We start from the raw sequence: 42,323 nt of genomic DNA on the forward strand, positions 1-42,323 counted from the left end.
TTCAAGACCATCGTCGCCGCCGTCCGCGAGGCTCCGGAGGGGGCCGTCATCTCGGTCCAGCCCGGCACCTACACCGAGAGCGTGGTCCTGGACCGGGACGTCACCCTCACCGCCGAGAAGGGCCGCGGCACGGTACGGATCGTCGCGGGCGCCCACGGCCCCGCGCTCACCGTGCGAAGCCCCGGCGGACGGGTACGGGGACTCGTCCTCGAAGGCGGCGGCAAGGACCCCGCCGTCCTGGTCACCGCGGGCGCGGTGGAGCTCGACGGCTGCGAGATCACCGGCGGCGGCGCCCAGGTCACCGGGACCGCCACCCCCGTCCTGCGGGACTGCGAACTCCACCACACCGGTGACATCGGGCTCTACCTCGGCGGCGACAGCCGGGCCGTGGTGGAGAACACCGGCATCAGTGACGTGGACGCCGTCGGCATCCTGGTCGACCACGGAGCGGCGCCCACCCTCACCCGCGTCTCGGTCACCCGCACCGGCGGCCACGGCATCCGGATCACCGGCTCCGCCCGCGCCGCCCTCGACCAGTGCGCCGTCACCCACACCGGCGCCGCCGCCGTCGCCGTGGACGACAACGCCCGGCCCGTGCTGCGCACCTGCCGGATCGGGGACAGCGAGGCGGGGGGCGTCGTCATCACCGGGGACGCCGGAGCCGACGCCGCGCCCGAGGACGACGACGCGGGCGAAGCACCCTCCGCCGGGGGCGAGTTCGGGGTCGCGCTGCGCGGCTGCGAGATCGCCCGCACCGGCCGGGACGGTGTCCACGTCACGGGCCGCGCCGTCGCCTCCCTCATCGACTGCCGGGTCAGCGACATCCGCGCGGCCGGCGTCGTCGCCACCGGCGCCGGCCGGCTGCGGCTGCACGACACCACGACCACCGACACCACCGGTTCCGGCCTCGCCGTCGGCGGCGAGGCGCGGGTGGAGGTACGCGGCGGGGCCTTCACCCGCTCCGGCGCCAACGGCGTCTACGCGTCCGACACCGCCGAACTCACCCTCGTCGACTGCGCGGTCACCGTCTCCGCCTACACGGGTGTCCACGCCGGCGACGGCAGCCGGGTGACCGTCCGCGACAGCCGGGTCCAGGGCACCCCGGAACACGGACTGCGCAGCGTCGGCCGGGCACTGCTGATCCTCACCGAGACCGACATCGACGACACCGGGCTGTGCGGCATCGAGGTCGACGGCGGTGACCTGTCCGCCCGAGGCTGCCGGATCACCAAGGCCGCCACCGGCGTGAGCCTGCGCACCGCACACCGCCCCCTCGTCGCCGACTGCTCCATCAGCTCCTGCTCCGGCGTCGGCATCGACATCGGTGCCCACACCGGCGCTCTCGTCGCCGACACCCGCGTCACCGGCACCGGCGCGGCCGGGGTCTTCGTCCGCGAGGGCGCCGCCGCCTGGCTCGCCGACTGCTCCATCACCGACACCAAGGGCACCGGCCTCGTCGTCCAGGCGAAGGCGGCGCCCCGGGTGCGGGGCGTCACCGTCACGGGGACCACGAAGAACGGCCTCTACGTCGCCGACCACGCCGCCGGCCGTTTCGAGGACTGCGACATCAGCGCCACCGGTTTCCCCGCCGTGTACGTGGGCAGCGCGGCGACGCCCCTGCTGCGGGGCTGCCGCATCCACGACACCGACGAGGACCTCAAACTCGCCGACGGCGCCGAGCCCGTCATCGAACGGTGCCGCGTCGACGACGTGAAGATCAGCACCGTGCCGGAGGAGGCCCTCGACGCCGCACCGCTGCCCGAACCGGCACGCGACGGCGCGCTCGCCGTGGCGTCCGGCGGCCGGGACGCCGGCTGGGCGGCGCAGGACGGCAAGGGCACGGGAACCCGGAAGGCCCGCGCCGAGAGCCTGTCCGAGGTCCTCGCCGAACTCGGCGACCTGATCGGCCTGGAGAGCGTCAAACAGGACGTCAGCACCATGGTCAAGGTCATGCAACTGGTCAGGCAGCGCACCGAGGCCGGGCTCGCGGCCCCGCCCCTCAGCCGCCACCTCGTCTTCGCCGGCAACCCCGGCACCGGCAAGACCACGGTGGCACGCCTGTACGGTCGCATCCTCGCCGCCCTCGGCCTGCTCTCGCGCGGCCACCTCGTCGAGGCCGACCGCGCCTCCCTGGTCGGCGAATACGTCGGCCACACCGCGCCCAAGACCACCGCCGTCTTCAAACGGGCCCTCGGCGGCGTCCTGTTCATCGACGAGGCGTACGCCCTCACACCGGCCGGCCAGGGCAACGACTACGGCCGCGAGGCGATCGCCACCCTGGTCAAACTGATGGAGGACCACCGCGACAACGTCGTCGTCATCGTGGCCGGCTACCCCGACGAGATGGAGCGCTTCGTCGACATCAACCCCGGCCTGGCCTCCCGCTTCACCCGCACCCTGATGTTCGACGACTACGGCAGCGACGAACTGGGCCGCATCGTCGAGTTCCACGCGGCCAAGCACGAGTACGCACTCCCGCCGGACACCCGCGAGGCCCTGCTGAGCTACTTCGGCGCCCTCGTCCGCGACGACCGCTTCGGCAACGGCCGCACGGCCCGCCAGATCTTCCAGCGGATGACGGAACGCCACGCACAACGCGTCGTCGAACTGGTGGACCCGACGACGGACGACCTCGTCACCCTCCAACCGGACGACCTGCCCCCGCTCACCACCGGCTGAGACGCGAAGGACCCGCGTACCGGCTGAGACATGACGAACCGGTGTACCGGCTGAGACACGACGAACCGGCGTACCGGTCGAGACACGACGACGGCGCCCGGCCGGAAGCCCGGCCGGGCGCCGTCCTGACGTACGGACTGCTACACCTGCTACACCTGCTACACCTGCGACGCCGACGGCGAGTCCGCCTCCGTCACGGTCGCCTGCGCGCGCGGACCCAGCTCCGGCATCGCCGACTTCGAGTCGGCCTCGGCGTAGGTCTGGCCGGCATTGTTCAGCAACGCCGTGAAAGTACCCATCAGTTCGATGCCACCGGCGGCGTCCTGCATGATCTGCGTCAACAGCGGATTGATCGTCTCGGCGTACTGCTCCCCGCTCTCGGCCAGTTCGCTCTCCACGAAGTGCAGGCCGGCGCGCCCCCAGTTCTCCCAGTGACCGGTCTCCTGGCCGAACAGCGTGGGATCGTCGATCGCCGCCTGCACCTTGGCGCGCAGCACCTCGTACGCGCCCTGAGCGGTCGACACCGCGTCGAGGAAGGTCTGCTCGGCTCCGCGCAGCGCCCCGAGGTCGATCGAGAAGGGATTGCTGTCCGGCAGCGTCGGCATGGCGCTGCCCGACCCGCCCCCCGGCTCGGTGGGCACCAGGTCGGGGGCGGTGGTGTAGGCCATGCTCAGTGTCGGCATGGGCACCAGCTCGCCCGGCGGCTCGTCCTCACCTTCGTCGTCGGTGGGATTGGCGGTCGGTGTGACGCCGTAGATGTCGGCATACGTTTCGGCGGCGTCCTCCTGGTCGCCGTGATCGCTCGCGTCCGGGTCCACGTTCGGCACCCAGGGGTCGCTCTGGTAATCCGACGCGTGAGGGCTCACATCCTCGTCGCCCATGGGACACCCCGCATTCTCAGGTCGGTTGTGGATGGTGGTCGACACTCGACAGTCGGTCATGGACGAGGGGGCCGCCGGAGACTGTCATAGGCCGTCGACGGTCGGCTGACTGACGATCGGCCTACTGATCGGCCATCCATGGTGCCGCGTCATCGCGTCCTGAATCGACGTCCCCGTTCCTGGACGTCCCCCTGCGCCCGGAACAAGGATCTACTCCATCTCCCGAAATCCCGTGACCCTTAACGTGCGGACCCCTATGAAGTCGCCGCCGGCGCGGGGGAGAGGAGAGGTTCGGAATGACGGACATGAACACCGACGGCGAGGCTTTGATTTCCCTGAACGGGGATCTGTTCGAACCGGCGACCATCGCGCCCGGAGAAGACGCCGTCCACATCCAGGCGCCGGACGCGGTGAATCCGGCGGCATTCGACGGTCAGGCCCCCATGCCCGGTGAGGCGGGTCAATCCCTCGACGGCGAACCGCTCGTTCACCTGGACCGAGACTTCTTCTCCCCGGCGACCGGCGAGCACGCCCACGCGGGGCATCCGCAGCCTTCCGCGCCCCCGCCGTCGGCCCCGGACCACGGTCACGCGGGCCACTCGGCGTGGGCCGCGGCCGGCACCGGAGACGGCGGCTCAGCGGGCCCGGTCTCGGCGAGCGCCTCATCGACCTCCACCCTCAACGAGTTCGAGACCCAGCACACCCGAACGGCACCGGCCAATTCCGCCACACGGAACGAGCCGTCATCTTCCCCGGCGGAGGAAACGACACCGACCACACCGAGTCCCGACAGCAACGAGCCCGCCCCGACCGCGCCCGACGGCCAGTCCCTGACGGAGCGCACCGTCGATGGTCAGGTCATGGTGGGTGAGGACACCCAGGACGGCGGATGGATCTCCCAGGACGGGACGGTCTACGTCTCGCGCGACGGGGAGGTCGAGCACGGCCTGGTGGACCCGGACGGCGCGTTCCTCGTGAACGGTGAAGTCCTCCAGGTTGAGGGTCAGTCGGTTTATGGGTCGCGGTTGGATGACGGGTCGTTTCTGTCGGAGGACGGGTCGACGTTGGTCTCGGCGGAGGGTGTGGTCGAGCATGGGCGGACGTCGTCTGATGGGTTGTTTTTGACGGAGCGGACTGTTGATGGTCGGGCTTTGTGGGGTGGGGAGACTGAGGATGGTGGGTGGGTTTCGCAGGACGGGACGGTTTATGTCTCGTCGGATGGTGAGGTGGTGCGTGGTCTGACGGCGCCGGATGGCGCGTTTTTGGCGAATGGTGAAGTCCGGCAGATCGAGGGTCAGTCGGTTTATGGGTCGCGGTTGGATGACGGGTCGTTTCTGTCGGAGGACGGGACGACGTTGGTCACCGCGGACGGTGTCGTCGAGCACGGCCAGACGACCGCCGACGGGCAGTTCCTCACCGAGCGCACGGTGGACGGCCAGCCCCTGCTCGGCTCGGACACGCAGGACGGCGGCTGGATCTCCGACGACGGAACGGTCTACGTCGCCGACGACGGTGCGGTCCAGTACGGCACGACCGCCTCGGACGGGACGTTCGTCGCCGACGGCGGGCAGGCGGTGCCGGCCGATGACGGTACGCAGGTGTCCGGGAGCGAGTCGGGCGGCGCCGTCGCGCCGGAGGGGACCGCGGAGAGCACCACCGAAGAGACGTCCTCCCTCACACCGATGACCGTCGGCGGCCAGACACTGTTGGGGACCGCCACCACCGATGGTGGGTGGATGTCGCAGGACGGGACCGTCTACGTCGCCGGCGACGGTGAAGTCGCGTACGGGCTGACCATGCCGGACGGGTCGTTCCTGCCCAACGGCGAGGTACGGACCGTCAACGGCCAGCAGACGTACGGAAGCGTGCTGAGCGACGGGACGTGGCTGTCCGCGGACGGGACCGTCGAGGTCAGTCCCGACGGCACGGTCAGGACCGGGCAGACCACCGAGGACGGGGTCTTCCTCACCGCGCGGACGGTCGACGGCCAGTCGCTCCTGGGGACCGATACTTCGGACGGCGGATGGATCTCGCAGGACGGGACCGTCTACGTCTCGGCCGACGGAGAGGTCGAGCACGGCCTCAGCACCCCGGACGGGAGCTTCCTCAAGGACGGGGTGACCAAGACCCTGCCCAACGGCCAGGTCGCCTACGGCTACATGTCGGGCGGTGACTTCTATTCCGCCGACGGCACCACTGTCGTCCTGGCGGACGGCACCGTCCTCACCGGCACGCTCGATCCCCAGACCGGCCTCTTCACCGCGTCCGACGGCGCCACCTACCTCGTCACCGACAGCGGGATCGAGGGCGCCGCGCTGCAGAGCGACGGCTCGTTCCTTCTCGACAACGGCCAGACGGTGATGACCCCCGGCGCGTGGGCCGTCGACATCGGCCAGCTCGGAGAGGCCATCACCCTGGTCCGGAACCGGGCCGGCGTGATCGAGGAGAACATCAACGCCATCCAGGACCAGTATCACGCCATCGAATACGCCTGGCAGGGTCCCGCCGGCACCACCTTCGGCGATGTCTCCACCGAGGTCAACAAAACCATGAGAGACCTCCAGGATCTCCTCGTCGACATGATCGAGCGAATGATGACCAGCAAGGACAACTACATCGCCGCCGAGAGCGCCAACATCACCAATTCGCAGGGCTCCTGAGGAGGAATTCGGCCATGGCAGGCATTCCCGACGACTACAACGCGGTCAGGCTCGCGATCGATCCGAACTCCATGAACAGCGGATGCCAGAAAGTCATCGACGCCGCCCAGAACGTCAGTACCGCGCTCGGTGACATCATGAACTGCCTCAGCCAGCTCAGGATCTCCTGGACCGGTGACTCCGCGGACGTCGCCGACGAGTTCAACGCGCGCTGGACGGCGGTCACGACGCAGCTCTACGGCTCGCAGGCCGCCCAGCTGGTCAACGTCCTCACCGGCGGCCTGCTCTACGCGGTCGATCCCGAGGCGCAGGGCGTCATCAACGTCCTGACAGGCGGAGTGGCCAAAGCCGCGGAGAACTACGCCAACTGCGAAGGCGCGGTCAAGGCCATGTTCGCCCAGTTCCACACGGAGATGCTGCGCGCCAACAGCCCCGAGTGGCAGGCCGATCACCCCGCCGGTCCGCAGACGGACACGGTGGACCAGCCGAGCGGCACGCCGAACGAGAACTTCCACACCACCGCGGTCAACGAAACCGGATTCTGAGGTAGCGCCAGATCATGTCCGACGAATCGCTCTTCACTGACAAGAACTGGGACCCGAATCCCGTCTACGAACTCGGCAACGCCCTCATCGACTTCGGCGACCTGCTGGACGAGCAGCTCGCCAAGATGACGGGCGCCGAGTTCGACCTGAACAACGGGGCCTGGCTCGGCGACGCCAAGATGTACATGGCGCAGGCCTTCGGCGATCAGCGCGAAGCGGTGATGAGTGTCGTCGAGGAATTCTGGCAGACCGGCGAAATGATCAACTATTACGCCATGCTGCGCACCGAGCAGGAGGAAACGCTCGCGAAGCAGCAACTGGCCGAGCTGATCGCGGGTCTCGTGGGCGCCTTCCTCGGGGCGTTCCTCTTCGTGGCACCGGAACTCCTGGGCATCCTCGGGGTGTTGATCCCGGTTCTGGGCCGGGTCGCCGAGCTGGTGGCGAGTGCGGTCGCGGAACTGGGCACCATGGCCGCGAACGCCGCGCGGTTCGTCGGCAGCGCCATCGGCGTGACCGCGGAGAGCCTGCCGGAGTGGGTCGTGACGATGGCCAGTGTCACCGCGAACGTCGCCCGGTTCGGCATCGAGGGCACGGCCATCAACGCGGCGGCGGTGGCGTCGGGCAACGCCGCCGTCGGCCTGCCGACGACCCTTCAGCAGCTCATCCCCGTCCCCACGTCCGCGGAGCAGATCCCCGGCTTCATCTCGAGCCTGGTGCTGTGGGGCGGGGTCGGTGTCGTCGTCGCCTCGGCCGCGAAGGGCTTGGTCAACGTCGCCAAGGACAAGCTGGGCATCGGCACGGCCGACGTCAACGTCGGAGACATCAACGTCAACACCACCGGTGCCCGGACCTCGGCGGGCGATGCGACGACGGTCACCGGGGCCGGTTCGGGACTGACCCTGCCGTCGTCCGTCACGTCCGTCGGCGCGTCGATAGCCGACACGTCGAAGGGCCTCACCAAGTCGGACTTGACCCTGTCCTCGCAGGTCGACGTCAATTCCCCGGTGACCACCACCGCCGCGACCAGCACCGCGCGGGTCGCGACCGTGGATACGGCGCCGCGGCCGGCCACGACGGAGCCCGTCACGGCCGCACGGGCCGGCGGTCCCGACACCGGCGGCGGGAGCGTCGTACCCGACAAGGTGACCCCGGTGGACGCGGGCACCGCGCCCGGCGGTTCCTCGGCGGTGAAGGCCGCCACCGACAGTGGAAGCGTCCAGCCCGTGCGGACCGCGCCGAAGTCCACGACGGCCGGCGGCACCACGGCCGTGACCGCCGACACGGGGGGCGGCGCCTCCACCGCGCGCACGGTCGCGCAGGACGTGGGCGCCGGCCTCAACGGCGTCGCCAAGACGGCACAGGCCGCGCAGCGCTCGGTCGACAGCTCCGCGGTGGGACAGCAGACCGGCGCGGAGTCGGCGGGAGCCTCCGGCGCCGAGGGAGTCGTACGGACGAACCTGGAGCCGCAGCCTGCCACCGGGGTGTCCCACGATCCCGTCTCCCGGTCCACGCAGCCGGCCACGGGTGGCGGCAGCCGTACGGCGCCGGAGACGAACGGTTCGGCGTCGGGCGCGGCGAACGCCGTCGACGGCGGGGTGAGGCAGGCCCAGAGCGCGTCGCGCACGGGTGACGCCGGCCGCACCGACGCCGCGGACGCGTCGGCCCGTACGGCGCCGGACCAGGAACTCGTCTCCCCCGTGCGGTCCGTGGCGCGCAGTCAGCCCCAGGTCATCCACCCGACGACACCCGTGCGGGAACCGTCGTCGGCACAGATCGAGGGCAGCCGTCCCGCCACGACGGACCACACGGGCAATGCCACGAGCGCCGCCGACAGGACGAGTACTGTCCCCAACGCGGGACGCGCGCCGCTGACGTCGGAGACCGGCCTGGCGGGCCGGCAGCTACGGCCGGCGGGAGCGCCGGAGGCATCCCCGGCCCGCACGCTTCAGGCGGCCGCGGAGCCGTTCACCAGCAGGCCGGACACCGCTGCCCGGCCGGGCGGTGGCGCCGACGGAGCGGCGAGCTCCGGACCCGCGAAGGGCAGGACCACGCCGGTGGAGCCCACCGAGGTGACCACACCGGGCGGAGCGCCGCACGGGTCGTCGGCCAAGGCGGCGTCCGACGCGCGTGGCGCCGAGCAGACTCGGACCGGCGCGCCGGGCGAGACGACACGCGCCCAGCGAGGGGCGGCGGACGCGCAGCCGACCGTCAGGCCCGAGAGGTCCGCGACCGAGAACCCCGAAGGCGGGCACGACGGCCAGTCGGGTGGCCAGGCGGCAGGCGCGAACGACCGGGCGGCGCTGCCGGAGGATCCCGCTCGGCGACGGGAATTGTTCGCCGCGGCGGCGGAAGCTCGATCGTCGGGCAAGCAGCAGGCGGAGTCGGGGGATGCCGCACACGCGGGGTCGAAGCCGACGGACTCGGCGGCCGAGGAAGCGGCCGGGTCGGAGAAGGCCGATGCGGCACAGTCGGCCGAGTCGTTGACGAACCAGCAGCGGGAGCAGCGCCTGGCGCAGATCGGGAAGGCGATCGACGAGGCTGCGGCGGTACGCAAGGCTCAGGACGCGTCGCCTGCCGTGTCGGCTGCGGCGCGGCGGACCGCCGAGGTGGCTGAGGCGCGGGCGTTGGCGCAGGCCGAGGTGACGGTGCGGGGCTCGATGGAGCGTGAGGCTTTCGCGCAGTCGCGGTCGTCGGCGGCGAGGTCCGATCAGGCGAAGGCCGCGTTCGAGGCCGCGGAGAAGGAGGCTCTGCGTAAGGAGAACGTCGCCGGCGACGACGCGCGGGCCGCGCAGGCGAAGTCCGACGCGCTGGACGCGGGCGAGGGTGTGGACGCCGTTGCTTTGTCGGTGGCGCATGACGCGTGGGTGAAGGCGGAGGCCTCCCGGGGCGCGGCTGAGACCGCTCGGGCGGAGGCCACGGCACGTCAGGCGGTGGCCAAGGATCTGGCTCAGCAGGCGAAGGCCGCGGACGAGACCGCGCGCAAGGCGCTGCTCGGTGACGAGAACGTCTCCGGTTCGGGTGTGCGTGGCGCCAAGGCCGACCTGGCGAGCGCCGACAAGGCGCTGGACCAGGCCACGCGGACCGAGGCGGCGGCGAGGGCCGAGGCGGATCTGCGGAACGGCCGGGCACAGCCGGCGGGGTCGTTGACGAAGCAGCAGCGGGAGCAGCGCCTGGCGCAGATCGGGAAGGCGATCGACGAGGCGGCGAGGCTGAGCAGGGCGGACGGGGTGTCGCCCGCGGCGGTGGCCGCGACGAGGCGAGCGGCTGAGGCGCGGTCGTCGGCGCAGGTCGAGTTGACGACGCGGGGCTTGCGGGAGCGTGAGGCCTTCGCGGAGTCGCGGTCGTTGGCGGCGAGGTCCGATCAGGCGAAGGCCGCGTTCGAGGCTGCCGAGAAGGAAGCCCTGCGCAAGGAGAACGCCGCTGGTACGGACGCGCGGGCCGCGCAGGAGTTGACGGACGTCCTCGACGGTGGGCGCAACAAGGACGCGGGCGCGTTGTCGGCGGCGCACGAGGCGTGGGTGAAGGCGGAGGCCTCCCGGGTGGAGGCGCGGATCGCGCGGGCGGAGGCGTCGGCGAAACAGGCGGTGGCCGAGGACCTGGCGCAGCAGGCGAAGGCCGCGGACGAGACCGCGCGCAAGGCGCTGCTCGGTGACGAGAACGTTCCGGGGTCGGGTGTGCGGGGGGCCAAGGCCGACCTGGCGAGTGCCGACAAGGCGCTGGACCAGGCGATGCGCACCGAGGCCGAGGCCAGATCCGCTCACCTGGCCGAGGCGGCGAGGACCGAGGCGGCCAAGTCGCCCGAGAACGTGGCCATGAAGGCCCAGCGGCAGACGTTGCAGACGGAGCACGCGACGCTGAACGCGAAGGCGGCGACGGTTCGCGAGACGCAGAACGCGGCGCCCGAGGTAGCGGCTGCCGCAGGCCGGACGTCGGAGGCGTTCGCGGCGAAGTCCCAGGCGCAGGACAACCTGATCGTGCGCAGGGAACTGGAGCGGGAGGCGTTCGCGACATCGCGTGCGCTGCGGGCGAAGGCCGACCTGGCGAAACTCGACCATCGGACGGCCGAGAAGGAAGCCCTCCGACAGGAGAACGTCGCCGGTGCGGACGCGCGGGCCGCGCAGGAGTTGACGGATGTCCTCGACGGTGGCCGCAACAAGGACGCGGGCGCGTTGTCGGCGGCGCACGAGGCATGGGCGAAGGCGGAGGCCTCCCGGGCGGAGGCGCGCACCGCGCGGGCGCAGGCGTCGGCGAAACAGGCGGCGGCCAAAAGCCTGGAGGGTCAGGCCAAGGCCGCGGAGCAGGCTGCCGCGGACGCGCTGCACCACGTTCCCGTCAAGGGCGCTCCCGAGCGGCCGGATCTGCACGGTGCGAAGGCTGATCTGGCCACGGCGGACAAGGCGCTGGAGGAGGCGCTGAGAGCCGAGGCGGAAGCCAGGGCCAAGGAGGACCTGCGGGCCGCCGAGGCGAGAACGGACGGGCGCCAGCAGGGCGGGAGCCTGGATCCCGCCGCCGTGTCGGCCGCGCACGACGCGTGGGCGCAGGCTGCCGCGAGCGCCGAGGGCCTTCGGCGCGACCAGGCCGAGTCGCAGGGACGGCCGCGCAAGGGCGATCAGCCCAAGTCGATGACGCTCGACGACCTGAAGCAGGAGCAGGACGCCCCGGGCCCCGGCTCGGCGGACGGCGCCGGCCCCGGTGCCCGGTCCGAGGATGGGGCGGGGAGCCCGCAGACACGCATCGCGCAGGGCTCCGGGACGAAGACCGGTACGGAACCCCGGGACGCGGCGGGGAAGGCGGACGCACCGGCGAATTTCCAGGGTGAGGGGCGGATACTCCGGGACGGTTCCACGGTCGAGACCACGCGGGGCGCGGACGAGGGCCGGCGGCTCAAGGACGGCTCCACGGTCGGGACTTCGCAGGGCACGGGCACGGGCCGACGGCTCGGCGACGGCAAGGTGGTCGAACCGGCGCGGATGTCCGGCCGGGAATCCCAGGCCGGGAGCGAGGGGAACTTCGCGAGCGACGGCCGGCGACTCGGGAGCGGTGAGAAGGCGCAGCCGTCCCCAACGCCTGAAGCGCCGCTCGAAGCGGGAAGCGAAGGAAGCTTCCGGGGCGAAGGCCGGCGGCTCGGCAGCGGGGCGCAGGAGACGTCCCGGACGGGCATCCCCGCACCGGCCGATACGGGCGCCGAGCCTGCCCGGACCAGCACGGGAAACCGGACCCAGGCGGCGAGCGCCGGGGTGACCGCTGAGAAGGGCGCGGAGAGAGCCGTAGAGACGGCGACTGCCGAGAAGCAGCCGACCGGTACACGCACCGCATCCGAATCCGGCACCGAATCCGGCACGGGCAAGGGGGGCAGGGACACCACCGCCCCGGCCAAGTCCCCAACAGCCTCCGAGACTTCCCCGTCGGCCAAGTCCTCCGCCCCGGCCAAGTCCTCCCCGCCGACCAAGTCCGCCACTCCCGCGCCCTCCGCCGCTCCGACCTCCCGCACCACGCTCCCCGAGTCCGCTCCGGCGGATCACGCCGACCCGCTCGGCGAGGCGCGACGGGCGCTGGACGACCTGCATCAGCTGGTGGCGGACCGGAATCAGCAACGCGTGCGGGAGACCGCCGCAGCCGCGCACGCCTCGGCCGAGGTGGTGCGGCAGGCCGCGGCCGACGGCGTGACGGCGCCGGAAGCCGCGGCGCGGCAGGCAGCCGCCGACGAAGCCGCCGCGCGGACCGCGCGGGCCGAAGCCGACCGCTGGGACGGCCTGCGGCGGAGCACGGCGCTGGAGCAGGCGTCCGGCGACGCGGCGACGGTCGCGGACGTCATCCTTCCTGACGGGTTCGCCGACGCCCGGTTCGTCGGGCGGCACGAGCTGCCGACGCGGCACCACGCGTCCCCGCTGCTCCCGAAGAGCGAGAACGCGGTCATCGTCGGCGGCATGTACAGGGTCAGCGACGACCGCATGTACGTGGCCGGTCGCTGGCGGACCGCGTCGGAGGTGGCACGGTACGTCGAGCGGCGCACGCAGTGGGACCCGCAGACCCGCCTCCCGGTCGTCATCCTGGCGGGGCAGGCCGGGCGTGAGCATGTGCGGGCCGGTCTGCCCTCGTTCGGCGGGCAGGTGGCCGACGCGCTGAACTCCGTGGTGATCGCGCCGGTGGGCGTGGCGGTCCAGACCGGGGCCACGAAGATCGTCGCCGGAACGCCGGTCCGTCAGGACGATGGCAGCGCGGACCTCCGCGCCGACACCGCAGCGGGCTTCGCGCTGAACGTGCCGGGACAACGGCGAGGCGTCCCGCTCGGCCACGATCTGGGTACGGTGCTGAGCGCCCTGGGCGTCACCCTGGAGCCCGGCACCGCGCCCCCGTCCGAACCGGTGATCTGGACCTTCGGCCCGGAGACCCTGGCGGGCATCGCCCGCCACACCCCGCCGCCCGTTCCGCGGCCCGTTCCGGCGGGCGGCGCGCCGGACCTCATCGCATCCGGCACGGAGCCCGCGCCCGCGCCCGCGTCCCTGCCCGTGCCGGCTCCCGCGCCCATGTCCGTGGACCGTATCGTGCTGCGCGGAGGCGGTCTGCGGGGCGGTTCGCCGGACACGGGAGTCGATCCGTACGCGGCCGGCCGGCAGCTCGGCCGGCCGGTGACCGTCGAGGGGCCACGGCGCGTCGAGAACCTCACCGAGGTACCCGTGCCGGCCGTTCCTGCCTCCGAAGCCGTCGGCAACGGCAAAGGCAAGACCAAGGCCGAGGAGCAGTGGTTCACGTACCGGCGCACGACCGCCCACAGTTCGGCGCCGGTCGAGTACGGCGTCAGCGACACGGCCGGCGTCCGGCTGCCCTCCGGTGAGACGCTGGCGGCGGACGGCTGGGTGCGGTTCGGCGGCGACTTCGTACAGCCGGAGTCGGGTGCCCTGCTGCACGGGGACACCGGCTGGATCGGCCGGGTGGACAACCTGGACACGCTTCTCGGACACCCGGAGTTCCCCGCTCCCGGCACCGCACGGCACACCCTGACGGCGGACCCGACGCACCTCTACCTGGTGCCCGCCGGCTCGGACCGCCAGGCGGGCGGGTCGCGGCCCGCGGTCCGGATCCCGCTGACGGACAGCGTCGTCACGGCCGCCCTGCCCGCCGCCCCCGCGGCATCGCCCGCGCTCCCCGTCCCCAAGATCGTGGTCACCGCGCCGGACGAGCCGGGCGACCGTACGCCCTGGTATCTGTCCGAGGACGCGATGGGCCAGGCCGTCGTCCCCGACACGGTCAGGGCGGTCGAATTCACCCGGCGGCAGGCGCAGTTGTGGGCGGGGCGGATCAGTCAGCGACTGGAACTGCCGGTCCCCGATCCGACGGGCGCCCTGCGCGCCGGGATCCGGGACGCCGTACGCGAACTGCTGCTGACCCGGGAGCCCAGGCACTGGGACGACGTACTGGCGGCCGGGCGCACGCTGGTGGTGGCCGGCCGGCTGGTGTGGCTGCGGCCGATGCCGCGGGATCTGACGTTCCTGCCGCCGGACAAGAAGGAGGTCAAGGAGTACCCGGTGGGATTCGGGTCGACGCAGACCGGGGGCGAGACCGGTCACGAGACCATCCAGGGTCTGGACACGGCCCTGTTCACGGCCCTGAACCTGGGGACAGGGGTGGCCGCCTCGATCGCGGCGGTCGCCGCGCCGCAGGTGGTCGTGGGCTCGGCGAAGAGCACACAGCGTGGCTGGGCCCGGACGATCCTGTCCGGTCGCAAGCCCTTCATCAACGACTTCAACCGGTTCAGCGCCGGGCTGGAGATGCGGGTCTTCGTCGGCGGGGAGGAGGCGACCGCGCCGGGCCGCCGGGTGACCGTCCCCGACCGGATCCACGTCGATCTGCCGGCGCCGTACGCGGGAGAGGGAGGACACCGGCCCGATCCCGTCGTGCCGCGGGGCGCGCGGCCGCAACGGCCGCGCGAGGGCGGGCCGTCGCAGGCACGGGAGTTGCTGAACGCGGTGAACATGACGCCGCTGATCGCGGGTCTGCACCGCAATCTGCTGGCGGCCGGACTGCCCGCGCCCGCCGTGAGGAAGTTCATGCACGGGCTGGAGATGGACTCCACGAAGGGCTTCCTCACCGAACCGACGGCCCGCAACCGCTTCCCCTGGTGGTCCGCCGGAGACACCTCCAACAGCGTCGAGGTGGACGGTCCGCTGCTGGGCCGGAAGTTCAAGGGCCATGTGCGGCTCCGGGCCTCGGTCGACAGCCTCCACTACCTCGGTGACACCAACGTCGGCAGCCGCGACGACATCGGCGCGGGCACCAACCGGACGGCGTCCAGCAAGGGCACGTCGGTGGGCGGCCTGGGCGCCGGGTACAACACGGCCGGCATCAGCGGTGGCGGCGCCGACGCGTCGGCCGCGGGCACCGACCCGGAGCCCGGACCCGAGAGCGGCCACGAGGCGTCGGCGGCGGGCTCGGAGAAGGTCCAGGTGAAGGGCGTCGCGCCGGCCACCGGTGCCTTCGTGAGCAGTGGGCGGAGCGTGGGCCACTCGCTGAACTCCGGACATCTGAGCCACACCGTGCTGAACATCTTCGGCGACCAGAGCCGGTACCGCAGCGGGCTGCGCCTGGTGGCGTCGGTGGAGTCCACGACCCACACCGTCCAGCCGGTCGAGGTCACCACCGAGTCCGAACTGAGCGTCCCGCAGCGGGAGGCGGCCGACTTCGTCCGCCGGACGGTCGGCGCCGGGTGGACCCCGGACCTGCGCCCGACCGAGGACGGTCCGCACGCTCCCCGCCACCAGGTGCTGACACCGCCCGCGCCGCGCAGTGTGCGCAGGCTGCCCACCGCCAGGTCGCCGTTCCGGTTCGGGCTCACCTCCCGGAGCGGGTTGCGGCTGAGCCCGCACCCGAGTGAACCCCTCGCGCTGGCCTCCCGGCGGGGCTTCGGCTTCAGCATGCCGATCGCCCTCCCGGGGACCGAGACCCTTCAAGGGGACCTCCGCGCGGCCATCGCGCAGCATCACGAGAAGGCGCTGGGCGGACGCAAGGCCGGGCGGAGCGACTGGGCGAGCGCGGACCGTGACCTCGCCATGTTCTACGGGCGTGCGGCGCTGGAGGCCGACCCCTACCAGGCGCTGCTGGGCATCCACCGGACGGTCGAGGTCGGCGGACGCCGCTACAAGGTCTCCGCGAAAATGCAATGGGGCGACCGGATCAGCGGACCCAACCCGCTCGCGGGCCCGGTCGAGCCGCCGGCGAAGGATCTGGCGGCGAAGGACCCGTCGGCGCAGGGTCCGGCCGCCCCGGCAGCGGCGGCGCAGGATCAGACGTACAAGATGAAGGTCAACGCCCGCGCCGTCAGCGGTGCCACGGTGGCGGGGGAGCGGGGCAGGGAGACCAAGGGCCGGTTCGCCTTCGGCGGTGGCGCCCGACTGGCCTTCCCGGAGCACGAGTTCACCATCGGCGGGCTGCACTTCACGACACCGCCCTTCCGGCTCGCGGTCGGAGCGTTCAAGGCGATGGCCGGCCGCTCCTGGAAGAAGGCCCAGAAGCTGAGCGGTCTGGCGAAGGCCTATCGGCGTACGGAGACGGCCGGAAAGGTCCACGAGCATCGCTACTGGACGTCGCTCCAGTGGACGGTGACCCCGGACGAGGAGAAGCCGTCCTATCTCAGCGGCCAAGTCCCCGCCGTCGCACGGATCGTGACCCCGCTGGAGCATGTGCCCCAGCAGCCCGTCAGCTCGAAGGAGGCGGAGACCGCCGGCAAGGTACGGATCACCACGGCCCGTCCGGAGGCCGACCGCCCGCTGGACTTCGGCACCGGCACCCACGGCATCTACCCGGCCTTCCAGATCATGCCCGAACTGGCCCAGCTCGCCGCCCGGATGTACGCCGAGCAGCACAAGCTGCCGGAGAGCTGGCTGCGGGACCCGGCCGCGTGGCCGGAGGAGATCCTGGATCTGGCCCACCCGGTGATCCTGGGTTCGCGGTTCGGCGACATGAGCGGAGCGCACGGACACGAGTCCGAGCTGCCGAAGAACGGCCGTCACAAGGAGGCGTTCCGGGTCAGGCTGCGCACCGACGCCCCGGAGAACCTGGGCGCGAGCAGCGAGGTAGAGGTCGAGCACTACTCGCAGGCCGCCGCGACCTACGAGAAGGAGAAGGCCAAGGAGTGGGAGCTGGGCTTCGGCGGCTCGGTCGGACCCCAGTTCCGCTTCGGTTCCGACGCGGAAGAAGGCCACCACAGCGGTCCGGGCGGCCGTGTCACCTTCCTCGGTTACGGTGAGGCCGCGACGAAGTGGGGAGGCGGCAAGGCCGACGCGGCCGGCCGGATCGACATCACCCGCGCGACCTATGGCGGGGACGTGCACACGCTCCGCACCAAGCCGGTCTTCGAGGTCACGCATGTGCGGTGGCGGGGCAAGGAACTGACGGAGACGACGCGTTACCTGAGCGCCGAGAACGCCCTCGACCTGCTCGTCCCCGAACGCCGGCTCGCCGACGTCATGCCTTCGCGGCCGGCGCCCACGACGACGTCCGAGCCGACGTCCGAGGGGCGCGGGCCTGAGGCGAAGTCCGGGCAGGCGGCCGCCGAGGCGCCTGCGCAACCCCAGCCGGCCGTGGCGCAGACCTCGGCCGTGACACAGACCCCGATCGCCGTCCCGGAGATCGTCGTCACACCGCCCGACGAGGAGGTCCCGAAGCGCACCCGGACGTACCTCTCCCCGGATCTGCTCGCGGGCATCGGGCACGCGGAGGTGATGCGGGCCGACGGCGTGCTGGACGCGATCTTCGAGCGGCTGCGCTCTCATGGCGTGGTCACCACCGAGACGGTCGCGGGCGCCGCGCCGCGTCCCAACCTCCTGAAGCGCTCACTGACCTCCTCGTTCTCCTCCGACGCGCTGGAGACCGAGATGCACGCGCTGACAGCGCGTCAGGGCGTCAGCCGCTGGCTGCCGATCCCCGGCCCTCTCGGCTCCACCCGCTACCTGTGGGTCAAGGTCACCGCCACCCGTCTGGGCCCCGCGACGGACCAGCGGCCCCGCGACGACGTCAAGCTCACCCTGCGCGGCGAGGCCGCGCAGGAGGAGGCGCGGAGCGAGAGCTCCGGACAGGAGTATGGAGGCGGTCTCGACGCACGGGCCCGTGCCAACGGCGGCAATCTGCACGGCGGTGTGGAGGGCGGGGTCGGGTACAGCAGTTCCAGCGGCGCTACGGAGGAGAGCACCGACAAGACGGTCAAGATCTACCGGGCCAACCCCCGGGACGCCTCCGAGGAGTTCAACCACGACCTCACCTTCCAGGTGGAGATGGGCACCACGACCGAGCTGCCCGAGATCCTCAGCGTGCCCGGCAGGGCCGTCGGCGGTGTCTCCCGGCTGTACTCCGGGGCCCCGTCCCGCGACCGGGGCGTCTTCCACTGGTACGACGCGGGAGACGGCACCGAGGGCAACAGCCCGCTGGTGGAAGGCGGCAGCGTCCGCCTGCTCGTCCCCCGGCACATGACCGTCGAGACCGACCAGCCGCCGCGGGCCATCGACCTCACCCGGGCACGCGAGACCGCGGTCACCTGGGAGCCGGCGCCTCGGCGGCAACCGAACAAGCTCCAGAAGCGCAACCAGCCGCAGCGGACGGCCCCGAAGGCCGCCCCGGTCACCCCTGCCCCGGCCACCACGGCCCGGACCGCGCCGCGGGAGTTGCCGCAGGCCCTGGTGGAGGGGTTGCACCCGTGGTCGGTACCGGCCGCCGCCGCGGTCGAGCGCTGGGCCGGTCTGACCGCAGTACGTCACCGCACCCCGCCGGAACCGGACGTGCACAACCCGCCGAGGGTCGGCGGCCTGAACTTCAGTACCCGGGCCGGGCTGCGGTACAGCCACTTCACCAGCGCCAACATGCTCCGCCCGCACATAGCGGACCTGCTGCGGCACACCTACGAGGTCCCGGTGGGCAGCCACCAGGTGACGGTCGGCCTGGAACTGGACAGCGCCGATGTCATCGGGCCGCCGGAAGGCACCCTGCTCAAGCAGCGCACGTACACCCAGCGCAGCGAGGAGCCCAAGTCCGAGCAGGAGAAGGCCAGTGGCTGGCAGTTCGCGCTCGGTCCGGAGATGGGCGGTTCGCTGGGCGAGCACAAGATGTTCGACCGGCTGCCCATCACCATCAAGAACTGGCTGAACAGCCGCGCCCGGTCCGCCGCGATGGGCGACACCGACGAGCGCAACAAGGAAGGCCAGCGCCCCTACCGCCAGTACCGCTTCGGCGTCACGGCCGTCATCCAGGGCCCGCACGGAACCGTCCGGGTCAAGGTCCCGGACGGTCTGTACGGCGCCCTCCCGGTCGACGCGGCCACCGGCAGGCTGGCCGGTGGCCTCGAGGACGAACTCAGCGGCCTGCTGGCCCCTCGCCCGGCGCCGGCCACGCTCACCGTGCCGTCGGGCCCGGTGCCCGGTTCGCGCACGGTCACACCGACACCGGAGGCGCCCAAGCCGTCGGTCCCCGCTCCGCCCACCGCGACGCCGGCACCGGTTGTGACACCGGACGAGGTGCCGGACGTGAGCCCGGCCGAGGTGTCGGCCAAGATCCCGGCCGAGGCGCGAGCCACAGCCACAGATCCGGTCGACGCGTCGGCCACTCCCGCACCCCAGGCCGAGGCGTCGGCCACCCCCGCACCCTCGGCCGCGCACCCCTCTATGACCCCCGCCGCCGAGGAGGATCTCCTCGACAAGGCCCTCGCGCTGGCCTCCCGGCCTGACGACGAGCAGGCGGAGGCGCTGCTGGATCTGCTGCGCCTCCTCAACGGCCGGCCGCGCGGCGACCTGTTCCTGTTGGAGAACCTGGACGCCCGCAGGCGGGACGCCTTCCACCCGGCGCAGCAGCCGGAGGCCGATTCCGGCAAGCGCAAGAAGGGCTCCGCGCCGACCACGCTGAGCGGCCGCTTCAACCTGGTTCTGACGGGACTGGCGACCGCCCACGCGAAGGGTCCGCGCTCGCTCGAAGGGCAGTGGCGCGACCTCGGTGCCGAACTCGGCCCGGACGAGGGGCGCGAGCTCCACGGCGAACTGATGAACCTCGCGGACGCCTTCCACGTGGGGCCGCGCCCGCACCGCGATCTGATCGTCACCACGAGCAAGTTCACCGGTGACATGTTCGGTGTCGCGGCCGCCCTCGCCCTCAACCCGAAGCTGCACGTCGTGGTCCTGGCGCGGCCCGAACACTCCGACCAGGTGGCCGACTTCCTCAAGGACACCGTGGCCGGTGTCGTACGGGCCGAGTACACGAGCAGACTCGCCGCGCTGCGCGCCGAGACGGCGCGACCGCCCGGCGGGCGACCGGGCGAGCGGGAGGCCGAACTCGCGCGGTGGCGGGACACGGAGATCGGTGTCCACCGCGACCGCGTCCACGTCCTGCGGTCCGACGAGCCCTACCAGCTCTACTCGGCCACGACCGGCCCCCGCTCCCGTCAGCCGCTCCCGTACGACGAGGCGGTGCCGCCGATCCCCGCCGGACTGCGCAGCACCGCGCTGCAGAAGCCCGTGACCCAGGTCAGCAAGGACGTCGCCGGATCCTGGCGCCCGAACCAGGACCGCGACACCGTACGCGCGGCGTGGGGCATGCGCGAGGACCACGTGGACCGGGTCAGGGCCTTCCTCGCGGAGCACGGCATCCGGGAGAGCGGAGACCACGTGGTGCTGTGGTCGCGGTTCAGCGGCAAGACGGGCAACGCCCACCCCCAGCACGACACCAGCATGACCGGCATCAGGCAGCTCGTGGGACACCTGCCCAGGACCACGACCGTCCTCATCGTGGGGGACAGGCGGCCCGGCGACCGCGGCTACGAGGAGGTCGCCGGGGGGAACGTCCACGATCTGACGGGCTTCTGGGACAGTGCGCGGTGGAAGCGGCACTTCCCGGATGGCGCCCGCACCGACCAGTTCCGGCTCTTCGACCACCTGCACCAGGCACCGGGCAGCACCCTGAAGCACCTCGGGTTCCGCAGCGGCAACCTGGAGGCGTACGTACTCCTCGGCCACCAGGTGCGCTACCTCGAAGAGGTGGGCAACGCGGCGGCCAAGCGCATGGAGGCGTGGAAGCGGGTCGGGTACGGGCGGATCCAGGTCAACAAGGTCCCCACGCTGACCGGCCAGTGGCTGGTCAGGTCGGCCAAGGGCGGCCGCGAACCCAAGGTCCCCTGGCGTGAGGGAACTTACGACGCGGCACTGAAGTCCGCACAGCTCGCGGCGCTCAACCTGACACCCGAACAGCGTGGCTTCGACCCCTCCGACCTGACGTCCATCGGCGCGTACCTGGGCTTCGCTCCCAAGGGCGCCGGGGAACCGACCATGCATCCGAAGCAGGGGCCGCAGGAGAAGCAGGGGCCCCAGCCGACGCACGGAGCGGAGGCGACCCGGAACAAGCCCACGGGCGGGCGGAAGCCGCAGGGCCGGGCGCGGCAGACGCCCCCCGCCGGCCGGGGAGCGCCGGTCAAGGTGCCCGCCACGGGAGAGTGCCTGCTCTATTCGTTCCTGGCGAGCGACCCCCGGTACCTGCGCGACCGTCTGCCCGGTCTGGCCACCACGCGTCCGGAGGTCTACGACTGGCTCGGCGACGAGCAGACGGTCCGCGACGAACTGCGGGCGGCGCAGCGGAAGTTCTCCGATCGGAACGAACTCCCGGCGGGTCTCTACCGGGCCGCCGCCGAGGCGATGCGCTCCTTCGTCGAGGACCACCTCGCCACCAGCCACGGCCGACTGGGCCCACAGGTCCTCGGGGCTCTGCGGCAGGATCACGACTCGCCCTACCTCACCGCGCTGCCCGGCCTCAGCCGCGACGAGCTGCTCCGGCGCCTCGCCCACCACGGGGCGACGGACCGTGCCGTGTCGCGGGACGCGCTGGAACCGGCCCACGCGCGGGACGGCGTGCCCACGGACGAGGCACTGCCCCGTCTGGAGGACCTCACGGACGACGGGCTGCGCGCGCAGTTCCTCGCCGTCTACCAGCACAGCACCGCCGCCCTGGACGCCGACGAACTGGCCCTGGTGACCGACGCCGTCATGAACTGGGAGGTGCGCTGGCAGAGCGTGACCGGGGAGATCTTCCTCCCGCTCCTGGCCCAGGTCTTCGGCGTCCGGGCCGATGTCGTGCGCACCGGTGCGCCGAAGCTCGAGACCTATGGCCCGGCCGACGCCGGTCACCGGATGGAGGTCCACTACAACGGCGGCGACCACTACGACGGCAGCGACGCCGATCCCTCGGCGCTGAACCGGGCCGTGGCGTCGCGGGAGACCGTTCCGGCGGGCGGTGACACCGGCCCCACCGGTGCGGTACTGCTGCCGAGCATGCCCGCGACACCGGCGGGCGGGGCCGGTGCGTCCTCGGCGGTCACGGGCGGCGCCACCGGCAGGGCCACCGCCGACTTCGCCGGTGCCGACGGCCACAGGGACACCGCCGCGTCGGCGCGTCCGTGGACCGTGTCACAGGCCACCTTCGCCGAGGGCTCCAAGGAGATCGACCCGCATGAGCGCGGGCGGCTCACCGCGCTGGCCCGGAAGGTGGCGGAGGTGGGCCGACGCGACATCCTCGCGGGACTTCCGGCGCCCTGGATCACCGTCACCGGGCACGGCAACGGCAGTTGGCTCATGGCGGGGAGCAGTGACTGGGGCGCCCAGGGCGTGGGCCGGCAGCGCGCCGACGCCGTCGCCGACGTGCTGCGGACCGAGCTGTGGAACGCCCTGTACCTGATCCAGCGGCACGAGCCGGCCGCCAGGCACGTCGACTCCGACGCCTTCAAGATCACCACGCGGAGCCGGGGACGGGACGTCGTCACCGACGGCCTGTCCGGCGGGGCGGCCGGCGGCGCGCGGCTGCGGGCCCTGCGGCGCCAGGCGACGATCGAGATCGACGTGTCGCCCCGCTCCTCGGCCTTCGAGCGGCTCGACGCCCTGCGGCTGGCGGACCCCGACCCCGCCCTGCACCAGGGACCCTTCGACCCGGAACCGCTCGCCCGCCGGATTCTGGGTCTGGATCCGGAGCAGCCGGTGACCGGCGCCCAACTGCGCGAACTGAACACCGTGGTGGACGAGGCCACCGCGGCCGGCCGCGCCACGAGCGTGGCGGCCCTCAGCGCCCACCAACTCGTACGGCAGGGGGCGTTGTCCGCCGGGACCCGGATCACCGCCGGGGACGGCAGGGCCCTGGGCCGCAACTGGACACGTCAGCCGGTCAGAGACCTGATGCTGATGTCGTACGCCGAACTGCGCGCCACGCGTCTCGTCGACCTCAAGCCGGCCCTGTGGCAGCGGCAGACACCCGGTGATCACCGCCCGTACGTCATCCTGGCCGAGGGCGACCTCGACCACGTCGTCGTGCGGCTGGCGAACGGTTCCCGGCGGCGCGTGCCGACCGCGGACTTCGCCGAACTGCTCGCCATGGACCCCGACCTGGCGGCGCTCGACGCCGGGCTGCCCGTCGTGCTCGCGGTGCCCGGAGCGGGCGCCGGGAACCTGCGGCTGCCGCGCACCGCCGCCGCCCGGACCGGCCGGGCCGTGTGGTCGCACAGCGGAGACGTGACGCCGTACCAGGATCCGAGGGAGCAGCGGACCCGGATCGCGGTGAACCACCGCGAGGCCGCGATGGAACCGCTGGGCAGCTGGTTCGCCGCCCGGCCGGACGAGCTGGGGCAAGGGGACCCGGCGGCCGGGGCCGAGGAACGCGTCGTCCGCACGACCGACGGCACGCTCGTCCCGGACGACGAGATCATGAGCGAGACCATGGCCGCCGACGGGGTCCCGCACGGCCGTGCCGTGTTCGACAAGGCGGACCTGCTGCGCCGGGAGGTGTACTTCAGCGCTCTGCCGGCGATGACCGAGAACCTGCACATCGACCCTGTCGGCGTCGAACCGTACGGCGACGCGGACGACGTGCCCTGGGCCGGTCGGAAGGCGTACTACTACTTCTCGCACGGGCGGCCGGGCGGTTTCGGGATCGAGGTGCGGGGCGGCACCGCCAAGTGGGTGCGCGGTGACCAGATCGGCGGGTATCTGCGGCGCAGGCCGAGCCTGCGCGGGCTGGCCCCCGACGGCGTCATCGTGCTCATGGTGTGCTGGACCGCGGCACCCTCGGAAGGTCTCGGCGTCGTCAACAACGCCAGCCGTGCCCCCTTCGTCCCCGACCCGCTGGAGACCCTGTCCGAGGGCCAGCGGGTGGCCGACCAGACCGGCCGCACCGTGTTCGCGGTCGACCGGACCCACTACGTGAGCCGGGTGACCCTGCCGATGCGGCAGGCGGTCGCCATGACCGCGGACGGCAGGCGGACCCGGTGGACCGAGCTGCGCCCCGAACCGACCGACACCGAGCTGGACGCCCTGGCCCGTACGGCGGGCCTGCACACGACCGGGGGACCGGCCTCCGCGCAGGACCGGGTCGCGGCCCTGCGGCTGGTCCGCGCCCTCAGACTGACCTTCGGCGTCGCGGTCGAGGACGACAAGAACGACGCCTCGGGGCGCTACCAGCGGTTGCTGGGCGGTATGGGCGCGCTGGAACGGATGCGCCGGGACGATCCGGGGCTGCGGGACACCGGGCCGTTCACCCTCGAACTGCTGGACCAGGCCGCCCGGTCCCGGCCGGGGCAGGCCGCGGGTACCGCAGCGCCCCGGGGCGCTGTCGCCACACCGGCCGACATCGAGCTGTTGCTGGACGCGGCGGGGGCACAGCGGCCCGGCGTGGCGCTGCGGGACTTCGTTCCGCTGCCCGCGGTCGACAAGGCCCTCGCCACGCCGACGGACGGCGACCCCGACCAGCGCGTGAGCCAGGTCCTGGGCCTCGGGACGCTGCCGGTGACCGCGGCTCACCGGCAGCGACTGCTGTGGGCGATGGTCAAGGCCGTCGAGACCCTGGAGGCAGCCCCCGACGTGGACGCCCTGGCCGCCAAGGTCCTGCACCTGGGCGGCGCCGCCGGCCAGGTGGACGACGCGCTGCTGTCCCGGCTGTTCTGGACGGTCACCGCGGCCGCCGCGGCGGGACGCGACACCTCCGACCCGACCGCGCTCGCCGCCTACGACCTCCAGCGGCACGGCGCCCTGTCGCGGCGGACGCTGGTCCGCTCGGCCGACGGGCGAACGCTGGGCCGCAACTGGACGGGAAGGCCGCTGACCGGTCGGCTGGTCACGGACACCTACCGCTCCGTGGCCCCCGGCACGGACCCGTCCCAGGCACCCGCCCGTCCGGTGCCGTGGCCCGGTTCCGGAGCGGGGGAGGAGAAGAACCCCGCGGCCTACTTCCTGCTGGCCGGCGGGAGCCCCGACGGCATCGAACTGCCTTGGCCCGACGGCTCCCGGCGCCGGGTGCCGAACGAGGAGATCGCCGAACTGCTCGTGCACGACCCCTATCTGACGGCTCTGAGCGTGGAGAAGCCGGTCATCCCGGTCGTGTCGCACAACGGCAACGGCAACGGCAACGGCAACGGCAACGGCAACGGCAGTGGCAGTGGTAGTGGTAGTGGCGGCAGCGCCCTGGCCGGAGCCCTCGCCGACCGGACGAGGACCGCCAGGACCGTCTTCTCGCCCGCGGCGGGCTTCACGCTGTTCCATGACACCGTGGCCGGCGAGCACATCGTCGCCGTGACCACACCGCCCCCGGGGGCGGGCTCCGCGGACGACTGGATCCGCACCGTCCCCCCGAAACTGGCCGCCCCGGTCCCGGTGTCCCTGACGCCCTCCGTAGCGGCAGGTCCGAGTGGCGCGAGTGGTGCGGCGGTCCTCGCCTCCGCCCCGGCGGGCCCGTCCGGGCCCGGTGGAACCGTGCCGCCCGCCGCCCGTTCCGTGGAGTTCGTCGAGGGCCCGATGCCGAACGCGGCGGTCCCCACGGACGCGGCAGACATCGTTCCGCCGCCTCTGCCGTACGCGGGGCGCCGGGCGTTCGTGGCCGACGGCCGCCGCCCCGGGACGGTGCTGGCCGAGGGCCTGGTGCCCGGCGGTCCTCTCCTCGACCTCATCGCCCATGTCCAGGAGGGCGGGGGCGCCGACTTCGGATTCGTGGGCGCCGGCACCTCGCGCGAGACGGTGGCACAACGGCTGACCGCGGGGCACGTCTGGGAGATCGACGCGCCGGGCGGCATCGACGTCGCGGCGACGCTCGGGGCGTACGGGATCTCCGCTGGGACCGGGATCTCCGCTGGGACCGGGGCCTCCGCCGGGACCAGTACTTCTACCGGGACCGGGACCGGGAGCGTCGCCGGGGACGAGGTGCTCTTCGCGGGAGGGGTCGCCACCCGGTACATCAAGGGCGGCTGGGCGGTCGTCCCCGCACCCGGCGGCGACGGCCCGAACTCCCTCGGCGAATGGACTCCCAACCCGCACCACCAGCCGTACGAGACCGGGCCGGGCGCGGCGCCCACCACCCCGGCGGACGCGCTCACCACCCCGGCCGACCTCGCGCCCGTGACCCCGCCGCGCCGGCTGCCGATCGAGCCGGTGCTCGACCGGCGCGTGTTCCAGGTGGAGGACGTGGTGTCCGCAGGCGAACTCCAGACGCTCGCCGACACACTCGCCGGCCCGGACCCGGCGGCGGGCGAACGGCACGCGGACGAACTGGGGGCCGAGCTGACCGCGCACATCAAGGCGGAACTGGCGAAGGAGGGCCTGGCGCCCGGTCACACCGACCTGGGCCTGGCCCTGCGGGACGGGAGCAGCTCCCTGGCGGGCATGGCGCTGGCCCACGTCGTCGCCAACAGTCTCGGCCGCCGGGCCATGCTCACCGTCGCGGGACTGCGGCACCCCTTCGACATCTGCCCCTCCAGGTGACCGGACGCGAGACCCGATCGGGCCTCGCGTCCGTATCTCTAGGTGGGACCCCCTGAACTCCGGGCGGACCGCCCCACAGCGCAGCCCCGCCCCCCTCCACACGGAAGACGGCCGCATGCCCGACAGACAGCAGATCGACTTCGCCGCCCTCGCGGACCGTGCCCGGACGATGCGCGGCACGGTGGCCGACGCCCAGCACGACCTGAAGAACGTCGAAGCCACCGGACACAGCACCGACGGCATGGTCACGGCGACCGTCTCCGGCGAGAGCCGGGTCGTGGACCTGAGGATCCACCCGTCCGTGATCGACCCCGACGACCCGGAACGCCTCGCCCGCCTCGTCATGCAGGCCATCGACAGCGCGTACGACTCGGTCGTCGAGCAGCGCACCGAGGTCATGTCGGCGGTCACGGGCGGACTCCAGGACATCCTCGCCGGACTGCACGACGAGAAGGCGGGGCCCACCGTCGTGCCGCGCTCCGCCCAGCGCCCTCCCCGGCGCTGACCGTGCCCGTGCGCCCGACCGACCAGGAGCCCTGATGTCCCGGATCGTCTTCCACCGGCCCGCCAGGGTCGTGCCGCCCCCGTTGCCCACCGACCCGGTGGTGCTCTCCGCGCCGCCGCAGCCGGTCGGCAAGGACAGCAACGCCAGCTGGCTGATGCTGCTGATGCCCTTGCTGTCGAGCATCAGCATGGCCGCCTACCTGATGGCCGGCGGCCGGCGGATGCTGGTGCTGCTGGGCATCGCGTTCGTCGTGATGTCCATCGGCGCCACCGTCGCCGTACGGATGCAGATGCGCGGACAGGCCCGCAAGCAGAAGCTGCGGGCCCGCGACCGCTACCTGGACCATCTGGTCGAGGTGCGCCGGACCGCCCGCCAGGTCGCCCAGAACCAACGGACCGTGGCAGCCTGGCAGTTCCCCGCGCCTCGCCGGCTGTGGGCCATCGCCACCCAGCGCCGCCGGGTGTGGGAACGCCGCGTCACCGACGCCGACTTCCTCAAGGTGTCCGTCGGGACGGGCGACGCCCCGCTGTCGACGCCCATCCGGATGGCCACCCGCAACGACCCGACGGTGGAGTACGACCCGCGCGCCAAGACCGCGGCGGACCGGCTCGTCGACTCGATGTCCGTGGTCGGCGACCAGCCCGCCGTACTGGACCTGGCGAAGGCCGGCGTGGTCAGCGTGCTGGGTCCGCCGAAACCGGCCCGTGCGGCCGTGCGTGCCCTGCTCTGCCAGATCGCGGTGCTGCACGCGCCGGACGACGTCGGCATCGCCGTCGCGACCGGCGGCGAGGACTGGAACTGGGCCAAGTGGCTGCCGCACACCCACGAACCGGACGCCACCGGAGAGGCCGGCGTGGTGCCCTTGGTCGCGGAGGACTTCGAGGGCATCGCCGACCACATCCAGCGGACCCTGGAGGCCGCCGCCCGGCAGCCGTCCCGCCGGCTGAACCTGACCGACCGGGACGGCCCGGACACCCGGCGCCGCCTGATCGTCGTCCTCGACCGCTACCTCCCGCGGGCGGTCTGGGCCCGCTCGCCGCTCGCCGCCGAACTGCTCGCCGCGGCCGGCCCGCAGAGCGCCGTCACCGTCATCTGCCTGGTGGACCAGGAGAACGACGAACCGACCCGCGCCGACGTACGGGTCCGCATCGACGCGCGCGGTGCCCTCACCCTGGAGGGCCGCCGTGCCGACACCCGGGCGGCCGTCGGCGCGGCCATGGCGGCCCGCGCCGAACTGCCCTTGTGCGAGGCCGTCGCCCGCGCGCTGGCCCCGCTGCGGCTGTCCGTGGAGGGCGAGGAGATCCTCGCCCAGACCATGTCGCTGCCCAGCATGCTCGGCATCTCCGACCTGGAGAGCTTCAGCCCCGAGTCGCTGTGGGTCCGCGCACAGGACGAGGAGGTGCTGCGCATGCCGATCGGCTTCGACAGCGCCGGCCAGCAACTCGTCCTGGACCTCAAGGAGTCCGCGCAGGGCGGCATGGGCCCGCACGGCCTCGTCGTCGGCGCCACCGGTTCCGGCAAGAGCGAGCTGCTGCGCACCCTCGTCACGGGCCTGACCATGACCCACTCGCCGGAACTCCTCAGCCTGGTCCTGGTCGACTTCAAGGGTGGCGCGACCTTCGCGGGCGTCACCGATCTCCCGCACGTGGCAGGCCTGATCACCAATCTGGTCGACGAGGTCGCCCTCGTCGACCGCGTCAAGGACGCCCTCGTCGGCGAGCAGCAGCGGCGGCAGAAGATGCTCCGTGACGCCGGCAACATCGACAACGTCCGTGAGTACCAGCTGCGCCGCGCCGCCGGGGCCACCGGAGCGGACGGACGCCCGCTGGAACCGCTGCCGTATCTACTGGTGGTGGTCGACGAGTTCGGTGAACTGCTGTCCACACGACCGGACTTCATCGAGCTGTTCGTCCAGATCGGCCGGGTCGGCCGCTCCCTGGGCATCCATCTGCTGCTCGCCACCCAGCGACTGGAGGAGGGCCGGCTGCGCGGTCTGGAGTCCAACCTCTCCTACCGGATCTGCCTGCGCACCTTCTCGGCCGCGGAGTCCCGGGTGGTGATCGGCACCCCGGACGCCTACCGGCTGCCGCCGATCCCCGGCTCCGCCTACCTCAAGGTCGCCGACACGGTCCTGGAGCGCTTCCGCGTCGCCCATGTCTCCGGCGTCCACCTGTCCGACGAACAGCGCGCCCTCGCCGCGGGACCGCCGCCCACCGGACCCGCGCCCTTCGCCCTGCGACTGCCGCCCGACCCCGACGCCGAGCCGGACGAGGAGCGCGAGCGCGTGCGGCCCATGCTGGAGGGGCCCAGCGAGATGCAGGTGATCGTCGAACGGCTCGGCAGCGCGGGCCAGTCGGCCCACCAGGTGTGGCTGCCCCCACTGCCCGCCGCGCTCGCCCTCGATGACCTCACCGGTCCGGTCGCCACCCACCCCGAGCGGGGCATGAGCGCCGACTGGTGGGCGCACAAGGGCGCCCTGCGCACCCCGGTCGGTGTCCTGGACGTGCCGATCCAGCAGCTCCAGCAGCCGCTGATACCGGACTTCGCCAAAGCGGGCCATCTCGCGGTGGTCGGCGCCCCGCAGTCCGGCAAGAGCACCTTCCTGCGCACCCTGATGCTCTCCACGATGCTCACCCACACCCCGGCCGAGGCGCAGTTCATCTGCCTGGACTACGGCGGCGGTTCGCTCCAGCCCTTCGAACGGGCCCCGCACGTCAGTGGGGTGGCCGGACGGCACGACCCGACTCGCGTCCGGCGCGCGCTGGCCGAGGTGCGTCAGCTCATCGCGGAGCGGGAACGGCTCTTCCGCCACCTCGGCATCGACTCCGCGGACGAGTTCCGGCGGATGCGCAACACCGACCGGCTGCCGCAGGGCATGCGCTCGGCCGATGTCTTCCTGCTGATCGACAACTGGGGTGCCGTACGCGGTGAGTTGGACGGCGCGGACGAGGCCGTCCTGGACATCGCCGGCCGCGGCCTCGGCGTCGCCGTCCATCTGGTGCTGGCCGCGGGCCGCTGGGCCGACATCCGTACGGCGCTGCGCGACTCCATCGCCGCCCGCCTGGAACTGCGGCTCGGCGACCCCGGTGACTCGGAGATCAACCGCCGCGCCGCCCGCGCCTTCGGCCTCGCCGCCGCCGGCCGCGGCATGGCGCCGCCCGGGATCCAGTTCCAGGTCGCTCTGCCCCGCCTCGACGGCAGGGACAGCGCCGACGGCCTCGCCGACGCGCAGGACGAGGCGATCGGCAAACTCGCCGCCGCCTGGTCCGGGACCGTGGCCCCGCCGATCCGGATGCTGCCCGAGCGGCTCACCGCCGCCGAGCTCGCGAGACGGATCCCGCAGGACGACAGCGCACCGGGCGTGCCGATCGGGATCGCCGAGAGCGACCTCGCCCCGGTACGTCTCGACCTCACCGACGCCGACCCGCACTTCCTGGTCTTCGGCGACGCCGGCTGCGGCAAGTCCACCTTCCTGCGCGGCTGGATGAAGGGTATGGCGGCACGCCGCTCGGCCTTCGAGACCCGGTTCATCGTCGTCGACTACCGGCGCGCGCTCATGGGCGCCGTGGACGAGGAGTACGTCGGAGCCTACGCCGGAGACGCCAACGCGGCCCAGGTCTACATCCAGCAGGTCGTCGCCAAGCTCACCGAGCGGCTGCCCCCGCCGGACGTGACCATGGACCGGCTCCGCGCGCGCGACTGGTGGACCGGCCCGGAGTTCTACGTCGTGGTCGACGACTACGACCTGGTCGCGAACGGGCGCACATCACCGCTCAACCCGTTGGTGGACTTCCTGCCGCAGGCCCGTGAGATCGGCCTGCACCTGGTGGTGGCCCGCCGGGTCGCGGGCAGTTCCCGGGGCTCGATGACCGAGCAGCTGCTCACCCGGATCAAGGAGCTGGGCGCGGCCGGTCTCGTCCTCTCCGGCGATCCGCGCGAGGGCGTGGTGCTCGGCGGCGAGCGAGCGGCGCAACGCCCGCCGGGCCGGGGTGTCCTGGTCGGCCGCAACGCGCCGCCGACCCTGATCCAGACCGCCCTGGACGGGTGAGGGAGGACCGGCGGGACGGAGACGTGCGGCGGAAGCGGAGCGGCGAACGTTCACTTCCGTGGAACCTCCGTCTCGCCGGTGATCGCTACGCTGCCCGCCATGGTGGTGCAATCGACGACGCCGTTCGTCGGCCGGGACACCGAACTCGCTTTGTTGAGCGGCCTGGTGGACGACGTCGTCGCCGGTCGCGGACGGGCGGTGCTGATCGAAGGCGAGCCCGGGATCGGCAAGAGCGCGCTGCTGACGGCCGCCCTCGCCACCGCCGAGCCGTCCGGCTGCAAGGTACTGCGCGGGGCGTGCGAGGAACTCACCCAGCGCTTCCCGCTCTGGGCACCCGCGCAGGCACTGGGCGCGGACGGGCTGTCCGACGCGCCCGGGCGGACACCCGTGCCCGGCGAGGACCCGGTCCTGGCGGCGATCGGGCAGCTGGCCGAGCTGGTCGACCGGTTGTGCGCCGCCGGGCCCCTGGTGCTGGCGGTCGAGGACCTGCACTGGGCGGACGAGCCGAGCCTGCGGCTCTGGGAGCGGCTGAGCCGGGCGACGGCCCGGCTCCCACTGCTGCTGGTCGCGACCCGGCGCCCGGTGCCGGTCCGGACCGAACTGGACGGACTGCGCCAGGACATGCACGCGTCCGGCGGGGTGATCGTCACGCTCGACGGGTTGCCGGAGTCGGCCGCGACGCGGCTCGCGGCGGGCCGGCTGGGCGGCGCACCGGGGCCACGCCTCGCCCGGGTGCTGGCGTCGGCCGCCCGCAACCCCCTGTACCTCGGGGACCTACTGGACGCGCTGGCCCGGTCGGACGCGTTGCGGACGACGGCCGAGGGTGCGCGAGAGGTGACCGACCCGCGGGGTGAGACCGACCTGCCGGGGGCGACCGAACCGTCGGGGGACACCGTGCCGTGGCCGGTGGGGGCGATCGCCGACCGGTTGGACTTCCTCTCCGACCGGACTCGCGACACGCTGCGCACGGCGGCCCTGCTGGGCCCGGACTTCACCGTCGCCGAGCTCGCGACGGTGGCGGGGCAACCCCCGGACATCGTCTCCGGCACCCTCGACGAGGCCTTGGCCGCGCGGGTGGTGGAGGCCGACGGCACGCGACTGCGTTTCCGGCACGGGCTGATACGACGCTCCCTGCACGAGACCATGCCCAGCGCCCTTCGGGCGGCCCTGTCGCAGCACGCGGCGAAGGCGCTGATCGCCGTCGGGGCACCGGTGGAGCGCGTCGCCGCGCTGCTGCCGGACACCGCGGACGCCGAGGGCTGGGAAACGGGCTGGATCGTGGCGAACGCGGCAACCCTGGCGGCCCGCGCCCCCGGGAGCGCGGCGCGGCTTCTCGCCCACGCCGGGACCCGGCTGGACATCACCGATCCGCGGTACGCCGACATCGAGGACCACCTCCTCGCCGTGACCTTCCGGCTCGGCCGGGACGAGCAGGCAGAGCGTACGGCACGCGACATCCTCGCGCGTGACACCGAACGAGGCGGCCGGGCCACGTGGTTCCTCGGCTCCACCCTGCTGCGCACCGGCCGCCGCGAGGAGGCCGCCACGGTCCTGGCCGACGCCAGGACCGCCGTACCGCTGTGGCGGGCCCGCGTCGGTGCCCTGCGGTCGACGGCCCTGGCCGCCCTGGGCGACGCGGAGGAGGCGGGGCAGGCCGCCGAGCGCGCCCACACGGAGGGGCTGCGGCTCGGCGACCCCGTCACCACGGCGCAGGCCCTGTACACGCGCTCGGTCCTGCGCACGCTCTCGGGCGACCTGGCAGGCGCCCTCGCCACCACGGACGAGATCCTCTCCCTCACCCATGAGGGCGACGAGAACCACGAGAACCACGAGAACGCGGAGTACGGGGCATGGACCGACGCCCTTGCCGGCCTGCGGCTGGCGGTACTGGGCGACCGGGCGGCCGTCCTCACGGAACTCGACCGCTTCCCCGAGGCCGAAGGCGCGGCACGCGAGGCACTCGCCCGGGCCGCACGGGACGTACGCCCCGCCGCCGTCGGCGTGCTGCGCACCCGGATCGCCGAACTGCGTTACGTCCAGGGCCGCTGGGACGAGGCGCTCCTCGAACTCGAACCCGAACCCGAACTCGAACCCGGCGCGGCGGACGCCGACTTGGTACGCCCGCCCGGGGCCGCCCACGCACTGCGGGCCCTGATCGCCGGGCAGCGCGACGACTGGCCGGAGGCCGCCCGGTCTCTGGCGGCCCTCGGTGACCGCCGGGTCCTGGACGAGCGGGTGGTCGGCTCCGCCGTCCTGCTGCGGGCGCGGGCCCTGGAGGCCGAGCACGTCGCCGGCCCGGAGCGGGTCGTCGAGGTCCTCGCGCGCTGCCTGACGCCGGAGTCCGGGCCGTCGGTGATCGACACGAGCGGCTGCCTGCCCACCCTGGTGCGGAGCGCGCGGGAATGCGGCGACCCAGCCCTGTCGCGGGTCGCGGCACAGGTGCGGGCGGTCGCGGCGGACGGTGGACGCCACCCGGCGCGGCGGGCGGATCTCGACTGGTGCCGAGGGCTGCTCGCGGGCGAGTCGGCGCCGGTGCTGGCCGCCGCGTCGTACTACCGCGCTCACGGACGCCCGCCGGTGCTGGGCAACGCCCTGGAGGACGCGGCCGTCCTCCAGGCGGCCGACGGTGAGGCGACGGCGGCTCGCGCCACACTGGCCGAGGCGCTGGAGGTGTACTCCGCGCTGGGCGCGGTGCGCGACGCGCGACGGGCGACCGCCAGGCTACGGCCGTACGGTGTGCGCCCGGGAGTACGAGGGACGCGGCAACGGCCGAAGAACGGCCGTCAGGCGCTGACCGGCACCGAGTTGCGGGTCGCGGAACTGGTCGGCCAGGGGCTGACGAACCCGGAGATCGCCGGGCGGCTGCTGTTGTCGCGCCGGACGGTGGAGACCCATGTCTCCCGCATCCTGACCAAGCTCCAGATCAGCTCCCGCCGTGAGGTCGTCCGACATGTCGGTCCCGAGGACGCCTGAGCACGACGGTCCATGTGCCCGGAAGCGGCCGTGGCCCGGATGACGGCCGAACTACGGCGTGCGACCGAACGATGGTCTGCGTCCTGACGGTCCGCGTCCTGACGGTCCGCGTCCGAACGACGTTCGGCGGCTGAACGCCCGGCGTGTACGCACAAGCCGTTCGCCGTGGCGAGCAAGGGCTCGCCGCGAAGGTCGGAGAGTGAGCTAATGCCGGGCGAGCGCCCGCGCGGGGGTCGGGTGCTGCGGGGTGTGCTGTCGGACCGGGACCGACGGGGCGTGCTGTCGGACCGGGGCCGACGGGGCGTGGCCGCGTGCGGCCGAACGTGCCCGCTGGGCCGCCCCGCTGCGGTCGCCCAGTGCCTCGCGCAGGGCCCGCAGGGCGTTGTGGGTACGCGACTTGACCGTGCCCTCCGGGACGTTGAGCACCTCGGCCGCGTGCCGGACCGGCCGGTGCAGGAAGTAGACCTGGGTCAGCACCGCGCGGTGGGTGGCGGACAGTCCGGCCAGTGCCGTACTCAGCACCTCGCGGTCCAGCACCTGCTCCAGCGGTTCCGCCGCCACCGGGATCGACTCCAGCGGATCGTCCTCCACCTCGGTGGGACGCGACGAGCGGGCCCGCAGCATGTCGATCGCCAGCCGCCGCGACACCGTCAGCAGCCACGGGCGTACCGCTCGCGGATCGTCCGGCAGGATGTCCAGGTTGCGCCAGGCGCGCAGCATGGTCTCCTGGACGAGGTCCTCCGCCGCCTGCCGGTCGCCCTGGGTCCAGCCGAGCAGACTGCGCATCAGGGAGCTCTTGTTGACGTCGTAGATGAGCCGCATCTTCTGCTCCGCGGAGTCGGGGGAGTGGGGTTCCCGCGGTGCGGAAGCGGGTGCCTCGGGTGCGAGTGCCGTCGTCATGAGCTGCCCCATCTGTCGCTGTCCTGGTGCCGTCCGATGGGACGAGCCTGCGGCAGCGGGGACACGGAGACATCCGTGAGCCTCACTGAGATACGGAGGGCCGAGGAGAACCACGTATCCGTGAGCCGGGACGAGCGCAGGGGGTGAACCGGGGTGAGCTGGGCGGCGCCCGCAAGACTCAAACCTCAGTTTCCCCAGGCGTCACCTGAAACGGAGGGGGACCTCACGGAGAGGCTCTAGAGTCATGAGCATGCTCGGGCAACAACAGTCTCCGCTGATCGGGCGGGACATGGAGCGCACCCTTCTGGACCGGCTGGTCGTCGAGGTCGCCGCGGGGCGGGGCGGAAGCCTGCTGATCGAAGGGGAACCGGGCATCGGCAAGTCCACGCTGCTCGCGCACGCCCTGGCCGCGGCTCGTGCGGCCGGCTGCGAGGTGCTCACCGGGCAGTGCGACGAACTCGGCCGGCGGCTGCCGCTCTCGGTCATGACGCACCTCCTGGAGGTCGACGCACGATCGGCCGATCCACGTCGTGCGGAAGCCGCGCTCGCCCTGGACCAGCCGCAGGAGACACCGGGCTGGACGATGCGTCTGCTCGCCGGGGACCCGGTGGTGGCCGCGACCGAGCAACTGCTCGTCCTCGTGGACCGGTTGTGCGCGAGCGGCCCGCTGGTGCTGGCGCTGGAGGATCTCCAGTGGGCCGACGAGGCGAGCCTGCTGATGTGGCGCCGGCTGTGCCGGGCCTCGGTCCAGCTCCCGCTTCTGGTCGTCGCCACCAGTCATCCGACGTCGGAGCGGGCCGAACTCGACGCGCTGCGGCGCGACTTGCGTTCCCGAGGCGACGAGCTGGTGGTGCTCGACCGGTTGCCCGAGGACCGGGTGGCGGAGCTGGCCGCGCTGCTGGCACGGGGCGTGCCGGGCCCGTTGCTCACCGAACGGCTCCGCTCCGCCGCCGGAAACCCGCTCTACGTGAGGGAGTTGCTGGACGCCCTGACCCGCGTCGGCGCGCTGGACAGCGTGGACGGACGCGTGGAGCTGACGGAGGGGGGCCGGGACATGCGGGAACTCACCGAACTGCGCGACGTGATCGCGGACCGGCTGTCCTCCCTGTCGGCCGACGCCCGCGAAGCACTGCGCGCGGCCTCGCTGCTGGGACCGGAGTTCTCGGTCACGGACCTGGCGGCGGCGGTCGGCAGCGGCGCCGGATCCCTGCTGAGAGTGGTGGAGGAGGCGCTCGGCTCCGGAGTCCTGGAATCCGCCGGGTCCAGGCTGCGCTTTCGGCACGGTCTGCTGAAGGAGGTGCTGTACGAGGCCATGCCGGCCGCGCTGCGTACGGCATTCCTGCGGCGCGCGGCGCAGGAACTGATGGCCTCGGGGGCTCCGGTGGAGCGGGTGGCCGAGCTGATCCTCCCGGTGCTCGGCACGGCCGAGGACTGGGGGTGGGACTGGCTCGCCGACCACGCCGAGCGCCTCGTCGTCCGGGCACCGGTCGCCGCCGCCGAGCTGCTCGAACACGCCCTGCGGCACGCGCGTGCGGACGACCCGAGGCTCCCCGTGCTCACCGGCCGGCTGGCCGCGCTCTACTTCCGCGTGGGCCCGCTGGACCGCGCCGAGGAGCTGGCTCGGACCGTGCTGCGGCAGGCCACCGACTACGAGCTGATCGGCCGGGCCAGATGGCTGCTCAGCACCATCGGGATGCGCACCGGCCGCTACGACCACGTGGTGGAGAACTGGCGCGCCGCCACCGCCGATCCGCGGCTCCCGCCCGTCTGGCGCGCCCGGCTGCTGGCCCTGGTGGCGCTGGCCCGCCAGTTGCTCGGACAGACCGGCCGGGCCCGCCTGGCGATGGCGGAGGCACTGGAGGAAGGCCGGAAGCTGGGCGATCCGACCGCGGTCGGCTACGCCCTGCACGCCGCGTCCGTCATCAGCGGCCGGCACGGTGACCAGGCCGGCGCGCTGGCCCTGAACGGCGAGGCACTGGCGGAGATCGGCAACGACCCGGAACTCGTCGACCTGCGGCTCATCCTGCTGGGCAAGAGGGTCACCGAACTGGACGGCGACGACGACCGTCTCCAGGAAGCGGAGGAGACCCTGGCCCAGGCTCGTACCCTCGCCGAACGGGTCGGAGCGACCCGGCTGTCGATGACCCTCGTGCAGAGCGCCGAGCGGTACTACGAACACGGCCGCTGGGACGACGCCCTCGCGGTGCTGGACGAGGTCACCGACCTTCCGCCGCTGTGGCGGCGCTCCCGCCACGGTTTGATGGCCCTGATCAGCGCTCGTCGCGGCCAGTGGGAGGAGGCCGCCCGGCATCTTGACGCCCCGGGCAGCGGCAGGACCCCGTCGGCGGGGCCGGTGGCCGCCGCCTACCTGTTGCTGGCCCGCGGCCTCGTCGCCGAGCGCGCGGGCCGGCCCGGCGACGCCGTCGAGGCGCTCGGCGAGCTGCTGACCGACACCTACGCGCACGATCTGGGGAACCATCCGGAGTGGCTGCCCGTCCTGGTGCGCACGGCGCTGGCCGCCGACGACCGGCCGACCGCGGAGGCGGCCGCACGCGCCGCCCGGCAGGCGGCCGAGAACCGGCCCTGGGCCCGCCCCCGGGCCGCCGCCGACTGGTGCGCCGGGCTGCTCGGCCAAGACCCGGCGCCGCTGCTGGCCGCCGTCGACTATCACCGTGCCGCGGACCGGCCGCCGGATCTCGGACCCGTTCTGGAGGACCTCGCCCTGGTCCAGGCCGTCACCGGAGACCTCGACGCGGCCCGCGCCGCGTTCGGCGAGGCGCTGGCGGTCAGCGCCGAACTGGGCGCGTCCTGGGACGCCCGCCGGGCCGCCGCGCGCCTGCACCCCTGGGGCCTGCGGCCCGGAAGCCGCGGCCCGCAGGGCCGCCCGACCACCGGCTGGGAGGCGTTGACCGCGACCGAGCGGCACGTCGCCGGCCTGGTCGCCGAGGGCCTGTCCAACCCCGACATCGCCGCACGCCTGCTGCTCTCGCGCCGCACCGTGGAGACCCACGTCTCCCATATCCTCACCAAACTCCAGGTCCGCTCCCGACGCGAGGTCGCCGCCGTCGACGCCCCGTCCGCCACGACACCGGGCACCAGTCGGGCCGGACGCGGCTGACCGGCGCGTCGGGCCCGGGGAGTTCGTCGCCGCGGCACGAAATGTAAGGACACGGGTTCGACGCCCGACAGGTCCACGTTCGGGGATCTGGGAATGTCCCCGGGGCCCGGCCGTACGGTGACGATCGACATCACCGAGGGCCGCCTGTCCTTTCCGGCCCGGGCCCCGACGGAGAGTTGGCCGATGTTCTCGCACCGCGACCGGTTCGACCGCGGCACGGCTGTGACCGTGCGGGCCGGCGAACCCTCCCTGCACGGCGGGGAGTCGTACGACCCCCGAAGCCGTCGACGCCGTCCGCCGGGCCCGGTCCGCGCCGTTCGGACGGGGCCGGCCGATGCCTGAGCGTGCCCGTGTGCTCCTCGTCCCCGGAGCCGCGGCCTGGGGGCCGTACAACGCGCTGCGGGCGATGGCGGAGGTGATCCGCGACCGCGGCCAGCGGCCCGTGTTCGCCATGGACCGCAGCTTCCGCGGAGTCGCCGCCGGCCACGGCTTCGACGAAGAGGTCTACGACGCCTCACCCCCGCCGGCCCGGGCGGGCGCGCGCGGCCCCGCGACGTGGGGCACCTGGGTGCGCGAGAACGCCGTGCACTTGCGTGGCACCACCTTCGAACAGCTCCGTACGGTGATCCGCCCGCGGTGGGCCGAACTGGCACGGGCCGCCGAGTACGCCCAGCCGCGGCTGCGCGCCATCATCGACGAGGTCCGCCCCGACCTGATCGTGGTGGACACCGTGGCCGCGGACCCCTGTGTCCCCGCGTCCGGCATCCCCTGGGTGCGGTCCGTCTCGGCGAACCCGCTGGAGCTGAGCGACCCGGACCTGCCGCCCGCGTTCTCCGGCTACCCGCTCGGCGACCGCTCCGGGTGGGACGCCTTCCGTGCCGAGTACGCGGCCCTGCACGGGGAACTGCACGCCGAGTTCGACGCCTACTGCACCGCGCAGGGTGCCCCGCGACTCGAACCACTGCGGTTCTCCTACGACTCACCGTGGCTCAACCTCTACGCCTACCCGAGCGCCCTGGACTACCCGCGCTCCCCGGAGTTCGCGCGGCGCCGGCACCGGCTCGACACCGTGGTCCGCACCGGCGAGCGGACCTTCCGGATCGACGACCACCTGCCCGGCACCGGGCCCGTGATCTACCTGTCCCTCGGCTCCCTCGGCTGCCTGGACACCCGGCTGCTGCAACATCTCGTGGACGTCGTCGCCCGCACCGGGTACCGCACCCTCGTCTCGATGGGCCCCTGCCACGACGAGGTGACCCTCGGCCCGCACATGTACGGCGAACCCTTCCTGCCGCAGCCCCACGTGCTGCCCGGTTGCGACCTCCTCATCACTCACGGCGGCAGCAACACCCTGGGCGAAGGCATCGCCGCGGGCCTGCCGATGATCGTCCTCCCGCTCTTCCGGGACCAGTACGACAACGCGCAGCGCGTCGCCGACCTCGGCTACGGCGTTCGGATGGACACCTACGGATTCGACCCCGACGAGTTGGTCGCGACCATCGAGGAGTCGCTCGCCGACACCGGACGCCGCCGGCGCCTCGCCGAGGTCCGCGACGGCATCCGCCGCGCGCCGGGCCGGGAGACCGGCGGCACGATGATCGCCGACCTCGCGACCTCCCTGGCCGGAGCCCGGTGAGGCGGGCGCTCCCCGGCTTCCCCGAAGGGGACGGCATGACCGTCCCCGACTCCCTCGCCTTCGTCGCGGGCGGTGCGGTCGAGCGGTCCGCCGCGAGCACCGGGAGCCGAACCAGGTCAGGGGGTGGCGAGGTGGAACGCCTGCTGTGCGGGCGCGGCCGGGTGGTGGGGGAGCGTGGCGGTCAGGGGTGACTGGTCGTCGGCGGCGGGCCAGGCGGGTGTGTCGTTGAGGAGGGGGATGTCGGCGAGTACTTGTCCCGGTAGGTCGAAGGCGTCGACCAGGGTGCGCATGTGGGGGGTGAGTTGGTGGATGAGGGTGTCGATGGTGGTGTGCAGGGCGTGCAGGTGCTGGGGGGTGAGGTGGTTCGCGGCGAGGAGGTCGCCGGTGTGGGGGATCAGTTCCTTGAGGAGGAAGAGCTGGCAGAGGCGGTTCAGGAGCTGCCGGGTGCCGGGGTCCTCGGTGTGTTCGATGGCGGCGAGGAAGGCGTCGGCGGCCTGGAGGGTGGCATGGGCGGAGACCATGTTCAGGGCGGGTGCGGAGGTGTTGTTCCAGCGGGTGACGGGGTCCTTGGCGGGCCCCTGACGCAGGGCGGTGCGGGCGCGCTGCTGCCAGATGGTCTCGGTGTGGGCGAGCAGATCGCGCAGGAAGTACGGGTCGGTGAGAGGTCTCTCGTCGGTCTGGACGGTGAGGTGCGGGGCGGGTTCGTGCCCGAAGATCATTTCGGCGGCGGCCTTGAGCCAGATGACGAGGTTGTCGCCTTCGGCGGTGATGGTGCCTTCGAGGTCGGTCATGATCTCGGTGAGACGGTTGGCCGTGAACAGGCCGCGGGCTCCGCAGCGTTCGCGCGATTCGGTGACGATGTCGCGGGCCTGCCAGGTGGTCCAGGCCTTGGTGATGGCGACCAGGCGTTCCGCCGCGGCCTGGTCGGCGGGGGCGTGGTCGGTCCAGGCGGTCAGCGCGGTGCGGTGGAGGAAGGTCATGGCGTAGGTGGTGGCGAGGGCGTAGAGGAGGCGTCCGGAGTGGCTGCGGTGGGCGGCCAAGGGGATGCGCTGGCCGGCTTTGGGTCCGCTGATGTGGCGGGTGTGGGCGTAGCGGACGGCGATGGCGAGCGCGGTGCGGGAGACGCCGACGGCCGCGCCGCTCATGCAGAGTTTGCCGAGGGTGACGCGGCCGATGGAGCTGAGGAAACGTTTGCGGCGGTTTCCCAGGGTGCTGTGCAGGTGGTCGTCGTCGTCGAGGCGGCCGTGCGCGCCCTGCAGCAGTGCGGTGCGGGGGAGTCGGACGTGGTCGAAGGTGGTGAGGCAGTGGTCGACGGGGGTGCCGCCGCGTTCGGGCAGGGGCTGGACGCGGATGCCGGGCAGCGTGCCGTGTTCGTCGCTGAGGGGGACGAGGAACAGGAAGATGCCTTCGTCACGGCCGTCGATGAGCAGGCGGGCGGCGACGAGGGCGCTCTTGGGGCCGCCGATGGGGCTGGTGTTGGGCATGAACTTGCCCGCGCCCGGTGTGGGGGTGTGCAGGGTGAAGCCGCCGGTGGTGGGGTCGAGGGTGGCGGTGGTCTCCAGGGCGGCGGCGTCGTTGCCGTGTTCCACCTCGGTGCACAGAAACGTTCCTGTGCGGTCCAGGGTATGGAAGGCGGACAGATCGCGGTGGCGGCTGTCGTGGTCCAGGAGGCTGCCCAGGAAGAGGTTGTAGTGGATGGCTGAGAGCGTGCCCAGTCCGCTGTCGACGACCGCGCTCCACTCGATCAGGGCGGCCAGCCGGCGCGGGTCGTCGGCGAGCTCTTCGGCGCTGTCCACGGTCTGGTTGACCAGACGCAGTCGCTCATAGGACAGGGCCGTGCGCTCGGCCACGGACAGTCCGGGGCGCGCACGGAAGGCCTCGTCCGCGATGAGGTTCCGCCAGGGGCCGTGGACGCGCTCGCGCTCGTCCCGGTCGAAGAGCAGACGGGACAGTTCGCCCGCGGTCGCGGAGTGCGTGCCGGTGTCGGCGCCGGGCGCGGCGTCGGTGGGCGTGACGTGCGGCGGGTCCCCGGGCAGGGCGCACGGTGTGAAGACCGTCGCGCAGGTGCGGGCTGGGGCCTTGTGCTGGAGCGTCAGCAAGGTCATGGACCTCTCCCCGTTGAGGGGCTCCCGGCGTGTGGGGAGCCAGGCCACACAAGATACGTACCAACCGGTTTTCTTTTCAAGGTGATTCGGTGAGTTCGTGTGCCCAAATCGTGGGCCGGCGGGGTGAGTTGAGGGTGTCCGGTTGTCTCCTGCGGAGCGGTGTCTTCCGCGAGTGAGGGGCGATGTGCTGGGCATATGCGGGATCCGGAGGCACTCGTACCCCCCTGTGCGCACCAATGGTCTGGACCTCGAAAAAACCGATGTACTGGTTTTGTTACGCCAGTCGTCGTCACCATCGGGTGGCCATCTGTCGACCATCCGTCATCGACGTGCCGTTTCGGCCTGGGGTGCGGGCTCTCGCCACCTGGAGTGACCGCCAGTATGATACGAACCTTACGGTTTGCTTTTGCGGGCATGCTCGGTGCGGAGGTGTGTGATGGCGCGGCAGGAACGAGCCATTCGGACGCGGCAGAAGATCCTTGCGGCGGCGGCCGAGGTGTTCGACGAGGTCGGGTACGA

General features: G+C 72.8%; 13 protein-coding genes and 1 pseudogene (1 of these 14 only partly in view). 10 read left to right on the forward strand and 4 right to left on the reverse strand.

Annotated elements, in window-relative coordinates:
- A protein-coding gene (locus tag ACWCQK_RS27995) for a right-handed parallel beta-helix repeat-containing protein (protein WP_451159517.1) crosses the window boundary here: on the forward strand, positions 1-2,679 show its 3' portion. 42 nt of this gene lie to the left of the window's left edge; 2,679 of the gene's 2,721 nt are visible here — the last part of the coding sequence; its start codon lies beyond the left edge, outside the window; the stop codon is at positions 2,677-2,679.
- Positions 2,680-2,837: 158 nt separating this feature from the next.
- Here ACWCQK_RS27995 and ACWCQK_RS28000 read toward each other — a convergent pair whose 3' ends face one another.
- Positions 2,838-3,560, reverse strand: coding sequence for a hypothetical protein (locus ACWCQK_RS28000; RefSeq protein WP_451159519.1), 723 nt, complete (start codon positions 3,558-3,560; stop codon positions 2,838-2,840).
- Between the two features lie 254 nt (positions 3,561-3,814).
- Positions 3,815-4,096, reverse strand: coding sequence for a hypothetical protein (locus tag ACWCQK_RS28005; RefSeq protein ID WP_451159521.1), 282 nt, complete (start codon positions 4,094-4,096; stop codon positions 3,815-3,817).
- Positions 4,097-4,915: 819 nt separating this feature from the next.
- Here ACWCQK_RS28005 and ACWCQK_RS28010 point away from each other — a divergent pair.
- The 6 genes from ACWCQK_RS28010 (at position 4,916) to ACWCQK_RS28035 (ending at position 34,045) form a co-directional block, all read left to right on the forward strand.
- Positions 4,916-6,220 carry a WXG100 family type VII secretion target gene (locus tag ACWCQK_RS28010; protein ID WP_451159523.1) on the forward strand — a complete coding sequence of 435 codons (1,305 nt, stop codon included), beginning with the start codon at positions 4,916-4,918 and terminating at the stop codon, positions 6,218-6,220.
- 14 nt (positions 6,221-6,234) lie between these two features.
- Positions 6,235-6,765, forward strand: coding sequence for a WXG100 family type VII secretion target (locus ACWCQK_RS28015; protein ID WP_451159525.1), 531 nt, complete (start codon positions 6,235-6,237; stop codon positions 6,763-6,765).
- Between the two features lie 14 nt (positions 6,766-6,779).
- The gene (locus ACWCQK_RS28020; protein WP_451159527.1) at positions 6,780-26,519 is read left to right on the forward strand and encodes a lonely Cys domain-containing protein; all 19,740 of its coding nucleotides are present in this window, start codon (positions 6,780-6,782) and stop codon (positions 26,517-26,519) included.
- Between the two features lie 115 nt (positions 26,520-26,634).
- Positions 26,635-27,024, forward strand: coding sequence for a YbaB/EbfC family nucleoid-associated protein (locus ACWCQK_RS28025; RefSeq protein WP_451159529.1), 390 nt, complete (start codon positions 26,635-26,637; stop codon positions 27,022-27,024).
- Positions 27,025-27,058: 34 nt separating this feature from the next.
- Positions 27,059-31,072: a type VII secretion protein EccCa gene (gene eccCa / locus ACWCQK_RS28030; protein ID WP_451159531.1), complete on the forward strand. Its 4,014-nt coding sequence runs from the start codon at positions 27,059-27,061 to the stop codon at positions 31,070-31,072.
- Positions 31,073-31,171: 99 nt separating this feature from the next.
- Positions 31,172-34,045, forward strand: a complete 2,874-nt coding sequence (locus ACWCQK_RS28035) for a helix-turn-helix transcriptional regulator (RefSeq protein ID WP_451159533.1) — start codon at positions 31,172-31,174, stop codon at positions 34,043-34,045.
- A 204-nt stretch (positions 34,046-34,249) separates the two neighbouring features.
- On the opposite strand, the gene ACWCQK_RS28040 is transcribed toward ACWCQK_RS28035, so the two are convergent.
- Positions 34,250-34,945 carry a sigma-70 family RNA polymerase sigma factor gene (locus ACWCQK_RS28040; RefSeq protein ID WP_451159535.1) on the reverse strand — a complete coding sequence of 232 codons (696 nt, stop codon included), beginning with the start codon at positions 34,943-34,945 and terminating at the stop codon, positions 34,250-34,252.
- 250 nt (positions 34,946-35,195) lie between these two features.
- Here ACWCQK_RS28040 and ACWCQK_RS28045 point away from each other — a divergent pair, with 250 nt between their 5' ends.
- Together ACWCQK_RS28045 and ACWCQK_RS28050 are read left to right on the forward strand one after the other, a co-directional pair.
- Positions 35,196-38,063 carry an ATP-binding protein gene (locus ACWCQK_RS28045; protein WP_451159537.1) on the forward strand — a complete coding sequence of 956 codons (2,868 nt, stop codon included), beginning with the start codon at positions 35,196-35,198 and terminating at the stop codon, positions 38,061-38,063.
- Between the two features lie 334 nt (positions 38,064-38,397).
- Entirely contained in the window at positions 38,398-39,699 is a 1,302-nt protein-coding gene (locus ACWCQK_RS28050; protein WP_451159539.1) for a glycosyltransferase, read from the forward strand.
- A gap of 116 nt (positions 39,700-39,815) precedes the next feature.
- Here the strand turns inward: ACWCQK_RS28050 and ACWCQK_RS28055 are convergent, their stop codons facing one another.
- The gene (locus ACWCQK_RS28055; protein ID WP_451159541.1) at positions 39,816-41,804 is read right to left on the reverse strand and encodes an acyl-CoA dehydrogenase family protein; all 1,989 of its coding nucleotides are present in this window, start codon (positions 41,802-41,804) and stop codon (positions 39,816-39,818) included.
- 436 nt (positions 41,805-42,240) lie between these two features.
- Between ACWCQK_RS28055 and ACWCQK_RS28060 the strand changes: the two are divergent.
- A pseudogene (locus tag ACWCQK_RS28060) lies at positions 42,241-42,323 on the forward strand (ScbR family autoregulator-binding transcription factor); the annotation flags it as partial.

Source organism: Streptomyces sp. NPDC002306, assembly GCF_053593435.1.

What these genes read in the sequence shown, in the direction of transcription:
- ACWCQK_RS28000 (WP_451159519.1), bottom strand. Translation starts at nt 3,560, where the DNA reads ATGGGCGACGAGGATGTGAGCCCTCACGCGTCGGATTACCAGAGCGAC.
- ACWCQK_RS28015 (WP_451159525.1), top strand. Translation starts at nt 6,235, where the DNA reads ATGGCAGGCATTCCCGACGACTACAACGCGGTCAGGCTCGCGATCGAT.
- ACWCQK_RS28020 (WP_451159527.1), top strand. Translation starts at nt 6,780, where the DNA reads ATGTCCGACGAATCGCTCTTCACTGACAAGAACTGGGACCCGAATCCC.
- ACWCQK_RS28025 (WP_451159529.1), top strand. Translation starts at nt 26,635, where the DNA reads ATGCCCGACAGACAGCAGATCGACTTCGCCGCCCTCGCGGACCGTGCC.
- eccCa (WP_451159531.1), top strand. Translation starts at nt 27,059, where the DNA reads ATGTCCCGGATCGTCTTCCACCGGCCCGCCAGGGTCGTGCCGCCCCCG.
- ACWCQK_RS28035 (WP_451159533.1), top strand. Translation starts at nt 31,172, where the DNA reads ATGGTGGTGCAATCGACGACGCCGTTCGTCGGCCGGGACACCGAACTC.
- ACWCQK_RS28040 (WP_451159535.1), bottom strand. Translation starts at nt 34,945, where the DNA reads ATGACGACGGCACTCGCACCCGAGGCACCCGCTTCCGCACCGCGGGAA.
- ACWCQK_RS28045 (WP_451159537.1), top strand. Translation starts at nt 35,196, where the DNA reads ATGCTCGGGCAACAACAGTCTCCGCTGATCGGGCGGGACATGGAGCGC.
- ACWCQK_RS28050 (WP_451159539.1), top strand. Translation starts at nt 38,398, where the DNA reads ATGCCTGAGCGTGCCCGTGTGCTCCTCGTCCCCGGAGCCGCGGCCTGG.
- ACWCQK_RS28055 (WP_451159541.1), bottom strand. Translation starts at nt 41,804, where the DNA reads ATGACCTTGCTGACGCTCCAGCACAAGGCCCCAGCCCGCACCTGCGCG.